This is a genomic window from Kitasatospora sp. NPDC094015, assembly GCF_040304075.1.
Classification (GTDB): Bacteria; Actinomycetota; Actinomycetes; order Streptomycetales; family Streptomycetaceae; genus Kitasatospora.
In genome coordinates this window covers 109,455-162,489 of record NZ_JBEOUL010000016.1, presented here as the reverse complement: position 1 = coordinate 162,489, position 53,035 = coordinate 109,455, and the positions used below count along the sequence as shown (strand labels likewise).

General features: G+C 75.3%; 51 protein-coding genes, 1 tRNA gene and 4 pseudogenes (1 of these 56 running past the window's edge). 29 read left to right on the top strand and 27 right to left on the bottom strand.

Going from position 1 to position 53,035, the window contains the following annotated elements; translation table 11 throughout:
• Positions 1-87, top strand: a pseudogene (locus ABT014_RS20735) (transglycosylase family protein); the annotation flags it as partial.
• Between the two features lie 185 nt (positions 88-272).
• Here ABT014_RS20735 and ABT014_RS20730 read toward each other — a convergent pair.
• Both ABT014_RS20730 and ABT014_RS20725 read right to left on the bottom strand, forming a co-directional pair.
• Positions 273-1,046 carry a class I SAM-dependent methyltransferase gene (locus tag ABT014_RS20730; RefSeq protein WP_350640457.1) on the bottom strand — a complete coding sequence of 258 codons (774 nt, stop codon included), beginning with the start codon at positions 1,044-1,046 and terminating at the stop codon, positions 273-275.
• A 48-nt stretch (positions 1,047-1,094) separates the two neighbouring features.
• Positions 1,095-1,523 (bottom strand): hypothetical protein, encoded by a 429-nt coding sequence (locus tag ABT014_RS20725; RefSeq protein WP_350640456.1) that lies wholly within the window; start codon positions 1,521-1,523, stop codon positions 1,095-1,097.
• A 112-nt stretch (positions 1,524-1,635) separates the two neighbouring features.
• Here ABT014_RS20725 and ABT014_RS20720 point away from each other — a divergent pair, with 112 nt between their 5' ends.
• Positions 1,636-2,166: a GNAT family N-acetyltransferase gene (locus ABT014_RS20720; RefSeq protein WP_350640455.1), complete on the top strand. Its 531-nt coding sequence runs from the start codon at positions 1,636-1,638 to the stop codon at positions 2,164-2,166.
• 12 nt (positions 2,167-2,178) lie between these two features.
• Here ABT014_RS20720 and ABT014_RS20715 read toward each other — a convergent pair whose 3' ends face one another.
• The 3 genes from ABT014_RS20715 to ABT014_RS20705 all read right to left on the bottom strand — a co-directional run bounded on the left by ABT014_RS20715 (position 2,179) and on the right by ABT014_RS20705 (position 3,675).
• Complete coding sequence (locus tag ABT014_RS20715; RefSeq protein ID WP_350640454.1) at positions 2,179-2,571, bottom strand: hypothetical protein; 393 nt, start codon at positions 2,569-2,571, stop codon at positions 2,179-2,181.
• Between the two features lie 111 nt (positions 2,572-2,682).
• Positions 2,683-3,243 carry a dihydrofolate reductase family protein gene (locus tag ABT014_RS20710; RefSeq protein ID WP_350640453.1) on the bottom strand — a complete coding sequence of 187 codons (561 nt, stop codon included), beginning with the start codon at positions 3,241-3,243 and terminating at the stop codon, positions 2,683-2,685.
• A gap of 6 nt (positions 3,244-3,249) precedes the next feature.
• Positions 3,250-3,675, bottom strand: a complete 426-nt coding sequence (locus ABT014_RS20705; protein ID WP_350640452.1) for an AbfB domain-containing protein — start codon at positions 3,673-3,675, stop codon at positions 3,250-3,252.
• A gap of 240 nt (positions 3,676-3,915) precedes the next feature.
• Here ABT014_RS20705 and ABT014_RS20700 point away from each other — a divergent pair, with 240 nt between their 5' ends.
• Entirely contained in the window at positions 3,916-4,623 is a 708-nt protein-coding gene (locus tag ABT014_RS20700; RefSeq protein ID WP_350640451.1) for an RraA family protein, read from the top strand.
• Positions 4,624-4,644: 21 nt separating this feature from the next.
• On the opposite strand, the gene ABT014_RS20695 is transcribed toward ABT014_RS20700, so the two are convergent.
• Positions 4,645-5,430 (bottom strand): GNAT family N-acetyltransferase, encoded by a 786-nt coding sequence (locus ABT014_RS20695; protein WP_350640450.1) that lies wholly within the window; start codon positions 5,428-5,430, stop codon positions 4,645-4,647.
• Positions 5,431-5,524: 94 nt separating this feature from the next.
• Here ABT014_RS20695 and ABT014_RS20690 point away from each other — a divergent pair.
• A pseudogene (locus tag ABT014_RS20690) lies at positions 5,525-6,763 on the top strand (glycoside hydrolase family 10-like protein); the annotation flags it as partial.
• A 413-nt stretch (positions 6,764-7,176) separates the two neighbouring features.
• Positions 7,177-8,433, top strand: a complete 1,257-nt coding sequence (locus tag ABT014_RS20685; RefSeq protein ID WP_350640448.1) for a phosphodiester glycosidase family protein — start codon at positions 7,177-7,179, stop codon at positions 8,431-8,433.
• A gap of 37 nt (positions 8,434-8,470) precedes the next feature.
• Here the strand turns inward: ABT014_RS20685 and ABT014_RS20680 are convergent, their stop codons facing one another.
• Entirely contained in the window at positions 8,471-9,406 is a 936-nt protein-coding gene (locus ABT014_RS20680) for an NADP-dependent oxidoreductase (RefSeq protein ID WP_350640447.1), read from the bottom strand.
• 317 nt (positions 9,407-9,723) lie between these two features.
• On the opposite strand from ABT014_RS20680, the gene ABT014_RS20675 reads away from it, so the two are divergent.
• Positions 9,724-10,335 (top strand): RICIN domain-containing protein, encoded by a 612-nt coding sequence (locus ABT014_RS20675; RefSeq protein ID WP_350640446.1) that lies wholly within the window; start codon positions 9,724-9,726, stop codon positions 10,333-10,335.
• Between the two features lie 388 nt (positions 10,336-10,723).
• On the opposite strand, the gene ABT014_RS20670 is transcribed toward ABT014_RS20675, so the two are convergent.
• The 4 genes from ABT014_RS20670 to ABT014_RS20655 all read right to left on the bottom strand — a co-directional run bounded on the left by ABT014_RS20670 (position 10,724) and on the right by ABT014_RS20655 (position 14,497).
• Positions 10,724-11,776: a GntR family transcriptional regulator gene (locus tag ABT014_RS20670; protein WP_350640445.1), complete on the bottom strand. Its 1,053-nt coding sequence runs from the start codon at positions 11,774-11,776 to the stop codon at positions 10,724-10,726.
• Between the two features lie 127 nt (positions 11,777-11,903).
• Positions 11,904-12,710, bottom strand: coding sequence for a potassium channel family protein (locus ABT014_RS20665; protein ID WP_350640444.1), 807 nt, complete (start codon positions 12,708-12,710; stop codon positions 11,904-11,906).
• A gap of 177 nt (positions 12,711-12,887) precedes the next feature.
• Positions 12,888-13,919, bottom strand: a complete 1,032-nt coding sequence (locus ABT014_RS20660) for an extracellular catalytic domain type 2 short-chain-length polyhydroxyalkanoate depolymerase (protein ID WP_350640443.1) — start codon at positions 13,917-13,919, stop codon at positions 12,888-12,890.
• Positions 13,920-14,023: 104 nt separating this feature from the next.
• Entirely contained in the window at positions 14,024-14,497 is a 474-nt protein-coding gene (locus tag ABT014_RS20655; protein ID WP_502895040.1) for an AMP-binding enzyme, read from the bottom strand.
• 58 nt (positions 14,498-14,555) lie between these two features.
• On the opposite strand from ABT014_RS20655, the gene ABT014_RS20650 reads away from it, so the two are divergent.
• The 7 genes and pseudogenes from ABT014_RS20650 to ABT014_RS20620 all read left to right on the top strand — a co-directional run bounded on the left by ABT014_RS20650 (position 14,556) and on the right by ABT014_RS20620 (position 22,237).
• Entirely contained in the window at positions 14,556-15,209 is a 654-nt protein-coding gene (locus ABT014_RS20650; protein WP_350640442.1) for a TetR/AcrR family transcriptional regulator, read from the top strand.
• 22 nt (positions 15,210-15,231) lie between these two features.
• The gene (locus tag ABT014_RS20645) at positions 15,232-16,719 is read left to right on the top strand and encodes a carboxylesterase/lipase family protein (RefSeq protein WP_350640441.1); all 1,488 of its coding nucleotides are present in this window, start codon (positions 15,232-15,234) and stop codon (positions 16,717-16,719) included.
• 154 nt (positions 16,720-16,873) lie between these two features.
• A pseudogene (locus ABT014_RS20640) lies at positions 16,874-17,584 on the top strand (S1 family peptidase); the annotation flags it as partial.
• A gap of 201 nt (positions 17,585-17,785) precedes the next feature.
• Positions 17,786-18,514 (top strand): annotated as a pseudogene (locus ABT014_RS20635) (Ig domain-containing protein); the annotation flags it as partial.
• 327 nt (positions 18,515-18,841) lie between these two features.
• On the top strand, positions 18,842-19,966 hold the full coding sequence (locus tag ABT014_RS20630; RefSeq protein ID WP_350640440.1) for a DegT/DnrJ/EryC1/StrS family aminotransferase: 1,125 nt from the start codon (positions 18,842-18,844) through the stop codon (positions 19,964-19,966).
• Positions 19,967-20,057: 91 nt separating this feature from the next.
• Positions 20,058-21,107 carry an NAD-dependent epimerase/dehydratase family protein gene (locus tag ABT014_RS20625; protein ID WP_350640439.1) on the top strand — a complete coding sequence of 350 codons (1,050 nt, stop codon included), beginning with the start codon at positions 20,058-20,060 and terminating at the stop codon, positions 21,105-21,107.
• 23 nt (positions 21,108-21,130) lie between these two features.
• A complete protein-coding gene (locus ABT014_RS20620; protein ID WP_350640438.1) occupies positions 21,131-22,237 on the top strand; it encodes an MGDG synthase family glycosyltransferase in 1,107 nt (368 codons plus the stop codon).
• A 30-nt stretch (positions 22,238-22,267) separates the two neighbouring features.
• Here ABT014_RS20620 and ABT014_RS20615 read toward each other — a convergent pair whose 3' ends face one another.
• From ABT014_RS20615 to ABT014_RS20590, 6 genes are all read right to left on the bottom strand, one after another.
• Positions 22,268-22,795 carry a DUF302 domain-containing protein gene (locus ABT014_RS20615; protein WP_350640437.1) on the bottom strand — a complete coding sequence of 176 codons (528 nt, stop codon included), beginning with the start codon at positions 22,793-22,795 and terminating at the stop codon, positions 22,268-22,270.
• Positions 22,792-23,550: a hypothetical protein gene (locus ABT014_RS20610; protein WP_350640436.1), complete on the bottom strand. Its 759-nt coding sequence runs from the start codon at positions 23,548-23,550 to the stop codon at positions 22,792-22,794. The genes ABT014_RS20615 and ABT014_RS20610 overlap by 4 nt, the downstream gene beginning before the upstream one ends.
• Before the next feature lie 62 nt (positions 23,551-23,612).
• A complete protein-coding gene (locus ABT014_RS20605) occupies positions 23,613-24,380 on the bottom strand; it encodes a polysaccharide deacetylase family protein (RefSeq protein WP_350640435.1) in 768 nt (255 codons plus the stop codon).
• The gene (locus ABT014_RS20600) at positions 24,380-25,225 is read right to left on the bottom strand and encodes an SDR family NAD(P)-dependent oxidoreductase (RefSeq protein WP_350640434.1); all 846 of its coding nucleotides are present in this window, start codon (positions 25,223-25,225) and stop codon (positions 24,380-24,382) included. The genes ABT014_RS20605 and ABT014_RS20600 overlap by 1 nt, the downstream gene beginning before the upstream one ends.
• 2 nt (positions 25,226-25,227) lie before the next feature.
• Complete coding sequence (locus ABT014_RS20595; protein ID WP_350640433.1) at positions 25,228-26,127, bottom strand: hypothetical protein; 900 nt, start codon at positions 26,125-26,127, stop codon at positions 25,228-25,230.
• 203 nt (positions 26,128-26,330) lie between these two features.
• On the bottom strand, positions 26,331-26,558 hold the full coding sequence (locus ABT014_RS20590) for an amphi-Trp domain-containing protein (protein ID WP_350640432.1): 228 nt from the start codon (positions 26,556-26,558) through the stop codon (positions 26,331-26,333).
• Between the two features lie 176 nt (positions 26,559-26,734).
• Between ABT014_RS20590 and ABT014_RS20585 the strand changes: the two genes are divergently transcribed.
• The 3 genes from ABT014_RS20585 to ABT014_RS20575 all read left to right on the top strand — a co-directional run bounded on the left by ABT014_RS20585 (position 26,735) and on the right by ABT014_RS20575 (position 29,172).
• Complete coding sequence (locus tag ABT014_RS20585) at positions 26,735-27,250, top strand: PaaI family thioesterase (protein WP_350640431.1); 516 nt, start codon at positions 26,735-26,737, stop codon at positions 27,248-27,250.
• A gap of 41 nt (positions 27,251-27,291) precedes the next feature.
• Positions 27,292-27,645, top strand: coding sequence for an ArsR/SmtB family transcription factor (locus ABT014_RS20580; RefSeq protein ID WP_350640430.1), 354 nt, complete (start codon positions 27,292-27,294; stop codon positions 27,643-27,645).
• Positions 27,646-27,744: 99 nt separating this feature from the next.
• Positions 27,745-29,172: an MFS transporter gene (locus ABT014_RS20575; protein ID WP_350640429.1), complete on the top strand. Its 1,428-nt coding sequence runs from the start codon at positions 27,745-27,747 to the stop codon at positions 29,170-29,172.
• Positions 29,173-29,553: 381 nt separating this feature from the next.
• Here the strand turns inward: ABT014_RS20575 and ABT014_RS20570 are convergent, their stop codons facing one another.
• Together ABT014_RS20570 and ABT014_RS20565 are read right to left on the bottom strand one after the other, a co-directional pair.
• Positions 29,554-30,498, bottom strand: coding sequence for a trypsin-like serine peptidase (locus tag ABT014_RS20570; RefSeq protein ID WP_350640428.1), 945 nt, complete (start codon positions 30,496-30,498; stop codon positions 29,554-29,556).
• A gap of 225 nt (positions 30,499-30,723) precedes the next feature.
• Positions 30,724-30,821, bottom strand: a tRNA-Cys gene (locus ABT014_RS20565).
• Positions 30,822-30,971: 150 nt separating this feature from the next.
• Here ABT014_RS20565 and ABT014_RS20560 point away from each other — a divergent pair.
• Together ABT014_RS20560 and ABT014_RS20555 are read left to right on the top strand one after the other, a co-directional pair.
• Complete coding sequence (locus ABT014_RS20560) at positions 30,972-31,856, top strand: alpha/beta hydrolase family protein (RefSeq protein WP_350640427.1); 885 nt, start codon at positions 30,972-30,974, stop codon at positions 31,854-31,856.
• 80 nt (positions 31,857-31,936) lie between these two features.
• Positions 31,937-32,758: a hypothetical protein gene (locus ABT014_RS20555; RefSeq protein ID WP_350640426.1), complete on the top strand. Its 822-nt coding sequence runs from the start codon at positions 31,937-31,939 to the stop codon at positions 32,756-32,758.
• A gap of 72 nt (positions 32,759-32,830) precedes the next feature.
• On the opposite strand, the gene ABT014_RS20550 is transcribed toward ABT014_RS20555, so the two are convergent.
• Positions 32,831-35,776, bottom strand: coding sequence for an AAA family ATPase (locus tag ABT014_RS20550; RefSeq protein ID WP_350640425.1), 2,946 nt, complete (start codon positions 35,774-35,776; stop codon positions 32,831-32,833).
• A gap of 324 nt (positions 35,777-36,100) precedes the next feature.
• Here ABT014_RS20550 and ABT014_RS20545 point away from each other — a divergent pair, with 324 nt between their 5' ends.
• The gene (locus ABT014_RS20545) at positions 36,101-36,943 is read left to right on the top strand and encodes a class I SAM-dependent methyltransferase (protein ID WP_350640424.1); all 843 of its coding nucleotides are present in this window, start codon (positions 36,101-36,103) and stop codon (positions 36,941-36,943) included.
• Between the two features lie 62 nt (positions 36,944-37,005).
• Here the strand turns inward: ABT014_RS20545 and ABT014_RS20540 are convergent, their stop codons facing one another.
• Complete coding sequence (locus ABT014_RS20540; protein ID WP_350640423.1) at positions 37,006-37,512, bottom strand: hypothetical protein; 507 nt, start codon at positions 37,510-37,512, stop codon at positions 37,006-37,008.
• Positions 37,513-37,623: 111 nt separating this feature from the next.
• Here ABT014_RS20540 and ABT014_RS20535 point away from each other — a divergent pair, with 111 nt between their 5' ends.
• The gene (locus tag ABT014_RS20535) at positions 37,624-38,550 is read left to right on the top strand and encodes a LysR family transcriptional regulator (protein WP_350640422.1); all 927 of its coding nucleotides are present in this window, start codon (positions 37,624-37,626) and stop codon (positions 38,548-38,550) included.
• A 255-nt stretch (positions 38,551-38,805) separates the two neighbouring features.
• Positions 38,806-39,588 (top strand): SDR family NAD(P)-dependent oxidoreductase, encoded by a 783-nt coding sequence (locus tag ABT014_RS20530; RefSeq protein WP_350640421.1) that lies wholly within the window; start codon positions 38,806-38,808, stop codon positions 39,586-39,588.
• Positions 39,589-39,625: 37 nt separating this feature from the next.
• Here ABT014_RS20530 and ABT014_RS20525 read toward each other — a convergent pair whose 3' ends face one another.
• Positions 39,626-40,216: a TetR/AcrR family transcriptional regulator gene (locus ABT014_RS20525; protein ID WP_350640420.1), complete on the bottom strand. Its 591-nt coding sequence runs from the start codon at positions 40,214-40,216 to the stop codon at positions 39,626-39,628.
• 88 nt (positions 40,217-40,304) lie between these two features.
• Here ABT014_RS20525 and ABT014_RS20520 point away from each other — a divergent pair, with 88 nt between their 5' ends.
• The 5 genes from ABT014_RS20520 (at position 40,305) to ABT014_RS20500 (ending at position 43,762) form a co-directional block, all read left to right on the top strand.
• A complete protein-coding gene (locus ABT014_RS20520) occupies positions 40,305-41,126 on the top strand; it encodes an SDR family oxidoreductase (protein ID WP_350640419.1) in 822 nt (273 codons plus the stop codon).
• Positions 41,127-41,246: 120 nt separating this feature from the next.
• Complete coding sequence (locus tag ABT014_RS20515) at positions 41,247-41,876, top strand: TMEM175 family protein (RefSeq protein ID WP_350640418.1); 630 nt, start codon at positions 41,247-41,249, stop codon at positions 41,874-41,876.
• A 107-nt stretch (positions 41,877-41,983) separates the two neighbouring features.
• Positions 41,984-42,334: a hypothetical protein gene (locus tag ABT014_RS20510; protein ID WP_350640417.1), complete on the top strand. Its 351-nt coding sequence runs from the start codon at positions 41,984-41,986 to the stop codon at positions 42,332-42,334.
• Positions 42,335-42,803: 469 nt separating this feature from the next.
• Positions 42,804-43,289 (top strand): cysteine/serine endopeptidase inhibitor, encoded by a 486-nt coding sequence (locus ABT014_RS20505; RefSeq protein ID WP_350640416.1) that lies wholly within the window; start codon positions 42,804-42,806, stop codon positions 43,287-43,289.
• 158 nt (positions 43,290-43,447) lie between these two features.
• A complete protein-coding gene (locus tag ABT014_RS20500; protein WP_350640415.1) occupies positions 43,448-43,762 on the top strand; it encodes a hypothetical protein in 315 nt (104 codons plus the stop codon).
• Positions 43,763-43,810: 48 nt separating this feature from the next.
• On the opposite strand, the gene ABT014_RS20495 is transcribed toward ABT014_RS20500, so the two are convergent.
• The 3 genes from ABT014_RS20495 to ABT014_RS20485 form a co-directional block, all read right to left on the bottom strand.
• Entirely contained in the window at positions 43,811-44,242 is a 432-nt protein-coding gene (locus tag ABT014_RS20495) for a GNAT family N-acetyltransferase (RefSeq protein ID WP_350640414.1), read from the bottom strand.
• A 25-nt stretch (positions 44,243-44,267) separates the two neighbouring features.
• Complete coding sequence (locus ABT014_RS20490) at positions 44,268-44,480, bottom strand: hypothetical protein (protein ID WP_350640413.1); 213 nt, start codon at positions 44,478-44,480, stop codon at positions 44,268-44,270.
• 265 nt (positions 44,481-44,745) lie between these two features.
• Entirely contained in the window at positions 44,746-45,978 is a 1,233-nt protein-coding gene (locus tag ABT014_RS20485) for a DUF4149 domain-containing protein (RefSeq protein WP_350640412.1), read from the bottom strand.
• Between the two features lie 298 nt (positions 45,979-46,276).
• Here ABT014_RS20485 and ABT014_RS20480 point away from each other — a divergent pair, with 298 nt between their 5' ends.
• Positions 46,277-47,488, top strand: a complete 1,212-nt coding sequence (locus tag ABT014_RS20480; protein WP_350640411.1) for a DUF4190 domain-containing protein — start codon at positions 46,277-46,279, stop codon at positions 47,486-47,488.
• 174 nt (positions 47,489-47,662) lie between these two features.
• On the opposite strand, the gene ABT014_RS20475 is transcribed toward ABT014_RS20480, so the two are convergent.
• Both ABT014_RS20475 and ABT014_RS20470 read right to left on the bottom strand, forming a co-directional pair.
• Positions 47,663-48,358 carry an NADPH-dependent F420 reductase gene (locus ABT014_RS20475; RefSeq protein ID WP_350640410.1) on the bottom strand — a complete coding sequence of 232 codons (696 nt, stop codon included), beginning with the start codon at positions 48,356-48,358 and terminating at the stop codon, positions 47,663-47,665.
• Between the two features lie 213 nt (positions 48,359-48,571).
• Positions 48,572-49,474, bottom strand: coding sequence for a DMT family transporter (locus ABT014_RS20470; protein WP_350640409.1), 903 nt, complete (start codon positions 49,472-49,474; stop codon positions 48,572-48,574).
• Between the two features lie 25 nt (positions 49,475-49,499).
• Here ABT014_RS20470 and ABT014_RS20465 point away from each other — a divergent pair, with 25 nt between their 5' ends.
• Together ABT014_RS20465 and ABT014_RS20460 are read left to right on the top strand one after the other, a co-directional pair.
• On the top strand, positions 49,500-50,942 hold the full coding sequence (locus ABT014_RS20465; RefSeq protein ID WP_350640408.1) for an aminotransferase-like domain-containing protein: 1,443 nt from the start codon (positions 49,500-49,502) through the stop codon (positions 50,940-50,942).
• Positions 50,943-51,621: 679 nt separating this feature from the next.
• A protein-coding gene (locus ABT014_RS20460) for a hypothetical protein (RefSeq protein ID WP_350640407.1) crosses the window boundary here: on the top strand, positions 51,622-53,035 show its 5' portion. It continues 566 nt past the right edge of the window; 1,414 of the gene's 1,980 nt are visible here — the first part of the coding sequence; its start codon is at positions 51,622-51,624; its stop codon lies off the right edge, out of view.

Sequence of the window (53,035 nt, the reverse complement as noted above, 5' to 3'; positions counted from 1 at the left end):
CAGCAGATCAACGTCGCCGAGAAGGTCCTCGCCGCCCAGGGCCCCGGCGCCTGGCCCGTCTGCTCCGTCAAGGCCGGCCTCACCAAGTAAGCACCCAGCCGTACGCACACAGCCGTACGCAGCAGCACCACGCAGGGCCCGCCCCCACCCAGGGGACGGGCCCTCGCCCCGTTCCCGGGACCCGACAACGGGCCGGACCGAAATCCAGGTGCCCCGCGCCCGGACCGCCGGTAGCCTCGCCGCCCTGCGCCCCGACCGCGTGCTGCTGCCGGTCAGGTCCCCGTGACCCGGCCGGCCCGGCGGGCCTCGATCAGGAACCGCGAGGAGTGCGCGACGAACGGGCCCTCGGCCAGGATCTGCTCGTGCAGCTCGCGCAGCCGCTCCCGATGGCCCTCGACCGTGAAGCCCGGCACCGTCCAGATCACCTTCCGCAGGAAGTACACCACCGCGCCGACGTCGTGGAACTCCATCCGCAGCCGCTCCAGGCGCAGGTCGACCACCTCCAGGCCGGCCGCCCGGGCGGCCGCGCTCTCGTCGTCCGGATGCCGCTTGCGCCGGGCCTGGGGCTGCGGCCCGAGGAAGTATTCGACCAGCTCGAACACCGAGGCGGGGCCGACGTGCTGGGCGAAGTACGTCCCGCCCGGGCGCAGCACCCGGGCGATCTCCTCCCACCACACGGTCGCCGGATGACGGCTGGTCACCAGGTCGAAGGCGCCGTCGGCGAACGGCAACGGCGGCTCGTCCGGGTCGGCCACCACGATCGCGCCCAGCGGGTGCAGCAGACGGGTGGCCCGCGCGACGTTCGGCGGCCAGGACTCGGTGGCCACCATCGCGGGCGGCAGCGGCCCGGCGCCGGCCAGCACCTCGCCGCCGCCGGTCTGGATGTCCAGCGCGGCCGAGGCCGCGGCGAGCCGGCCGCCCAGCAGCCGCTGGTAGCCCCAGGACGGGCGCTCCTCGGTGGCCCGCCCGGCCAGCCAGGAGAAGTCCCAGCCGTCCACGGACACCGTGCCGGCCTCCGCCAGCAGGTCGTCGAAGTCAGGTGCCATGCCCACAGTGTCGCCAACGTCCCGGGACAACACACCTGGGCGCCGGCCTCAGGAGTTCTCCAGCGCCTTCGCGCGCAGCGCCGTGAGCAGCGGCAGCACGTCGTCCTCGTCCGCCTCCTCGGTGAAGTTGAGGATGGCGCTGATCACCGACCGGGCGATGTCCGCGGCCGCGCCGTCCGCCGCGTCCGCCGCCCAGGACCGCCAGCTGCGCCCGAGCACCGTGCACATCCGCAGCGACACGTCCGAGCGCATCACCTCCGCGGCGGCCGCCATCGCCTCGGGATCCTCCTCCTCACCGCCGATGCCGAGCGACAGCGCCACCATCGACTTCAGCACCAGGTCCCCGTACTCGGCGACCAGCACCGGAAGCGCGGCCTCCCCGGGGCCCCGCTGGGCCAGCGCGGCCACCGCCGGGCCGTCGTGGCGCCAGGCCGCCTCCAGGGCGGCGAGCGCCCGCAGGATCTCGTCCGGTGTCATCGGGCCACCGTACCGCCGCCGGCCCGGCGGTCGGGCCGCAGCGGGCGGACCCCACCCGGGGGTGTGACGCGCCGATTGTCCTTCCGGGCCCGGTGTTCGACAGGATGGGGTCATGACCGAGATCCTCACCCCCCGACTCCTGCTCCGCCGCTGGCAGGAGGACGACCTCGCCGCCCTCGCGGAGATCAACGCCGACCCGGAGGTGATGCGCGGGGTCGGCGACGGCTCCGTGCTCGACCTGGACGCCACGGCCGAGGAGATGGAGCGCTGGGAGGAGGAGTGGGACGAGGAGGGGTTCGGCGTGTTCGCCGTGGAGCTCCTCGGCTCGGGCGAACTGGCCGGCTGCGCCGGGCTCTCCGTCCCCTGGTACCTGCCCGAGGTGCTGCCCGCGGTGGAGGTCTCCTGGCGGCTCGGCCGGCCGTACTGGGGCCAGGGCTACGCCTCCGAGGCGGCGCACGCGGCGCTGGAGTTCGCCCTGGAGGACCGCGGTCTGGACCGGATCGTGGCCATCGCCAGGGCGGACGACCAGGCCTCGGCGAACGTGATGGGCAAGCTCGGCATGGAGGAGGACCGGGTGACCGCCCACCCCGTGCACGGCCACCCGCTGCGGGTGCACGCCATCGACCTCACCCAGTACGCCTGAGCCCGGCCGCCGTCACTCCGAGGAGCGCCGGGCGAGCGTGGCGCCGCCGTAGACCAGGGCGGCCGTGGACAGCACCAGGCCGACGACCAGCAGCCACACCAGCCCCTTGACCAGCGCACCTATCACCAGCGCGGCGAGGAACCCGAGGACCGCCGCGACCAGCAGGGTCGCCAGGAACAGCGCGGTGGCCGGGGTCATCCGGCGCGGTTCCAGCGGCAGGTTCGGTGACCGCCCGGTGGCGTCCAGCACCGTGTCCACCGCACCCCGGGCCACCTCCCGGGCCAGGCCCGCGGTGCGGCGCAGCCACGACCCGACCGGGGCCGCGGGCCGCCCGGCCCGGCTCCGGTCGGCGCCGGTCCGCTCCTCGCGCACCGCGCCCTCCGCGGTCTCGGACGTCTCTTCCATGGCCCGCTCCTCGCTCCAGCGTCGATGCTCCAGCGGTGATGCCCCAGCGTTGATGCCTCAGCGTTGATGTCGCGCGGCCGGCCGGTGCCGGCCGAGGGCTTCCCGGAGGCCCTAGCGGCGCCGGTGGCGCAGCAGGACGACCCCGTTCCCGAACGTCCGGGTCTCGACCAGCCGCAGGTCGACCCGGGTGCCGGACCCCCGGAACAGCGGCCGCCCGGCGCCGAGCACGACCGGATGCACGTACAGCCGGAACTCGTCCACCAGGTCGTGCCGCAGGAAGGTCTCGGCGAGCACTGCGCCGCCCAGCACCAGGTCGCCGCCGGGCTGCTCCTTGAGGGCCCGCATCTGCTCGGGCACCACCTCCCGGACGACGGTGGTGTTCCAGCCGGCCTCCGACAGGGTCCGGGAGTAGACGATCTTCGGCATCTCCCGCCAGATCGCCGCGAACTCCGCCATCGGCCCGGGGGCCGCCGGATCGGCGTCCGCGGTCGGCCAGAATCCGGCCATCAGCTCGTAGGTGACCCGCCCGCTCAGGAAGGCGCCCATCGCCGCGAGTTCACCGTTGACGTGGCTGTGCAGCTCCTCGTCGACGAGGTGCCAGTCGATCTGCCGTTCCGGGCCCTCGTAGTACCCGTCGACGGAGACCGAACTCCACAGGATGACCCGGCGCACGGGGGCCTACCGGGGCGCGCGCTTGAAGAAGGTGGCGTGCGGCGGGACCCCCGGGCCGTCCGCCGCGCCGAGGCACAGCCGCCCGTCCAGGTGCCGCAGGTAGTGCCCGTCCCGGTGCACCGACCTGAAGGACAGACCGTCGTTGCTGTCCAGCCCCAACTCCAGCTCGAACAGCGACTCCTGGTCGAACAGCTCGGCGTCCTCGGTCCTGGCCGGCCGCTCCTCCAGCACCACCCGGGTGTCGTCCGGCCGCAGGAACCGCCGGGGGAAGTTGGCCGACCGCAGCCGGACCAGGTGCCGGCCCAGATCGACGATCTCGAAGTGGAAGTCCTCCCCGCGGGCCGACTCGAACGCGTCCAGCCCGCCCTCGAAATTCTGGTGGCGGACGAAGAAACCCGGACGGTTCTTCGCCTCCAGCATGGCGACGGTCATGTCGGCACCTCCGGTCGTCTCGGGGTGCGGGATCCCGGCCCGGACAGCGGCGGGTCGCGCCCACCCAAGCTATGCCGCCGGGGTCGCCGCTCCGCACACGGACTGCTCCGATCGGGGTCGGGGACGGGCTGTGCCCGGCCGCCCGATCTGCCAGGGTGGTCGGCGGGCGCCGCGGCGCGACCGGGGCACCGCCCCGCGCGGACGCGGACCCGGACGGCCGAGGACGGAGAGGGAATGCCCGTGGACCAGGAAACGCTTCGACGGCGCTTCGCGTCGCTCACCACCGCGCACCTCGCGGACGCCTGCCTGCGGGCCGCCGTCCCGGTGCGGTGCGCGCCCGCCGCGCTGCGGCCGGTGCTGCCCGGCACCCGGCTGGCAGGACCGGTCCGCCCGGCCCGGCACGTGGGCAGCGTCGACGTGTTCCTGGAGGCGATCGAGAGCGCCGCCCCCGGCGACGTACTGGTGGTCGACAACGGCGGCCGGACGGACGAGGCCTGCGTCGGCGACCTGGTGGTGCTGGAGGCGCAGGCCGCCGGACTGGCCGGGGTGGTGGTCTGGGGGCTGCACCGCGACACCGCCGACATCCGGGAGATCGGCCTGCCGGTGTTCAGCCTCGGCGCGATCCCGACCGGACCGCTGCGCCTGGACCCGCGCCCCGCCGACGCGCTCATCGCCGCCGCCGTCGGCGACCGGACCGTCGGGCCCGCGGACGTGGTCCTCGGCGACGAGGACGGCGTGCTCTTCGTCCCGGCCGACCGCACCGCGCACCTCCTCGACCTCGCCGAGGCCATCCGCGACACCGAGCGCGCCCAGGCCGCGCGGATCCGGGCCGGGGAGCCGCTGCGCCGTCAGGTGCGGTTCGCCGACTACCTGGCGGCCCGGGACCGCGACCCCGCCCTCGGCTTCCGGGAGCACCTGCGCTCGGTCGGCGGGGCGATCGAGGAGTAGCCGGCGGGCCCGCCGCGCGGCTCAGAGCGCGGTGAAGGTGGTCTCGTCGAACTCGGTGACCACGCTGAAGCCCAGCCGCTCGTAGAGCGTCCGGGCCGTCGTGTTGTCGGCCCGGACGTTCAGGCCCACGTGGTCCACGGCCGTCAGCAACTGCCGGCACAGCTCCGCCACGCAGGCGCCCGCCGCACCACGGCCGCGCAGCTGCGGATCGGTCGTCACATTGCCGAGCGCGGCGACCCGCTGGGCGGGCGCGTACACGTGCACCCCGGCGACGGCGACCAGCCGGCCGTCCAGCCGCACGCCCAGGTACCGGCCGCTGTCCAGCATCCGCTCGTCGAACCAGTTGCCCGGATAGCTGCGCGCGAACAGCGCGAGCAGGTCCGGCAGATCGGCGCGGCCGAGCGGCTCGGGCGCCCACCCGCCCCGCGGGTGCCGGTCCGCGCGGGCCGGGTCGGTGAGCTCCATCCGGAGCATGGAGCCGTGCGACCGCGCGGCGTAGGCCGGTTCGAGGAGCTTCGCCGCCCGACCGGGCAGGTGGCCGAGGAAGCGCCGGGGGAGCACCGGCAGCAGGGCCTCCAGCAGCGGCTCCAGCTCCGCCGCCCGCTCGGCGCGGCTGGACGCCAGCAGGGTGGGCACGGCGCCGACCGTGTACAGCAGCGCCACCGGGCCGTCGCCGCCGAGCGTGTACCAGCTGGTGTGCGGCCACAGCAGGTCGTCGAGGTCGCCGAGTTCGAAGAGGTGGAGCGCGGGGTCACGGCGGAACCGGTCCGACAGGGCGGCGCGGTCGTGGAGGCTGAGCAGGGACATCCGGACAGCCTACGCGGCGACGCCCGGGCGGCCCGCGCCGGTGTGTCGGAGCCCGGCCGGGACAGCCGGGCCGGGCAGGGTGGCGGATGTGCAGATGCCGACCCCTCCTGCCGGTCCCCGCCTCCCCGGCCGCCGTGCCGTGCTCCGCTCCGGTCTCGGAGTGGCCGCCGCGGCCCTGCTCGGGGCCGCCGGCCCGGCGGCGGCCGACCAGGCCGGACCACCGGTGCCCTCGCCGCGCGGACTGCGGGGCATGTGGATCGCCTCGGTGGAGAACATCGACTGGCCGGCCGCGCCGGGCCTGTCCGCCGAACGGCTCCGCAGCGACTACCTCGCCCATCTCGACCGGGCCGTGACGCTCGGCCTGAACGCGGTGTTCGTGCAGATCCGCCCGACCGCGGACGCCTTCTGGCCGTCCCCGTACGAGCCGTGGTCCGAGTGGCTGACCGGGACCCAGGGACAGGACCCGGGCTGGGACCCGCTGGCCTTCCTGGTCGAGGCCGCCCACGACCGGGCGCTCGCCTTCCACGCCTGGTTCAACCCGTACCGGGTGTCCAACCGGGCCGACCTCACCACCCTCGTGCCCACCCACCCGGCCCGGCTCCACCCGGAGTGGACGCTGACCTACGGCGGCCGCCGCTACTACGACCCGGGCCGGCCGGAGGTCCGCCGCTTCGTCCAGCGGGCCGTGCTGGACGCCGTCGAACGGTACGAGGTCGACGGCGTCCACCTCGACGACTACTTCTACCCGTACCCGGTCGCCGGTCAGGACTTCCCCGACGACGCCTCGTTCGCCGCGTACGGCGCCACCTTCACCGACCGGGCGGCGTGGCGGCGCCACAACGTGGACACCCTGATCGCCGAACTCGGCGATCAGGTCCGCACCGTCCGGCCGGAGGCGGCCTTCGGCGTCAGCCCGTTCGGCGTGTGGCGCAACGCCGGCAGCGACCCGGAGGGCTCGGCCACCACCGCGCTGCAGTCCTACGACGCGCTGCACGCGGACACCCTGCACTGGGTCCGCAGCGGCTGGCTGGACTACGTCGCCCCGCAGCTGTACTGGCCGATCGGCTTCGCCGCCGCCGACTACGAGGTGCTCGCCCGCTGGTGGGCGGAGCGGACCGCCGGCACCGGCACCGAGCTCTGGATCGGCGAGGCCGTCCACCGGGTCGGGCAGCCCGGCCAGAGCGCGCCGTGGCAGGACCCGCAGGAGCTCTCCCGCCACCTGGCACTGGACGCCACCCTGCCGCAGATCACCGGCACCCTGCTGTTCAGCGCGACCCAGGTGGCCGCGGACCGCCTCGGCGCGGTCGGCCTGCTGGCGGCCGACCACTGGGCGCAGCCCGCACTGCCCCCCGTCCTGCCACGGCTGGCGGCCGCACCCGGCCCGGCCCGTCCGGTGGTCCGGGTGACCGGCTCCGGGCCGGACGGGCTGCGCCTCGACCTGCTCGGCGGCGCCGACGGCACCCCCTTCGCCTTCGCGGTCCACCGCCACGCCGCGCCGCAGACCGGGGCAGGCCTCGGGCCGGCCCGGACGGTCGCCGTCGTCCCCGGCCGGATCGGCCGGTACACCCTGCCGGAGCCCGGCGAGGCATGGCTGCACACGGTGACCGCCGTCGACCGCGCCGCCCGGGAGAGCGCCCCCTGCCCGGTGGCGTAGGCCCGGCCCGGCCCTTGCGCAATGCGGGTGGGGGAACGGGCCGGCGCGCATCACCGGGGGCGCGGCGGTGGAAGGCATCGGCCGTGCGCATCATGAGGGACGGACGACGGTGGCAGCGGCTCGGCGGGCCGGCGGTGACGGCCGTCCTCGTGGCGGCCCTGCTGATGACGGCGGCGCCGCCGAGCCCGGCCGCGGCGGACCCCGAGGGGCTCCGGCTGTCGGGAGGGCCGGTCGAGAGCGTGGCGCCCGGGGTGACGTACCGTCAGGGGACGGTGGAGTCCCGGCGCGGTGCCACCCGGGTCCACCTGGTGACGGTCTACCTGGGCCGGGCCGGGCTCTCCGCGGGCCTGCTGCACGCCGGGGCGGTGGCGGCGCGCGAGCCGGTCGGCCGGCTGGCCGAGCTGAGTGGTGCGGTCGCCGCGGTGAACGGCGACTTCTTCAACATCGAGGAGTCCCAGCACCCCGGCATCGAGCCGACCGGTGCGCCGGTCGGCCCCGAGGTGGAGAACGGGCTGCCGCTCAAGGCAGCCGTCCCGACCGCGCAGCGGTTCGGCGCACCGCCCCCGCCCGGCACCGGGGTGCGGGACGTGCTCGGCGCCACCTTCGACGGCCGGATCGCCCTGGGGCGGCTGACCCTGCACGGCACCGTCCGCCGGGGCGGCGAGGCGGTGCCGCTGGGCGGCCTCAACCAGTACGCGCTGCCGGTCGACGGCATCGGGGCGTTCACCACCGCCTGGGGCCCGGCCTCCCGGGCCCGCGCCGTCTGCGGCACCGACCTGCGCCGGGGCGATCCGTGCAGTGTCGACACCTACGAGGTGACGGTGCGGCGCGGCCGGGTCGCGGAGCGCTCCGAGGCGCCTGGCAGCGGCCGGGTGGCCGAGGATTCGGTGGTCCTGCTCGGCCGCGAGGGCGGCGCCCGCTACCTGCGGACCCTGCGGCCCGGCGACCCGGTCAGCGTCGACCGCCGGCTCGTCGACCGGGCGGGCCGGGCGTTCCGGTGGGCGCTGGGCGCGGCCCCGCTGATGGCCGACGGGCAGCTGCCGGCCGGCCTGGACGACCAGCAGGCGGAGCCCCGGACGGCGGTCGGGGTCGGCGCGGACGGCCGGACCCTGTTCCTGCTGTGCTGCGACGGCCGGGGCGGCGACTCGGCGGGCCTGACCGTGCGGGAGACGGCCAGACTGCTGCGCGGGCTGGGCGCCCGTACCGCCGCCGGGCTTGACGGCGGCGGCTCCTCGACCCTGGTCACCCGTGACGGGCCCGCCGGCCGGGTGGTGGTCCGCAACCACCTGGACGGCGGGCAGCAGCGCCCGGTGCCGAACGGCGTCGGCATCTTCACCACCGGCCGGTAGGCGCTCCGGCGCGCGGTGCCCGGGGTGCCGGGTCGGGTCAGGGGACGGTGACCACGACCTTGCCCCGGATGTGCGTGCCCGCGAAGTCGGCGACGGCCTGCGCGGCCCGCTCGAACGGGTAGCGGGCCCCGACCTCGATCCGCAGCCGGCCGTCGGCGGCCCGCGCCGCCAGGTCCTCCAGATCGCCCGGAGCGGGGTCGAAGGTGCCGATGTAGACCGGGGTCACGTCACCGCCGAGCTGCTCGGGGCCGAACAGCGGCGAGACCAGCCGGCCGCCGGCCCGGGCGGCCCTGGCGCTCGCGGTCAGCCCCTCGCCGCTGTTGACCAGGTCGACCACCACGTCCACGCCGCCCGGGACCAGCGCGCGCGTCGCCGCGACCACGTCCGTCGCGCGGTGGTCGACGGTCTCCGCGGCGCCGAGGCCGCGGATGTAGTCGGCGTCCGGGGCGGTGGCGGTGGCGATCACCCGTGCGCCGAGCGCGGTCGCCAGCTGGACCGCGTACAGGCCGATGCCGCCGGTCGCGCCGATCACCAGGACGCTCTGCCCGGCGCCGACCCCGGCCGCCCGCAGCAGGCAGACGGCGGTCATCCCGGACTCCGGGACGGCGGCGGCGTGGACCGGGTCGAGGTCGGCCGGGCGGTGGGCCAGCCGGGGGCCGACGGTCGCCACCGTGTACTCGGCCACGGACCCGGCCTGGCCGGTGAAGGCGAGCACCGGGTCGCCCGGCGCGTACCCGGTGACCGAGGCGCCCACCGCGGTGACGATCCCGGTGGCGTCCATCCCGATCACCAGCGGGTGCTCGACCGGGAACACCTCCTTCATCGCGCCTGTGATCAGGGAGAGGTCGAGCGGGTTGAGCGCGGCGGCCTCGACCTTGATCACGACCTGGTCCGGTCCGGCCGTGGGCTTCGGGGACTCCTGGACGGCGATCCGGTCGAGCGGCTGGTAGGCGGTGGCGACGAGGGCTCTCACGACGGGCTCCAACGGGCGCGGGGGTGGGTGGGCCCTTCCGTTTCTACGCTGCCGGGGCCCCGTCCCCGGGGAGGCCGACCGACCCGGCGGTGTACGCGACACGGACGGCGGCAGCCGGGCCGGAGAAAGGATTCGCCCCGTCAGCCGGTGCGGAATTCGTGTGACGCTGCATCAGATCGTTTGCAGGCGATCATGATTGATTTCGCCGAGGATTCGTCTTATGACTGTCATTCTATTTTGCACCCCCTTGTCCGGGGCATTGTCGGCTCACTAAAGTCGTACACAGAGCGTCACTGCGACGAATTGAGGAAAGCACCATGCGCAGCAACCGGTTCGGATTCGCCCTGCTCGCCGGCGCGAGCGCGCTCGCACTGGGCGCGGCGGCGGCCCAGGCCACCCCGAGCGAGCCCGTTCCCGCGGCGGCGGCAGCCGTCTCCGCCAGCCCGCAGCCGCCGGCCGTGGGCAGTGCCGGGCCGGCCGGCCTGGCCCCGTCGGCGGCCGCGGTGACCTACCGCACCGCGAAGTTCACCAACAACCACGGTGGGAAGTGCCTCGACGGCGACCTGAACACCATCAACAACGACGGTGCCAAGGTGCAGCTCTGGGGCTGCAACGGCTGGGACAACCAGAGCTGGATCTGGACCCCGGTGTCCGGCCAGCCGATCGGCTACTACACGATCCAGAACGGCCACGGCGGCAAGTGTCTGGACGGCGACCTGAACACCATCAACAACGACGGTGCCAAGGTGCAGCTCTGGGGCTGCAACGGCTGGGACAACCAGATGTGGATCTGGTCCGGCACCACCCTGCGGAACGCGCACGGTGGCAAGTGTCTGGACGGCGATCTGAACACCATCAACAACGACGGTGCCAAGGTGCAGCTCTGGGGCTGCAACGGCTGGGACAACCAGGCGTGGACCTGGCACTGACCCCGGTCCGCCCGGCCCGGGGTCACCCGTCCTGACCCCTGACCGACCGGGCTCCGCGGGGGCCGGCCCCGGGCCGCCGCTTGCGAGCGGATCCGGTCCGGGGCATGCTGGAGGCAGCTGATCAGCACGCTCCGCCGATGCGGAGCCGCCCCGGCGGCGAAGACGCGCATGCCCCGAGGCCGATCGCTCCGGACAGCCGGAGCAGGGCCGGTACGACGGCGAAAGCCCGGACCAAGCCGGCCAGGGCCGCTGTCACGGCCCGCACACCTCTCCCCTCAAGCGGAGACTCGAAGGCCCGGCCACGTGGCCGGGCCTTCACCGTGCCGGCGGGCCGTGCCGGCCGCCCACCTGGCGGCAGCGCCCGGCCGGGTCTTCACCGGGTCTGCCTTCACCGGGCCGGCCGCACCCGGTCGCCGTCCAGCGCGGCGGGCCCGCCCAGCTGGAACCGGCCCCGCCACGCCCGGACCAGCGCGGCGGAGACCTCGAGCTCCCGGGCCACCTGCTCGACCGAGGCCCGCCCGCAGGCCAGCACGATCCTGGCCCGCAGGGCCAGGCCCCGGTCGGGGCTGCCGCACGTGGCCCAGCCGCGCAGCGTGCCGAGTTCGGCCAGGGACAGGCGCAGTACGGGCGCCGTCGACGGTCGAGGCCCGTGCGCCGGCTCGGGGCGCGCCGGGTAGCTGAGGCTCACCCCGTGCGCCGCGGCCTCGAACTCCGTCACCACCACCGCCAGGCCCTGCTGGTCGGTGACGGTCCGCCGGATCGTCAGGGTGCAGGGCGAGCCGGCCGGGTGGTGGTCGGCCCCGCCCGGGCAGCTCAGGTGGATGCCGTCCGAGGTCTGGACCCGCAGCCCGGCCATGGCGGTCCAGGCGAACAGGTCGCCCAGGTCGGCGGGCGCGCCGTCCGGACGCCGCGCCGACCCGGCCGCCGCGGCCAGCGCCGCCAACTGCGGCACCCGGGCGACCAAGGCGGGCGCGAACCAGGAGCGCGAGCACTGGGCGAGGCCGCCGTCCGGCTGGCGCACCTCGTGACGGTAGGTCAGCGTGCGGGTGCCGGCCGGCAGTCCCAGGGCCCGGGCGGCGACCGGGGGTGCCGCCCCCGTCCGCAGCAGCCCCGCCGCGGTCGCCGACCTGCCTGGGTGCAGCAGCAGGCCGGGGAACCCCTCGCCCGGCCCGCGGCCGAGCGGGCGGGGCGCCGCCGGGCGCCGGTTCGGCCCCGCGAGCACGTAGGTGCCCAACAGGTCGCCCAGGGCCAGCCCCTGGTCGCACAGGTGCCGCAGCGCGGCGCGCGCGGTCTGGCGGTGGACGCCGTACCGGGCGGCCAGCCCGCGTTCGGAGGGGAGGTTGCGACCCGGCGGGTACGCCCCCTCCAGGATGGCGCGGCGCAGGTCGGCCGCGATGCTCAGATAGGCGGGCGCGGTGCGCTCCGTGTGCTGTTCGGCCATGCCGAGGAGACCCCCACTGGTCGCCACTCGCGATACCTCGTCACTGTGCTGCGCCAGCATAGGGCACTGGTCTGGACCAATCTGCGAGGTGTGGTGAAGCGGCGGTGAGGGGATGGCGCGTACCCGCTCAGGCGGGTTCGGCGACCGGCTGCGGCTGCGGCTGCGGCTGCGGGGCCGGTTCCGGGGTCGCGGCGTCCGGAGCGTCGGCGCCGCGCGGTTCGACGGCCCCCAGTGCGGTGAGCTGGGCGCGCAACTCCCGTACCTCCGCCGTGAGATCGAGGATGGCGCGGTGGTTGACGTGGTCGAGACGGTCCTCCGCCTCGAAGCGGGAGACGAACCAGGCCGCGATGTTCGCGGTCACCACACCCAGCAGGGCGATGCCGGAGAGCATCAGCGCCACCGCCAGCAGTCGGCCGAGGCCGGTGGTCGGGGTGAGGTCGCCGTAGCCGACCGTGGTCATGGTGGTGAAGGACCACCAGAGCGCGTCGTCCAGGGTGCGGATGGTCGCGGTGGGGGAGGAACGTTCGATCTCCAGCACCGCCAGCGACCCGAACACCAGCAGCCCGAGCGCGGCACCCGCCACGTAGGTGGTCAGCCTGACCTGGGAGGCCATCCGGACCCGGCGGCCGGCCAGCATCAGGGTCGACATCAGGCGCAGCAGCCGCAGCGGTTGCACCAGCGGCAGCAGCACCGAGGCGAGGTCGAGCGGGCTGTTGCGGACGAACTGCCAGCGCCGCTCGGCGAGCACCAGCCTGGTCCCGTAGTCGGCGGCGAAGGCGGCCCAGACCCCCAGCTCGACCCAGGCCGCGCCGCGCAGCAGCCGTTCGTCCGCCTCCGGGTACAGGATCGGCACCGCGTACGCGACCGCGAAGACCACGGACAGGGCGATCAGGGGGGTCTGAGTGTGGCGCTCCCAGCGTTCACGGCGCGTCATCGCTCGCTGCTCTCCCGGGGTGTGACGGAGAAGGGTGACAGCAGCCAGGCTAGAGGTGCCGGCGCACCGGCGCGCGCGGCCGGCCCGCCCGGTGGCGGTGCACGGCCGCGCGCGTGGTGCGACGGGATCGCGGACGGAGGGTCGGGCGGAGGGTCGGGCGGGGTGTCGGTCGGGGGATCAGGCGCCGAGGGTGTGGACCATGGCGGTGATGGCCCGCAGCTGCGGGGCGTCCTTCACGGCGAAGTCGTGGCCGGTGTAGCCGAACCAGTCCCAGCAGCCCTGGGGGTTGATCGGGATGAGGCTGGAGACGGCCTGGGGGTAGAGGACCACCAGGTGGTTGGTGTCGGCGTAGGTGTCGAGATTGCCGCGCCGCGGGAAGAGGTCGCCGAGCAGGTACTGCCCGGAGAGGCAGCCGTGCAGTGCGACGACGAGCTTGCAGGGCTGACCGGCGGCGCAGGCGGGCGGGGTGTAGAGCATTCCGGTGTCGTCCATGCTCAGGTCGGCGGCCCGGCCGCCGGGGGTGTAGCGGTTCTGGTCGAAGTGGGTGAGGCTGCCGGCGGGTGCGCCGTAGTTGGCCGGGTCGACCCGGCCGAGCCAGTGGGTGAGCATCTCGCGCTGCGGGTCGTCACCGCAGTCGTTCACGAACGGCGGCAGGGTGAGCCCGCACGGCACCACGCCCTGGGGGCTCGGCCAGGAGTGCCCGGCCCAGTCCCCGTCGTGGTAGCGGACGTCGGCGCCGAAGTCCCGGTAGAACGCGACGCCGGAGTCGGAGACCAGCGGATTGACGACCGGGTCGAGGCGGCCGTGGTAGACGTAGACCGGCTTGCCGGCGAGGTTGGCGACCGGGTCGATGCGGCCCTGGCGGGCCCAGTCGACGGTCTGCTGTTCGAGGTCCGGCAGGCCGTGGCCGACCAGGCAGAGCGCGGCGTCCACGACGTTGCCCTGGCCGCAGTCGTACGGGCCGGCGGCGACGATGCCCGCGCCGTCGAAGGTGCCGGAGTAGGCGACCTGGAGCTGGGTGGCCAGGAAGCCGCCGGAGGAGACGCCGGTGACGTAGGCGGCCGTCAGGTTGAGGTGCGGGAGCCCCGGTACGGCCTCGGCGGCCCGGGCGGGGGCGACCGGCCCGAGCGCGGCCAGGGCGGTGGCGGCGGCCAAGGCGGCCGCCTTCTTGAGCGTGCGGGACAGGCGGGGCAGGGCGCGGAACACCATGGAGCACTCCGTGGGGTGGGTGGGGTTGGGGTGCCGTGCGGGTGGTGCGGTTCCTGTCGTCGCGAGGGGCGCGGCGGCAGTGGTCCGTGCGGGGCCCGGTCCGCTCAGGCCCCGGGGGCGCCGGTCGGGGCCGGGCCGGTCGGGAAGGGCAGTTCGTGCTTGAGGATCTTGCCGGTCGGGCCCTTGGGCAGGCTGTCGGCGATCCGGACGACCCGGGGGTACTTGTACGGGGCCACCTGGTCCTTGACGAACTGCCGGATCTCCTCGGTGGTGGCGCTGCTCCCGGGGCGCAGGGCGACCACCGCGGCGACCTCCTGGCCGTGCAGCGGGTGCGGGAGTCCGATCACGGCGGCCTCGGCGACGGCCGGGTGCTCGTACAGCTCCTCGATCTCGCGCGGGTAGACGTTGAAGCCGCCGCGGACGATCAGGTCCTTGGCGCGGTCGACGATCCTGAAGTACCCGTCCGGGCCCGGGTCCCGAGGTCGGCTCCATTCGGGTGGATCCGCCTTCCAACCAATCGATTGGTTGGAAGGCGGCGGCGTAGGGAGTACGATCCAGCTCCATTGCCACCGTGTCAACCAATCGATCGGTTGGAATCTCGGCGCCCCGCGCGCCACCGTCCCAGGAGGAAACCGTATGGAGCACCCCGGTTGGGACCCGCGCCGCGCCGCGGCGGTCGAGGCGGACCTGCCCGAGGGCGTCACCCCGCCCGGCACCCGGGGCCGCATCCTGCAGGAGGCGCTCGGCCTGTTCGCCGAGGCCGGGTTCGCCGGCACCTCGATCCGGCAGATCGGTGCCGCCGTGGGCATCAACTCCGCCACCCTGTACGCGCACTACCCCTCCAAGGAGCACGTGCTGGCCCACCTCGTGCAGATCGGCCACGAGGAGATGCACACCCGGCTGGCCGAAGCCCTGGAGAACAGCCGGGACGCCGGACCGGCCGCGCAGCTGAGCGCCCTGGTGCGCGCGCACGCCGACCTCCACAGCCGGTTCCCGCTGCTGGCGATCGTCACCGACAGCGAGATCCACTCCCTGTCACCGGAGTTGGCCGGGCCGGCCCTTCAGCTGCGGCACGCCTGCTGGCAGTTGCTCCTGGCGGTGATCGAACGCGGCCTCGCCAACGGCGTGTTCACCGTCCCCGATCCGCTGCTCGCAGCCACGGCGATCAGCGCCATGGGCGTCCGGGTGGCGCACTGGTTCGGCCCCGACCAGCCGTACACCCGTGAGCAGGTCGCGGACGCGCACAGCGAGTTCGCCCTGCGGATCCTCGGCGCCCGTGCCGACCGCTGACCGAGCGAGGAGGAGCGCCGGCATGCACGCAGTCGTCCGCACCGAGCAGGGCGCGCTCCGCGGGGCCCGTGGCCCCGACGGTGTCGCCGTCTTCCGCAACATCCCGTACGCGGCGCCGCCGGTCGGCCCGCTCCGCTTCCTGCCCCCGCAGCCGCCCGCCCGCTGGGCCGGGGAGCGCGAGGCCGGTGCCGCCGGGCCCACCGCACCGCAGGTTCCGTACGCCCCGCCGCTGGACGCCCTGCTGCCGGAGACCACCGTCCCGGGCGACGACTACCTCAACCTGAACGTCTGGACCCCGGACCCGGGCGCCCGCCTCCCCGTGCTGGTCTGGCTGCACGGGGGCGCCTTCACCAACGGCTCCGGCTCGCTGCCGATGTACGACGGCCACGCGCTCGCCCGGGAGGGCGTCGTGGTGGTCACCCTCAACTACCGGCTCGGGGCCGAGGGCTTCCTCGACCTGCCCGGCGTCACGCCCAACCGCGGCCTGCTCGACCAGGTCGCCGCACTCACCTGGGTGCGGGACAACATCGCCGGCTTCGGTGGCGCCTGCGACAACGTCACGCTGTTCGGCCAGTCCGCCGGAGCCATGAGCATCGCCGCGCTGCTCGCCGTTCCGCCGGCCCGGGGTCTGTTCCGCCGGGCGATCCTGCAGAGCGGAGCGGCCCACCACACCCACGGCCGGCCCACCGCCGACCTGGTCCGGGCCCGGCTGGCCGAGGCCCTCGGGGTCGAACCCACCCCCGGGGCGATCGGCGCGGTGCCGGTCGAGGCGCTGCTCGCCGCGCAGCAGCAGCTCCGGGCGGCCGTCACCGCGCAGCCCGACCCCGAACGGTGGGGCGAGGTCGCGCTCAACCTGATGCCGTTCGAGCCGGTGGTGGACGGCGAGATCCTGCGGCAGGACCCGCTGGCGGCCGTGCGGGCCGGATCGGCGGCCGGGATCGACCTGCTCATCGGCACCACCACCGAGGAGTTCCACCTCTACCTCGCCCCCACCGCCCTGCTCGACGCCGTCCCCGAGGCCGCCCTGCCTCACCTCGCCGCCCGCTACGGGCTGCCGCGCGAGGGTCTCGCGGTCTACCGCGCCGGCAGGCCGGGCGCCTCGCCGGGGGAGCTGGCCGCCGCGGTCGCCACCGACTGGTTCTACCGGATCCCCGCCGTCCGCCTCGCCGAGGCGCATGCCCGGCACCGTTCCGGCGCCACCTACCTCTACGAGTTCGGCTGGCCCTCGCCCGCCTTCGACGGCCGGCTAGGTGCCTGCCACGCCGTCGAGGTCCCCTTCGTCTTCGGCGCCCTGCACCGCCCCGAGCTCGCCCCCCTGCTCGGCGACGCGCCCCCGCAGCACCTCGCCGACGCGGTCCGCACGGCCTGGGCCTCCTTCGCCGCCACCGGTGACCCCGGCTGGACGCCGTACCGGCCCGGACGGCGCGCCACCCGGCAGCTCGACGCCCACCCCCGGACCGTCCTGGACCCCCGGGCGGCGGAGCGCGCGGCCTGGGACGGCCGCCGCTGAGCGACCGGTTCCCGTCGATCCCCCGTCCCGCCGTCCGGAGACCGTTCCGGGCGGCGAGCCGGTTCGGGCGGGTTGCTCCGTGTCCGAAGTCTCGGGGGAGGCTGACGGGCCGTCGGCCGGAATCGGTCGGGGTCCGACCACGGATTCTGTCCGGATGGTTGACCGTGTTGAAGTGACCATGGCAGTTTCGTGCGGCCCGGGTGTCGGCAACCAGTCGTACGCCCGGCGATCCCCCACAAGGAGACCCATGTTCAAGGGACTTGCCGCCGGCATCGGCACGGCCGCGGTCGTCGCGGGCGCGCTCACCGCCGTGGCCACGCCCGCGCAGGCCGTCCAGGCAGGAGATCTGACGGCCACCATCGCGCTGAGCAACTGCTCGGCCTCGCTGGTGCGTTACCCCTCCTCGGTCGACACCGACCGAGCCCTGATGCTGACCAACGGGCACTGCCTGCCGACCATGCCGTCGGCCGGCCAGGTGATCCAGAACACCACCGCGAGCCGCTCCGGCACCCTGCTCAACGGCGCGGGCACGGCCCTCGGCACCGTCCAGGCGGACAAGGTGCTCTACGCCACCATGACCGGCACCGACGTCGCGCTCTACCAGCTGACCGACACCTACGGGTCCATCAGCACCAAGTACGGCAGCACCGCGCTGACGATCAGTGACACCCACCCGGTCGACGGCTCGTCGATGTTCATACCTTCCTCGTACTGGAAGCAGACCTGGAACTGCTCGATCAACGGGTTCGTCGACACCCTGCGCGAGGACCAGTGGACCTGGCACGACTCGCTGCGCTACAGCACCGGCTGCAACACCACGCACGGGACCTCGGGTTCGCCGATCGTCGACGCCGCCAGCAAGCGGATCGTCGGCATCAACAACACCGGCAACGACGACGGTGAGATGTGCACCCTCAACAACCCGTGCGAGGTGGCGGCCGACGGCACCACCAAGGTCACCAAGGGCCAGAGCTACGGTGAGGAGACCTACTGGTTCACCACCTGCCTGGGCACCAACCGGGCGATCGACCTCAGCGTCAGCGGCTGCCTGCTCACCAAGCCGGCCGGCAGCAGCGTCTCGGTGACCAACCCGGGCGGCCAGAGCACCCAGGTCAACACCGCGGTCAACCTGCAGCTCTCGGCCACCGGTGGCACCGCCCCGCTCACCTGGTCGGCCACCGGCCTGCCGGCCGGCCTGTCGATCAACGCCTCCACCGGCAAGATCACCGGTACCCCGACCACCGCGGGCAGCTCCAACGTCACCGTCACCGCGAAGGACGCCGCCAACAGGACCGGCTCCGCCGCGTTCACCTGGACGGTCACCAGCACCGGCGGCACCTGCACCCCGGCGCAGCTGCTCGGCAACGCGGGCTTCGAGACCGGCTCCGCCGCGCCGTGGACCACCAGCTCCGGTGTGGTCGACAGCAGCTCCTCCCAGGCCTCGCACTCCGGCTCCTGGAAGGCCTGGCTGAACGGCTACGGCTCCACCCACACGGACTCGGCCGCCCAGGCGGTGACCATCCCGGCGGGCTGCCACGCCACCCTCAGCTACTGGCTGCACATCGACACCGCGGAGACCAGCACCACCTCCGCCTACGACAAGCTGACCGTGACGGTCAACGGCACCACGGTCGCCACCTACTCGAACCTCAACAAGGCCACCGGCTACGCCCAGAAGACCGTCGACCTGTCGGCCTACGCCGGCCAGTCGGTGACCCTGAAGTTCAACGGCGTCGAGGACTCCTCGCTGCAGACGAGCTTCGTGATCGACGACACCGCGATCCAGACCAGCTGACCCCGGCTCGGTGAAGAAGGGCCCGGCAGCCACGGCTGCCGGGCCTTCCGCGTTCCGGCCCGAGGGCCCGCGCCACCCGGGTGGGTCAGTGGGCGGCGTGCGGGGCGGAACTCCGCCCGACCGGCCGCATCCGGCGGTGGGGCGGAGGTGGCGGACGGGGGACGGGAGGCCCGGTGGGCCGGGTGGGGGAGGGCCGTTCGGTGGGTGGGAGGCGATCGGCTGGGCCGGACGGGCGGTGGTGGCGCGCCGGGGGCGGGGTGATCGCGCTAGCGTGAGGGGTCGGATTTGTCCGGTATCGGGCATTCGTCTCTCTGCTGGAGGTGGCACGTGGGGGTTCCCGCGGCGCGAATCGTGTTCGACGAGGACGACCGGACGGCGGTCGCCGACGCGGTGACGGAGATCCTGTCCACCGGGAACCTCACCCTGGGCCCGTGGACGCAGCGGTTCGAGGAGGCCTTCGCGGCAGAGCACGGCGCCACCCACGCCGTCGCCGTCTCCAGCGGCACCGCCGCCCTCGAGATCCTGCTGCGCACCGTCGGGGTCAACGACCGCGACGTGGTCGTCCCGGCGGTCACGTTCTACGCCACCGCCGGCGCCGTGCTGCACGCCGGTGGCCGCCCGGTCGTCGCCGACGTGGACGCCGCCACCCTCGCGCTCAGCGCCGCGACCGTCGAGGCCGCGCTGACCCCCGCCACGGCCGCCGTCGTGCTGGTGCACATCGGCGGGCTGATCACCCCCGAGGTGGACGCGATCCGGCAGCTGTGCGACGCCCGCGGCATCGCGCTGGTCGAGGACGCGGCGCACGCCCACGGCAGCAGCTACGCGGGCCGCGCGGCCGGCACCTTCGGCCGGGCCGGCGCCTTCTCGTTCTACCCGACCAAGGTCATCACCAGCGGCGAGGGCGGGATGATCCTCACCGAGTCGTCCGAGGTCCGCGACGAGGCCCGGATCTACCGGGACCAGGGCAAGGGCTCGTTCGGCACCAACCACCACGTGCGGCTCGGTGCCGCCTGGCGGATGAGCGAACTGCACGCCGCGGTCGGCAGCGTCCACCTGCGCCGGCTCAAGGAGTTCACCGAGAACCGCCGGCGGGTCGCCCGCCGCTACGACACGGCGCTCGCCGCACTCGACGGCCTGACGGCGCTGCCGGAGCCGAGCGGCTGCCGCAGCAACTACTACAAGTACGTCGCGCTGCTGCCGCGTGGCACCGACCGGGCCCGCTTCAAGCAGGAGGTGTCCGAGCGGTTCGGCGTCCGGCTCTCCGGCGAGGTCTACGACCTGCCGCTGCACCAGCAGCCCGTGCTGGCGCCCTACCGCGCCGGAGCGCTGCCGGTCGCCGAGGACGTGTGCGCCCGCCAGATCTGCCTGCCGGTGCACAGCGACATGACCGAGGGCGAGATCGACCAGGTCGTCGAGGCCGTCGCGAGCGTCCACCGCGACCTGGCCGGATGAGCCGGCGGCACCGGCCCGGGCGGCCGGCCCCCGGCGAGGCGACGCACCGGAAGGACACCACGAACGGGATGGACGGGACGAAGGAGCGGTCATGCGCGTAGCAGTCACCGGCGGCTGCGGATTCATCGGCTCCCACGTGGTGGACCGGCTGGTGGAGGCCGGGCACGAAGTACTCGTGGTGGACACCGCCGAGCGGTACCTCAACCCGGAGGCGCAGCACGCCCGGGTCGACATCCTCGACCAGGACGCGCTGACCGCCGCCCTGGTGGACACCGAGGTGGTCTTCCACCTGGCCGCCATGGCGGACGTGGAGCAGGTGACCGCCGACCCGGTCCGGGCCGTGCGGCTCAACATCGACGGCACCGCCGCCGTGCTGGAGGCGGCCCGGCGCTGCGGGGTCAGCCGCACCGTCCTCGCCAGCACCGTCTGGGTGTACGGCGCCGCGCTCGCCGAGGCCGACCTGGGCGGCGAGGAGCTCGACGAGCACGTCCCCGTCGAACTCGACCACAGCGGCCACCTCTACGTCGCCAGCAAGCTGGCCGCCGAGATGCTGATGCACAGTTACCGCGAGCTCTACGGCAGCCACTTCACCATCCTGCGCTACGGCATCCCGTACGGGCCGCGGATGCGCGACGAGCTGGTCATCGCCCGCTTCGTGCAGGCCGCGCTGGACGGCCGCCCGATCACCATCGCGGGCGACGGTCTGCAGACCCGCAACTTCGTCTACGTCGAGGACCTCGCCGACGCCCACGTCCGGGCGCTGTCCCCCGCCGCGCAGGACCAGACCCTGGCGCTGGAGGGCTCCACCGCCATCTCGGTGCGCCAGATCGCCGACACGGTGGACCGGCTGCTCGGCCCGGTCACCATCGACCACGTACCGGCCCGCACCGCCGACTACCGCGGGCGCCGGATCTCGGCGGCCCGCGCCAAACGGCTGCTCGACTGGTCCCCGCGGACCAGCTTCACCGACGGCGTCGGCCGCTACGCCGACTGGTACCGGACACAGGAGCGGCCTGCGCCGGCCGCCGGGTCCCGGCCCGTCCCGAAGACCCCGCCCGCCGCACCGGCGGCCAAGGCGCGCCCCGTCCCGAAGACCCCGCCCGCCGCACCGCCCGCCGCCGGCCGCGGCGCGGCGGACTGAGCCGCGGCCGCCGGGAGCCGGCCGTGCCGCACGCGCTGCTCGTCTCCGGATCGCTCGGCCAGGGCCACGACGTGATGGCCCTGGCCTGCGCCGACTCGCTGCGGGCCCGCGGCTGGACCACCAGCACCGTGGACGCCATGGGCCTGCTCGGGAAGACCGCGGGACCGGCCGGGGAGGCGGTCTTCCGGCGGCTGCTGGGCCTGCCCGGCGTCTACGACGCCTTCCACTTCTCGGCGCTGCGCCCCGGCGCGCGGATCGCGCTGCTCGCCGATGCCGCCGCCCGCTCCCGGCTCGAACCGGCGCTCGGCCGGCTGATCGACGAGCAGCGGCCCGAGCTGGTGGTCTCGGTGTTCGCCACCGCCACCTCGGCGGTCAACCGGGTGCGCGCCGGCCGCCCCGGCCTGCGCCACCTGGTGCTGTGCACCGACGTCACGCCGCACCGCCTGTGGGTGCAGGAGGAGACCGACCTCTTCCTGGTCACCTCGGAGGTCGCGGCCTGCGGGGTGCGGCGCTACCGGCCGGACGCGGCCGTCGCGGTGCTGCCCGCCCCGCTGCGCGAGTCGTTCTACCACCCGCCCACCAGGGCGGCCGCCCGCGCCGAGCTCGGCCTCCCCGAGGACGCGCGGTGCGTGCTGCTGATGTCCGGCGCCTGGGGGCTGGGCCCGCTGGCCCGTACCGCCGAGGCGTTGGCCGCGGCCGGGCCGCACGTGCTGGCCGTCGCGGGCCGCAACGCCACCCTGGAGCGGCGGCTGCGCGCCGTGGCCGCCGGGCAGCCGCGCCTGCACCCGTTCGGCCACACCGACCGGATCCCCGCCCTGATGGCCGCCGCCGACCTGGTGGTGACCAGCTCCGGCGACACCTGCAGCGAGGCCCGGGCGATCGGCCGGCGGCTGCTGCTGCTCGACGTGGTGCAGGGCCACGGGCGCGACAACCTCCAGCACGAACTGGAGCTCGGCCACGCCGACGTGGTCTCCGCCCGGCCCGCCGAGGTGGTGCGCAGCGCGTTGGCCGCCCTCGACCGGCCCGCCCCGCCGCCGTCCGCCGGCGCCACCCCGGACGCCTGGCGGACGGGCTTCGACACGGCCCTGGCCCGGGTCGCCCCGACCGGCGCACTCGGCGTCCAGGCGTAGTCGGCGTCCGGGCCCGGTCGGCGCCCGCGTTCACCGCTCGGCGGCCGCCTCCCCCAGCTGTGGCGGTGCCTCGCCGCCGAGGAGGACGATCAGCCGGGCGAGCAGGGCGTCGAACTCGCGGCCGACCTCGGCGATCTCCGGGTTGTCGTGGCCGGCCAGCAGCAGACTCGGCTGGTCGACGGCGAACTTGGTGTCACCGTCGGGGTCCGCGTAGAGCACGGCCGGCAGCGGAGCGTGCAGCATGGCCGACGGGTCGTGGTGGAACACCCGCTCGGCGACGACGTGGTTGCCCATGAAGTACTGGGTGGCCTTCCAGAGCGAGGTCGATCCGGCCATCAGGGCGGTGAGGTCGCTGCGGTGGTACCGCATGAACCCCTGCGGGGCGTTGATCTCGGCGAGTTCCTGCGCGGCCGGCCAGGAGGCCATCTGGTAGAAGCGGTGGAGATCGACCTCGGGGACGAGCGTCTCGTACTCCTCGACCGTCTCGTCGTAGAGCTTCGGGAGCGTGACGACGAGCCGGCGGGCGGGGAGGTCGGTGAACGTGCTGTCCCTGGTCATGGCTGTGCCTGTTCGTCGTCGGAGCGGACGAGCTCGACCCCGTGGATGTCGACCGTGATGGACGGGAAGTTGAGGTTGACGGTGTTGTCCGGGCAGCGGCGGAACATCCGGCGCCGGGTCGGCACGAGCAGCCCGTCGAACCGCCGGTGGTGGCCGGTGTAGTGGCCCACCAGGTAGCTGTTGTTGACCTCGGTCTGGTAGTCCATCCGGCGCTGGCGGCCGTAGGCGTCGTAGTAGAACACCTGGTTGGGGCTGTGCGTGGCGATCTCGCGCGGGAACCGGACCTGCAGCCGGCGCCAGGTCTGCCCGGCCTCGTGCCACGGCTCGATCTCGTGGGCCCGGACACCGGGGAAGCCGAACACGAACGGGGTGGTGCAGTAGTTCCAGATCGCGTAGCCCAGGAAGTAGCCGAGGTGCGGGGCGTCCCAGGGCGTGCTGCGCAGCATCCCCTTGAAGGCGGCGCGGGCGGGGCTCAGGGTGGCGACCGTTTCGCCGTCCAGGGTCTGCACGGTGACGCTGTCGGACGGGCCGTCGAACGTCATCCGCCAGTCGGGGCGGGTGAACGGGGTGAACACGATGTGCTGTCTGGCCGTGTCGACCGAGGCGACCTGGTCGAACGACGTGCCTTTCGGCCAGCCCTTCATTCCCCAGACCGGGCCGTTGACGGACAGGTCGACCTCGAGGCCACGTACGGTGTCCCAGAGTTCCCGACCGCCGGCGGTGTCGATCGCCAGATCGAGAAGTTCAGCACTCATGGCTGGATCCTTCCGGAGCAAGGCGTACACCCAGTCTCCGAGCGGCGCGGAGCGCGGGCAACTCAGCCGGGGGGACGGCTCCGGTGGGCGGTCGGTGCCGGGCCGTCCGGGAGGCCGTGGTCGCGCAACGGGCCGAGGGTGAGACCGAGTTCGTGGCAGCGGGTCGCCAGCAGGGGGAGCGCTCCGAGGGTGGCGTGCCAGGATCCGGGGGCCGAGGTGCAGTCGGAGTCGTGCAGCAACACGGTGGCGCCGCCGCGCAGCTGCGGCACCAGGGTCCGGTGGACGGACTCCGGGGTCGCCCCGGCGGTCCAGTCCCGCCCCCAGGCCGTCCACAGCACCGTGCGCAGCGCCAGCCGGTGGGCGGCGAGCGCGAGGCCCGCCGTGAGCACCCCGTACGGCGGCCGGTACCAGTGCGGCGGCGTGCCGCAGACCTCGGCGATCGCGCGGCGGGCGCGGCGCAGCTCACGCAGGTCGCGGCCGGGCGCCGGGTACCACTGGGACCGGTGGTGCCAGCCGTGCAGCCCGACCTCGTGACCCCGGGCGACCAGCTCGCGTCCGAGGTCCGGTGAGCGCTCCAGCATCCCGCCGAGCAGGAAGAAGGTGGCCCGGACCCCGAGCGCGTCCAGCGCGTCCAGCACGTACGGCGTGCCGGCCGGGTCGGGGCCGTCGTCGAAGGTCAGCGCCACGTGGTCGGGGCGGCCGTGGCCGGCGGTGGCCCGGGCCAGGTGCCGGCGGACCGGCGGCAGCCGGACGGCCGCGGGCGCCAGGTGCAGCAGTTCGACCCCGGCGGCCGCCGCCCCCGCCAGCGCGGCCGCGCGCCACCGGTCCATCAGCCGAACCTGGCGGCCAGCTGCCGGAACAGCCCCGGCGCGACCCCGTGCAGCCGGGCGGGCATGGCCAGCCAGCCCGGCGCGAAGTACCGGTCCCGGCGCCCGCTGATCATCGACAGGATCGCGTCGGCGATCCGCTCGGGCGGCACCGGACGCGGCCGCTCCCGGTGGAACGGCGTACCCCGGCGGGCGAAGAACGGGGTGTCCACCGCGCCCGGCAGGATGATCCCCACCCCGACCCCGGTCCCGCGCAGCTCGTACCAGAGGCTCTCGGCGAACAGCGACAGCCCGCCCTTCGCCGCCGCGTACGCCGCCTCGTCACCCACCCCCACCTGGCCGGCCATCGAGCCGAGCAGCACGATGTGGCCGCGCCGCCGCTCCAGCATCCCGGGCAGCAGCAGCCGCGACAGCCGCAGCGGCGCCGCGAGGTCGACCTCGACCATCTCGTCCAGCACCTGCGGCGGCATCTCGGCGAACGGGCCCCGCCAGCCGACCCCGGCGCTGGCGACCAGCGCGTCGACCCGGCCCGCCACCGCGAGCGCCCGCTCCGCGAGGTGCTGCGCCCCGCCGGGGCCGGCCAGGTCCGCCGGCAGCGCGTGACCGCCGCAGCCGGCCGCCACCGCCGCCAGCCTGGCCCGGTCGGTACCGGACACCACGGGCAGCCAGCCGGCCCGGGCCAGCCGCAGCGCGGTCGCCGCGCCGATGCCCGAGGAGCCGCCGGTGATCAGTGCGACCGGACGGCGCCGGCCGCCCGTCACGGGCCCGGCGTCGGAGGGCCCGGCCACCGGGAGAGCGTTCGGGTGACCGTCGGTCGGGGCCGGCGCGTACGGGGCGTGGTCGTCCATGCTCACCTGTCCGCTGGGTGGGGGAGGGAGGCGGCCGGCGCCGCCCGGTCGGTCGAGGCCGGCGCCCGGCCGTCCGGCGCGGCCTCGACATCGCCGAACCGGGAGAGCAGGAAGGTGCCGCCGACCGCCGCCACGAACCCGGCGATCGCCGACCAGGCGAACCCGGGCCGCACCTGGTCGCCCAGCACCAGCACGCCCACCAGCGCGGGCCCGAAGGTCTCGGTGACCGTGCCGGCGGCCGTCGCGGCGGTCACCGTTCCGCGTTGCAGCGCCAACGCGTAGGCCAGGTAGCCACCGAGACCGCCCAGCGCCAGCGCGTACGCCGCCGGATCGCTCAGCAGCGCCCCGGGGCCGGACAGGTCCAGCACCCGGACCGCCAGGCTGGTCACGCCGAAGCCGACCCCCGCCAGCAGGCCCAGGCCCGCTGCCGGCCAGGCCCCGCCGCGGCGGGCCAGCACGAAGGTGAGCAGCAGCATCACCAGCACGGTGGCGAGCAGCGCGTAGTGGAAACCCGGGCCCGCGTGGTTCCGGCCCTCCCGGCCCGCGCCCAGGGCCAGCAGGGTGAGGCCGACCATCACGGCCGGGATCGCGGCGAGGTCGCTGCGCCGCAGCCGGGCGCCCAGCAGCCACACCGCCGCCAGCGCGGTCACGGCCAGGCTGGCGTTGGTCACCGCCTGGACCACGAACAGCGGCAGGGTGCGCAGCGCGACGATGCTCAGCGCGAACCCGGCGATGTCCATGCCCGTCCCGAGCAGGAACTGCCAGGACCGGGCCAGCGCCGCCAGCAACCCCAGCCGGACTCCGTCCGTCCGGGGTGCGGCGCGGGCCCCGCGGGCCTGGAAGACGCACGCGAAACCGAAGCAGACGGTCGCCGCGAGCGCGGTGGTGAGACCGAGCAGCATGGTGCCCCTATGCCAGTCGGTACCGGACCTGTGCCGGTCGGTACCGGATCGAGCGCGGCGCCCGGACGGCACCCGACGGGTGTGCCGCACGGCCTCGCCGCCCGTCCCTGCGACGGGACCCATCCCCAGTCTGGGCCCGCCGTACCGCCCCCGCAGCGGGGAACGGCGCCGCCGCCCGGGGGCCGGCGGCGGATCTCACCCGTTCAGCCGGTCGACCACTTCAGCTCGATCTCCAGCTCCATCCGGCCCTCGCCCACCTCCACCTCGATCTCGCACTCGACCTCGTCCGGGATCCGCAGGCTCAGCCTCCCCGGGCCGAGGTCCAGTTCGGCGTTGCTGCCGTGCCGCAGCGCGTCGGCGAGCGCCGAGATCCGGTCGGCGGCCTCCAGCCGGGACAGCGTGCGCTTCTGCTCGAACTCCAGGTCCTTCACGGCTCTCTCCGATCACTCCGGGAGCGGTGGGTACTGGCGATTGTCCCGCTGCTCCGGCCGGCGGGCATCCCGCCGGCCGGGTGGGCGGAGCCGTCGCGGGGTCGGTCGGAAACGGTGCGGATCCTGCCGGATCCGGCACTCGTCGGCGGCCGGGGCCAGCTCCTAGGGTCGTCCCCATGACGATCCACGAAGCCCCGACCGCGACCTTCTCCCGTACCCACAGCTGGGAGCCACGGCCGGCGATGACCGCCGACCTGCTGGCGCTGTCCGGCCGGGAGATCCTCCAGGGCGCCCTGGACGGGGCGTTCCCGGCCGCCTCGATCATGAGCACGCTGGGCTTTCGCCTCACCGCGGTCGGGGACGGCTCGGTCACCTTCGAGGGCGACCCCGGCGAGCACCTGCTCAACCCGATGGGGACGGTGCACGGCGGCTTCCTCGCCACGCTGCTGGACTCGGCCCTCGGCTCGGCCGTGATGACCCGGCTGCCGGCCGGCGCCACCTACACCACCGTGCAGCTCGGCCTCCACCTGGTCCGCACGGTGCTCGCCGACACCCCCACCCTGCGCTGCGAGGGCACCGCGCTGCACGTCGGCCGCACCACCGCGACCGCCGAGGCCCGGGTGGTCGGCGCCGAGGACGGCAAGCTGTACGCGCACGGGACAACCACCTGCGCGGTGCTCCGGCTCGGCTGACCCGCCGCGGGGGCCGGGCGCGACGGTTCTACGATGTGCGGATGAGCACCGGCAGGCCGAAGGCCGCGGCACCCCACCCGCAGCACGCCGACGCGGAGCGCCTCGACACCGCCGCCGCCGTCCTCGCGCTGCTCGCCGACCGCACCCGCCTGGCCCTGCTGGCGCGGCTCGGCCTCGGCGAGGCCGACGTCACCACCCTCACCGAGGCGACCGGCGCCGCCCGACCCTCCGTCAGCCAGCACCTGGCCAAGCTGCGCCTCGCCGGCCTGGTCGCCACCCGCAAGGACGGGCGGCGGGTGGTGTACTCGCTGCGCCACGGCCATCTGCGCCGGCTGGTCGACGAGGCACTGAACGTCGCCGACCACCAGATCGGCTCGCTGCCGCCGCACGACTGAGCGCCGGCAGCCGGGGGAAGTCCCGCCCAACGTGTGCAGAGGTACGCACATGTTGCCTACGATGGGGCGGTCACCTCGCGCCTACCCGGGGACGGGCCCATGCTGTCCGTGCTGCGCAACCGCACCTACCGCCACCTGTTCGCCGCCCAGGCCGTGGCCCTGGTCGGCACCGGGCTCGCCACGGTGGCGCTCGCCCTGCTGGCCTACGACCTCGCCGGGAGCGACGCCACGGCGGTGCTCGGCACCGCACTGGCGATCAAGATGACCGCGTACGTGGCGATCGCCCCGCTGGCCGGCGCCCTCGCCGGTCGGGTGCCCCGCAAGACGCTGCTGGTGGCGATGGACCTGACCCGGGCCGGGGTCGCCCTCGCGCTGCCGTTCGTCGACCGGGTGTGGCAGGTCTACCTGCTGATCCTGCTGCTCCAGGCGGCGTCCGCCGCCTTCACCCCGACCTTCCAGGCCGTCATCCCGGAGCTCCTGCCCGCCGAGCGCGACTACACCGCCGCCCTGTCGCTCTCCCGCCTCGCCTACGACCTGGAGTCGCTGTTCGGTCCGGTGCTCGCCGCGCTGCTGCTGGCGGTCGTCCCCTACGACCGGCTGTTCGCCGGCACCGTGATCGGCTTCCTCGGCTCCGCCGCGCTGGTCGCCTCCGCCGTCCTGCCGGGCCCGCCCCGGGGCGCCGGCGACCGGGGCGCGGGCGACCGGGGCGGACCCGGGCGGGCCGCGGCCGGGATCCGGCTGTTCCGGGCGACCCCGCGGCTGCGCGCGCTGCTCGCCCTCGACCTCGCGACCGCCGCCGCCGGCGCGGTGGTGTTCGTGGACACCGTCGTCGTGGTGCGCGACCACTTCCACCGCCCGGCCGGCGCCGTCTCGCTCGCCCTCGGCTGCTTCGGCGCCGGGTCGGTGCTGGTCGCCCTCGGCCTGCCCCGGCTGCTGGAGCGGGTCGGCGACCGCGCGGTCATGCTGGGCGCCGCGTTCGGCCTGCCGGTGGTGCTGGCCGCCGCCGCCCTCGCCACGGCGGCCGGGCCCGGCGGGTGGGGCTGGGCCGTGCTGCTGATCGCCTGGGGGTTGCTCGGCGCCGGGAGTTCGGGCGTGCTGACCCCGGCCGGCCGGGTGCTGCGCCGCTCCGCGGCCGAGCCGGACCTGCCCGCGGCGTTCGCGGCGCAGTTCTCGCTCTCCCACTCCTGCTGGCTGCTCACCTATCCGCTGGCCGGCTGGCTGGCGGCCGGCGCGGGCCTGCCGGTGGCCTGCGCCGTGCTCGGCGCGATCGCGCTGGCGGGTGCGGCCGGTGCACTCGCGCTGTGGCCGGCCCACGACCCGGGGGCGTTGCCGCACCTGCACGCCGACCTGGCGGCCGACCATCCGCACCTGGCCGACGCCCACCGGGCGGGTGCCGGCGGTTGGACCCACGGCCACCACTTCGTGATCGACCGGCACCACCGTGCGTGGCCGCAGCCGGCCGCCGGGCGGGGGCGCCGCCGTCCGGGCCGCCCGCGTCGGGCGACCGCCCGGCGGGTGGGGCGGTGAGCGCCACCGGCGGTCCGGTGGGCCCGGATCGGGCTCCAGGACCGCGGTTTCTGGACCAATGGGCGCGGAACCGGCCAGCCGGGAGACAATTGTCATGCACACGGGGCCGCTGGTGGGGTATATAGATGTCAGGCCCGGTCGGCACTCCCCCCACGGAGCGACAACCGGGCCTGTGCTGGGCAACTGGGCCCGGTCTACGCTCCCCCCACGGGGCGAAGGCCGGGCCCGCGTGTGTTTCGACGCCAGCAACACGCAGCGTACATGACACCTCTACGCATGGCTACCGCGGGGTGTGCCGCCCTTGCCGCGCGGCGCACCGTCGTGCCCTGTGAACGCCCGGGGGCGGGGCCGCCGTTCGCACCGGCCACGGCCGCCGGGCCGCTACCGCAACCGCCCGCCGCCGGCCCAACTACCGTACGGGGCAGTGGCCCTGGGGTTCGGGTGGGGCCCGGTCGGCAGGCCCGCGAGCGGCGGGCGCAGCGTCCCCGGTGCGACCGAGGCGGCGAACCGGGCATCGAGGTAGAGCCGGGCGAAGACCGCGTCGAAGTAGGCGCTGTAGGAGATGTCCGGGGTGTCGCCGCCGAGTTGGTAGCCCCCGATCACGCCGACCACGGCTCCGGTGGCGGTGTCGACCCACGGGCCGCCACTGGTGCCGCCGGGGTAGGCCGGGCAGTGGATCCGCCGCTGGCGGAGGGCGAAGCGGGTGGTGACGTTGGTGCACAGCAGCGGGTAGTCGGCCCGGCTGCCGTAGCCGTAGAGCCGCACGCTGCCGGTGAACGGGGTGAGCACCGCGATCGGGTTCGCCCCCACCACGGACTGGATCCGGCGGCCGGCTCCGTCCTCGGCCACCTGGAGGAAGGCGAAGTCCTGGTCGGGATCCCGGCGCCCGGTCCACCCCTCGGTGGCGAACACCCGGACGACCGGCCAACTGCCGTAGGGGGCGACGCCGTCCCGGTAGCCCGGCGCGAAGGTGACGCCCTCCGGTGAGCGGACGCAGTGGGCGGCCGTCAGCAGCAGGTTGCCGAGCGGGCTGGGCACCACGCCGGCGGTGCAGAAGTGGTGGCCCGGACCGAACCCGCCGACGAACAGGGCGCCCACCCGGTCCGCCTCGGGCCCGGCCGGCGCGGGGGCGGTGGTGTCGGGCGGCGGCACAGCGGGGCTCGTCGTCGAGGGGTGGCCCGCGGCCGACGGAGAAGCGGGTGGAGGTTCGACGGCCCGGGCGGCCGGTGCCCCGGCCCCGGCGAGCACGGCCGGGAGCAGGACGGCGGGCAGCAGCAGCCGCAGTGCGGTGCGCCGCCGGGGCGAGGGGCGGCGCCCGTGTCTCATCGCTCGGATCCCATCGCACCGGTCCTGGGGAGCGCCGAAGGACCGGCGTCGGTGCCTCGGCTGACGGGGGGTCTGCGGCGCGAGACTAGCCGCCCGGGCACACCGGGGCCGGGGACCACGCCGGGAGCATTCGGGGGAGCTGCTCCGGCGACGTCCCCGGCCCCGCATGGCGCGCACCGCCGCAGCCGGGGGGACGGGCAGCGGGCGGCGCCCTCGGGGAGGTCGTGGCGGAGAGGGCAGGATTCGAACCTGCGCGGGCCCGTACGGACCCTGCTCGGCCGTTGCCGGCCTGGCACCCGATCAGCCGCTCCGGGCACCTCTCCCGGTCCGGGGGAGCGGTGCGCGCTCCCTCGTCCTGGGCACCATCGTGCGGGGGCGGCCTGATCGGTCGCTGACCCTGCGCTGATCCGCCCTCCGCCGGTGCGGTGGCACCGACCGACCCACTGTCGTACGCGTGTGCCATACTCCGTCGGATGTCGCAGACACGCGCGGAACTGCCCCGCCACACCGAGGTGGAGGCGCCCGACGGTGCCGTCTTCCCGCTGCACGGGCTGGCCCAGCAGGACGAGGCCGCCCCGGTGGTCCTGATCGCGCCCGCGATGGGCACCCCGGTCGGCTTCTACCGGCGCTTCGCCCAGGAGTTGCACGCCGCCGGCGCCACCGCGCTCGTACTGGACCACCGGGGGAGCGGCGCCCGCGGCCGGGTGCCCCGCACCACCGGGTACCGCCAGCTCACCGACGACCTCGGCGCCGCCGTCGCCGCCGTCCGCACACACCTCCCGAAGGCCGCCCTGACCGTGTGCGGGCACAGCCTCGGCGGGCAACTCGCCCTGGTCCAGGCCGCCGAGGCGGCCGAGCGCGGGGCGCCGGTGCCGGACGCGATCGCGCTGGTCGCGGCCGGATCCGTCTACCACCGCGCGTACGGCCGCCGGGCGCCCGGCCTGTTCGTCGCGAGCCGCCTGATGGCGCTCACCGCCGCCGCGCTCGGCCACTGGCCCGGCCACCGGCTCGGCTTCGGCGGGCGCCAGCCGGCCGGGGTCATCATCGACTGGGCCCACCAGGCCAGGACCGGCCGCTACCGGCTGGCCGGCGCCGAGGTCGAGGACGCGCTGCGCGCGCTGCGGGTGCCCGTGCTCGCGGTGGACGTCGAGGGCGACCGGCTGGCACCGCCGGGCGCCGTCGACCACCTGTGTGCCATGGTCCCCAACGCCGCGGTCCACCGGCGCGGCTACTCCGCGGCGGACGCGGCCGGCGGCCCGCTCGACCACTTCCGCTGGGCCCGCCACGCCGCCCCGCTCGCCCGCGACCTGGTCGCCTGGACCCGTACCGCATCCGCCGCAGTGGACCGGGACCGCTGACGATTCATCAGGAACGCCGTCCGATCAACTGGCCGAATGGAACAATCAGTTGGGACATGACGACCTGAGGAGTTCCCAGCGTGACCGAAGACAACCCCGGCGGACCTGACGAGCCGGCAGCCGCACCCGGGCAGCGGGTCCTGGACCTGCTGGACAAGGCGATCGCCGCCCAGAGCGTGCTGGTCCACCGGAACATCGCCCGCGCCCGCCAGCGCAACCCGCAGGCGGCACCCGAGCAGGTGATCCGCACGCTGGAGCGGATGTACGTCAGCGCCCTGACCGGGACGGGCGCCGCGGTCGGCGGCGCCGCGGCCGCGCCGGGCGTCGGCACCGGCGTAGCCCTGGCGCTGTCGGCGGGCGAGGCGCTCTCCTCGCTCGAGCTGAGCGCCCTGTTCGCGCTCTCGGTGGCCGCGGTGCACGGGGTCCCCGTCGACGAGATCGAGCGGCGCCGGACGATCGTGATGGGAGTGATGCTCGGCGGGAGCGGCTCCGCCACCATCACCAAGGTCGCCGAGCGGACCGGGCAGCACTGGGGGCGCCAGGTCGTCTCCAAGGTGCCGGTCACGACCTTGCGCCAGATCAACCGGATCCTGGGCCGGAACTTCGTCACCAAGTACGGCACCAAGCAGGGCATCATCGTCCTCGGTCGGGTGGCTCCGTTCGGTATCGGCGCGGTGATCGGCGGCGGCGCCAACGCGACCGTCGCCGCGCTGACGGTGCGGGCCGCCCGGCGCGCGTTCGGCCCCGCCCCGACCTCGTGGCCACCCGAGACGGAGAGCAGCACGCCGCCGGCGCAGCCGGAGGGCACCGCACCTGCGCCGCGCTACGTGACCCCGGACGGGACCCCGACCGAGGGGCCCGCAGTGCCCGGCCACCTCCCCGGGGCGCGCAGCGAGCCGTGAGCGACCGGCGCCCGCCCCGAGCGCGGGGCGGGCGCAGCCACGGGGGCTACGGCGCGAGCTCGGCCACGGGGGCTACGGCGCGAGCGCTGCGGCGCCCTGGCGGCCCGCTCGGCGGATGCGGGTGGCGAGCAGCAGGTAGCAGGCGAAGGCCGTGGTGGTCCGTGCGGCGCCGGGGAGCGGGAGTTCACCCCTGACCAGGGAGACCACGGCCAGGACGGCGATCAGCAGGGCCAGTACTGTCCACCCGACCTGGAGCAGCAGGTGGACCGACCCGGCGACGGCGGCGGTGCTGGGCCGGCGGAAGGCGGTGGCGGCGACCGCCGCCGTGAGGGCGCTCACCGCGGCCACGGCCACCGCGGCGGTGCTCCACGGGCCGCCGATCCACAGCGCGGCCGCCGCCGCGACCAGCAGCAGGGCCGCCGACTCGGTGTACGCCCGGGAGGCCGTCCCGTGGTCGACGGCCTTGCCCGGTCCGAGGGCGGTGGGTGCCGGCGGCGCGGGGTAGACGGCCGTCCGCGGGGCCGGGCCCCGGCGGCCGAGACGGCGGGCGGCGGCCCGGGACTCCCGGAACGCGGCGGCCGACTCCGACCTGCGGCCGAGCACGGTCAGCGCCGAGCCGAGCAGCGTGGCCGCCCACACCAGCGCCGCCGGATCGCCCTCCGCCCGGGCCAGCGTCACCGCCTCGCGCAGCGGCTCCAGCGCCTCGCGGTGCTGCCCGGCGCCGTGCAGCGCCCGGCCGAGGCCGGCCAACGCGGCCCCCGAGGCGCTCGGGCTCGCCGGCCGGGCGGCGGTCACGGCCTCCGTCAGGGTGTCGACGGCCTCCTGGTACCGCCCGAGAGCGCTCAGGGTCGCGCCCAGGTCGGTCAGCGCCCGGGCCCGGCCCTCCGGATCGTCGATCCGTCCCTGGAAGGCGGCCACCGCCTGCTGCAGCACGAGCGCCTGCGCGGGCCGGTCGATGGTGCGCAGCGCCTCGCCCGCCTCGGCGAGGAGCCGGTACGCCGCGTACTCGTCCCCGAGGTCGGCCAGCTGCCGGGCCGCGTCGCACAGCTGCTCCACGCCGGATTCGCCGCCGCCCGCACGGAGCAGCGCCCGGCCGGCCAGACCCAGCGCCTCGGCCTGGAGCCGGTGCTCGCCGACCTCGCGGAAGGCGTCGAAGGCCAGGACGAAGGTGGCGGCGGCGGCCGTCGCGCCGTCCATCAGATCGAGGCCGACCAGGCCCAGCCGCACCTCGGCGACGGCGGCCCGCTGCTGGTCCCCGTCCACCTCCGCGACCTGCACCGCCTTGCCGAGCTCCCGCACGGCGGCCCGCCCCCGGCCCTGCTCGGCGAAGGCGATGCCGGTGGTCAGCTGGGCCGCGTACTCGATCGCCCGGTTGCCCGCCCTGCGGGCGAAGGCCGCCGCCCGCAGGCCCTCGCGGGCGGCCTCCTCGCGGCGGCCGAGACCGAGCCAGGTCGCTCCCAGGGCGTCCAGGACGAGGGCGGCAAGCTCCTGGTCACGGCTGCCGGCGGCTGCCGCGGTCGTCCGCAGGACGGTCACCGCCTCCTCGTACCGGCCCTGCGCGCAGCGCGCCCGGCCCAGCTGCACCGCGGCCCGCAGGGTGGTCGCGGGGTCGGTCTCCCCGCCGGCCAGTCGTTCGGCGACCTCGGCGATCTCGGCCCGGTCGTCCTGGTGCCGGCCGTGGTCGAGGAACGGCTCCAACAGGCGGATCAGCTCGACGGCCGCCCCGGCGTCGGCGGCCCCCACGGCCCGGTGCAGCAGCGCGATCACCGTGCGGTGCTCGGCCGCGTACCAGGCGAGGGCCGCGGCGCGGTCCGGGACCTCGGGCCCGCCCCGGCCGGGGCGGGCCCAGCCGGGACGCAGCCGGGCGGCGGCCGCGCGGGCCGCGTCCAGCTGGTGCCGGAGCAGCCGGGACAGCGCCGCCTCGTGGTCGTCGTCCGGCTCGCCCGCCGAGGCCGCCGTGCTCTCCCGGTCGACCGGGTGCCAGCCCGCGGCCGGTCCCCCGGGTTCGATCAGGCCCGCCGCGTGCAGGGCGGCCAGGTCGGCAGCGGCGGCCGGCTCGGGCGCGTCGATCAGGCGGGCGACCGCGGCGGTCGACAGGCCCGGTCCGGGCGCCCGGGCGAGCAGCCGCAGCAGGCGGGCCCGGTCGGTGGTCAGGCCCCGCAGGGCGGCCGCGTGCACGGCCGGTCGGACCCGGGCGCCCGCGTCCTCGTCGGTGGTCGCCGCCGCGTGCCCGCCGATCAGCTCGGTGAGCTCGCCCGGTGTCGTCCCGGTGCGCTCCAGCGTGCGGGCGGCGAGCAGCAGGGCCGACGGCAGGCCGCCGCAGGCCTCGGCCAGCCGCCGGGCGGCCAGGTCGTCCAGCGCACCGCGGGCCGCACCGGGCAGGGTCTCCCGCAGCAGCTGCGCGCCGGTCGCCGCGGGGAGCGGCGCGAGCGGCAGGACATCGGCCGGGCCGGCGGGCGCCGGCCGGGCGGTGACCAGCACGCCGGCGGTGCCCGGGGTCGGGAGCAGCAGCGCGAGGTGCTCGTCGTCGGCGTCGTCCAGCAGCACCAGCAGGCGCCGGCCCTGGGCGGCGTAGGCGGCGAGCACGGCACGGAACAGCGCCGCCCGCGCCTCGACCTCCACGGGGATCAGGGCCGGCGGCAGGCCCAGGGTGCGCAGCGCCGCGTCCAGCGCCCGGCCCGGCGGCACCCGGCGCTCCGGGTCGCTGCCGTCCAGTACGGGGGCGAGCACCCCGCCCGGGTAGCGGCCGCCGGCGTGCAGCTCGGCGGCGGCCCGGCGGGCCAGCTCGCTCTTGCCGACACCCGGCGGCCCGGTGACGACGGTGGGGGCGCCGGTGCCGTCGGTGGGCTCGGTGAGTTCGGCGACCAGTGCGGCGAGTTCGGTGGACCGTCCGGCGAAGTGCGCGCCCGGGGCCCGGGCGGGCGGCGGTACGGACTCCGGCAGGCGGAGCGCGAAGGCGCGGCCCTCGACCGTGCCGTGGCAGAACACCCCGGGGCGCTCCCGATCCGGCCATGCCACGCCCGACATCTCCACCCGTCCCCCTGACTCGGCGGGCGCCCGTCCCGGGCACCCCACGGCCGTTCCCCCGACCGCCCGGACCATACCCAGCTGAGATGGATGGCACGCCCTCGAAGCGTTGCTGATGATGCGTCAAGTCGGTTGCAGATCGGAGGATTAAGGGATGCCGTACCCGATGGTGGCCGTCACCCACCGTCGCGACGCGGTGCGGGCGGAGGCCGCTCCGCCCGACAGGCCGGACGATCGCGGCTAGGCTCGTTCAGAGGCCCGACCGACCCCGTGGATCGCCCGGGTGCGGTCGCGGCGGACGGACAGGAGGACGGCATGTCCGGTGATCCGACACCGACCGGGCCGCTCGCGGCCGGTGGCACGGGCGGCAGCGCAGCCGGCGGTGGCTACGGGGAGTCACTGTTCGAGCCCTGGAAGCCCGGCGAGGGCGAGCGGATCGACCTCGGCTCGCTCGCGTACGACCATGTCACCCGGGCCCGGCTGCGCGCCCTCGGGGTCGGCCCCGGCACCCGCTGCCTCGACGTCGGCGCCGGCACCGGGACGGTGGCCCGCTGGCTGGCCGAGGAGGCGGGTGTCGCCGAGGTGCTCGCCGTCGACCGGGACGTGCGCTTCCTGGAGCCGTACGCGGGCGGCGCGCTGCTGACCCTCGCCGCCGACATCACCGCGCCGGACTTCGACCCCGGCCGGTTCGACCTGGTCCACGCCCGGTTCGTGCTCATGCACCTCCCCGAGCGCGGCCGGATCGCCGCCCGCCTGCGCGGCCTGCTGCGGCCGGGCGGTCACCTGGTCCTCGGCGACGCGATCGACCTCACCACCGCGGGGCCGCCCGACACGCCGTACCGGCTGGCCATGCGGGCCATGTGGCAGGCCCTGCGGAGCTCGATCGGCACGGACGTGTCCTGGACGCCCGGCTACCCGCGGCTGATGCGCGACATCGGGCTCTCCGCGGTGGGCGCGGAGGTGCACGTGCCCCCGCTGGGCGAGCAGAGCCCGATCGCCGCCTTCTGGCTCGACACCTGGGACCGGTCCCGGGAGGCGATGCTCGCCACCGGCATGCTCGACGCCGAGCAACTCGCCGAGGCCCAGGAGGCCCTCGCCACCGGCGCCGTCGCCGACCTCTCACCCGGCCTGATCACCGCCTGGGGCACCGCGGCCTGAACCGGGCCCAGACCCCCGACCCCCGACCCCCGACCCCCGACCCCCGGGGCCCGTACCGGCGGTCAGGCGCCGAATCCGTCGTCCATCGCGCCGCCCGCCAGGGGTGCGCAGCGGTGCGGGGGCGCCCAGGCGCCCGCCGATTCGAGGACCGGGTCCGCGTCGGGCCGGGTGCGGAAGACCAACGTGACCCCGCTGGAGGGGACTTGAAGCGTGAGCTGGCCCGGCGGGTCGCGGTGGGGGAGTGGCGCCGGCGCCACGCCGGCGGCGGCGAGGGTGGCGGTGAGCTCGGTCAGGGTCGGCCGCCCGGCCAGGGCGCCCGGGGCGCCGGGCAGGTCGATCGTGTCCCGCCAGGTCTGCACGCAGACCGAGGTGACCAGGCGGCAGCGGCAGACGCACAGTTCGAGGTCGCCGAAGGCGAACAGATGCGGCCAGCGCCGTCGCTTGCCGACCCGGCCGATCGAGTGCGGCGGACCGAGCAAGCGGGCCGGCTCGCCCAGCTGCGCCCCGCAGCGCACCGGGCCCACGGCGGCGGTGGCGGCGAACGTGGCGAGGGCGGAAGGAATGGTCATCGCGACGATCATGCCACCCGCCCGAGGCCATAGCAGCTGGTTATGCTGGGCTCCCGGGACTTCCTGCCCGGCCAGGGCGGGGCGCGACGGTGACGGCGAGGCAGGGGAACGATGGACCGGCTCAACCTCGAAGGGCTCCGGTACGCGCAGGCCGTGGCGGAGACGAAATCGTTCAGTGCCGCGGCCCGCGCCTACGGGGTCACCCAGCCGGCGCTGTCCAACGGCATCGCCAAGCTGGAGGCGCGGCTCGGCGGCAGGCTCTTCGACCGGTCGCCGCGCGGGGTGACCCGGACGGCCTTCGGGGCCCGGATCCTGCCGCTGATCGAGCGGGCGCTGGTCGCGCTGGACGCTGTCGGGGTGGAGGCCAGGCGGCTGAACGAACCCGGCGGGCAGAAGATCCGCATGGGCGTCTCCCCGCTGATCGGCCCGCACCTGGTCGCCCGGGCGTTCAGCATGGTCCAGGGCCTTCCGGTGCCCCGCGACCTGGTGCTGCGCGAGGCGAACATGCAGGACCTGCGGCGCTGCCTGCTGGACGGCGAGCTGGACGTCGTCCTGATCCCGGCCGTCGCCGCGATGCCGCGCTTCGAGCACCGGGTGATCGAGGTGGAGCCGATCGTCGTGCTCGGCCCCGATACCGGGCAGCACGCGCCGCTCGAACTCGAGGAGGCCGCCGAGGAGCGGCTCATCCTCGTCCCGGACACCTGCGGCCTGACCACCTTCACCACCGAGCTCCTCCGGGCGCACGAGCTGCCGCTGCACAGCTACCCGGGCGAGGCCGCCGGCTACCGGGTGCTGGAGGACTGGACCAGGCTCGGCCTGGGCTCGGCGCTGGTGCCCCGCTCCAAGCTCACCTCGCCCCGGGTGCCGCACCGGCTGCTGGTGGACGGCGGCCGCGAGGTGCGGATCTCCTTCGAGGCCGTGTGGAGTGCCGACTCCCCGCTCGCCGCGGACCTGCTGCGCCTCGCGGACAGCCTGGCCGACGGCTCGGCGGACGGCGTGGCCGAGGGCCCGGCCGGCAGCCGCGCCGCCGTCCGCTAGCCATACGCACGCGTTATAGCCGGATTCAGCAAGATCGTCTACCGGGCGCCGTTCGGGCTGCCTAGATTGGCTGCCAGGTGCCGGCGACCGCCGCACCGGTCCGCCCCGGCTCGACCCGCCGGGGCCGCGACCCACCCTGTTGACCGGCGCCCGTCGAGCGCACGCGTGCCGAGGCCCCTGTCGCGCACCGACGCGGCCGGGCCGACGGCCGCGGCCACCGCGCCGGCAACTCACCATCCGAACCAGGAGTTCCGCATGTCCAGCACCACCCCCGACTTCACCGGCCGCAAGGCCGTCGTCATCGGCGGCACCAGCGGGATCGGCCACGCTGTCGCCCGGCACGTCCTCGACGCCGGCGGCAGCGTCGTCGTCACCGGGCGCACCCGGGCCTCGGCCGCCGAGGCGGAAGCGGCACTGTCCGGTCACGGCAGGGTGATCGGCCTGGCCGCCGATCTGGCCGACCCGGCCGCGGTCGAGGGCCTGCGCCGCACGCTGGCCGAGGACCACGCGGACGCCACTCTCCTGGTCAACGCGGCCGGTGTCTTCGCCCCCAAGCCGTTCCTCGACCACACCGGCGCGGACTACGACCGCTACCAGGCGCTCAACCGGGCCCTCTTCTTCCTCACCCAGACCGTGGTCACCGCGATGACCGCGCGCGGGGCCGGGGGAGCGATCGTCACCATCGGTTCGATGTGGGCCCACCAGGCGGTCGCCGCCACGCCCTCCTCGGCGTACTCGATGGCCAAGGCCGGGCTCCACTCGCTCACCCAGCACCTGGCGATGGAGCTCGCCCCGCAGGGCATCCGCGTCAACGCGGTGGCGCCCGCCGTCGTCCGCACCCCGATCTACCGGGAGTTCATCCCCGAGGCGGAGGTGGAGTCCGCCCTGGACGGCTTCAACGCCTTCCACCCGCTCGGCCGCACCGGCACGCCGGACGACGTGGCGGCCACCGTCGCGTTCCTGCTGTCGGACCGCGCCGGCTGGGTGACCGGCGCGGTCTGGGACGTCGACGGCGGGGTGATGGCGGGGCGGAACTGACCCTCGGGCCGTACGGGAACCCCCGCCGCAGGAGGGATCAGGACGGTGCGTCGAGCTCGCGGAGCAGCCGGGCGCCCTCGCGAGTCATGATCTCCGGGTCGCGCAGGGCGTTGGAGAGCAGCGACATGCCTTGGTAGGCGCCGACCAGGGCGAGCGCGCGGCCGGCCGGGTCGGGGGCGTCGAGCAGGCGGTACTGCTGCTCGACCCAGTCGAGCAGCTGTCGGATGACCCGCCCGGCGGCGGCGTCGAGGCCTCCCTCGCGCTTGTCGATCTCCGTGGCCAGGGTGCCGGTCGGGCAGCCGTACCGCGCGGTGGACTCCCGCTGCGCGACCCACTCGGTGATCAGGCCCTTGAGGCGTTCGCGCGGGTCGGGGAGCCGGTCGAGGCGGTCGGTGAGGGCGTTCAGGTGCGCGGTGTGCTCCTCGAGGGCGGCCTCGACCAGCTCGTCCTTGGTCTTGAAGTAGTAGTACACGTTGCCGGCCGGTACGTCGGCGGCGCGGGCGATGTCGGCGATGGTGGTGCGTTCCACGCCCTGCTCGTGCAGCACCCGGGCGGTGGCGGCCGCCAGCCGCTGCCGCTTGGCCGTGGCGCTCGCCCGGGGGCGGCGGGATTCCGTTGAGTCAGTCACCCGACTGACTATAGACAACCTCCGGTGCGGCCGTGCTAACGTCGCTCTCGCAAGTCAGTCAGCTGACTCACTAACTGGGGAGATCGACATGATCGTGGTGACGGGTGCGACCGGGAACGTCGGCGGGGCGCTGGTCCGGATGCTGGCGGCGGACGGGGAGCCGGTGACGGCGGTGGCCCGCCGGATCACCGGGGCGGACGTGCCGGAGGGGGTGCGCGCGGTGGCGGCCGACCTGGCCGAGCCGGCCGGGCTCGGCGTCGCGTTCGCCGGAGCCGACGCCCTGTTCCTGCTGGTCGCGGGCGAGGATCCGGACGGCATCCTCGAGCAGGCGAAGCGGGCCGGTATCGGACGGGTGGTGCTGCTCTCTTCGCAGGGGGCGGGCACCCGGCCGGAGGCGTACCGGCACCCCGCCCGCTTCGAGGCGGCGGTCCAGGACTCCGGCCTGACCTGGACGGTGCTCCGGTCCGGCGGCATGGCCACCAATGCGTTCGCCTGGGCCGAGTCCGTCCGGGCGCGACGGGAGGCCGCGGCGCCGTTCGGCGAGGTCGGCCTGCCGTTCGTGGATCCGCAGGACGTGGCCGAGGTGGCCGCGGCGGCACTGCGCGGGGACGGGCACGCGGGCGCCACCTACGTCCTGACCGGCCCTGCGGCCACCACCCCGCGCGAGCGGGCGGCGGCGATCGCGGAGGCCGTGGGCGAGCCGGTCCGCTTCACCGAGCAGACCCGGGCGCAGGCCGAGGAGCTGATGGCGCGGTTCATGCCGCTCCCGGTGGTGCACGGCACCCTCGCGGTGCTGGGCGAGCCGACCGCCGAGGAGCAGCGGGTGAGCCCCGACGTGGAGCGGGTGCTCGGCCGGGCGCCGGAGAGCTTCGCGAGCTGGGCCGGGCGCAACGCCGCAGCATTCCGCTGAGCGCCGCGGCGGAAACGGCGAGGGGCGGGGAGGAGTCGGGGCGGACCCGAACGGGGGATCGGGGGCGGGTCGGCGGCGTGATCGGCCCCCGTCCGGCCGGCGGTCCCTACGATCGGGCGAATGACCGGATCAGAGGAAACCGAGGAGTCGGCCGGCCTCGCGCTCGATCGTCTGATGGCACTGTCCGACGGCGTGTTCGCCATCGCCGCCACCCTGCTCGTGCTCGACCTCGCCGTCCCGGCCGGGCTGGAGCCCGACGAGTACCGGCATGCTCTGCGCGACCTGATCCCGTCACTGGCGGCGTACGCGCTGAGCTTCATCGTGATCACCGAGTTCTGGCGGGCGCACCACGCGATCTTCCGGTACGTCCGCCGCCCCGACCAGCCGATCATCAGACTGGCAGTGCTGGGGCTCGGCCTGGTGGCGCTGATCCCGTTCCCGACCGACCTGCTGGCCGAGTACGGGGACGAGTGGCAGTCGGTGGCGATCTACTCCGGCACCGTGGCCGCCGTGGACGTGGTTCAGCTGGGGCTGGTGCTCTACCTGGGCCGGCATCCGGAGCTGCTCCGCCGGGAGATCCCGCATCGCAGCATGCGCGCGATGGTGCTGGGGCTGGGCGGCACCATCCTGATCCTGGGCATCACCATCGCCATCGCCTGGATCTTCGGTTCCGCCTCGAAGTGGCCCTGGTTCGCGCTGATCCCCCTGAAGGTCATCGCCGGGCGGATGGGCCGGCCGGCTCGGGCGTAGCTCCGGAGCTCGACCCGCCCCGGCCGTTGGCGATCTGACGGATGTCATACCGCCCGGGTGCCGCCCGGCACTGCCGGCCGGCCCCGGCTCGTCCCTAGGGTGGAGCCATGACGAAGCAGCTGAAGCAGGACGAGCGCACCGACCTCCACATCAGCCTGATCGGGGGCACCCGGCTGGAGGGCGAGGAGGTGCACAGCCGCACGCTGACCGCCTCGCTCATCGGCGGCGCGGCCGTCGACCTGACGGAGGTGGAGATCCCGGACGGGGCCGAGCTGAAGATCACCAAGCTGAGCCTGATCGGGGGCGTGAACCTGCGGGTCCGCCCGGACGTCCGGGTGGTGGTCTCCGGCCTGCGGCTCGGCGGCGTCCGCGACGAAGGCCCGACCGAGCCCGGCGGCCCCACCGTCCACGTCAACGCCTGGGGACTGCTGGGCGGGGTCAGCGTCGTCCGGGACTGAAGGCTGCCCCGTACGGCGGTTGGTCGCGCATCGTGATCCTCGCGTCGACCGGCCGCTGACTCCTGGGTGTCCGACCGTGATCATCCCGCCTCGGGGTGAGCTGACCAGGGGCTCCGCTGCCGTCTGCCCGGAGGGTGCAGGAACTCGCGGTAGCGCCGCAAGGCCCGGTCGGTGGAACCCGGTTGCAGGGAGAAGCTGTTGCCCAGCCTGCCGCATCCGGCACAGGCCGCGTTGGCGGTCCAAGGCATCCTCCTCCGTCCGGTCGGGGAGGTAAAGGATCCTGCCTTGTGTTCATGACAACATGTCAGTTGTCTGGACCTCTCACCCGGCCCCGGCGTAGGTTCCCCGGTGGGGTGGGCGCGACATCGGTGAACTCCCTTGCAGGGATGGCTGGTTGTCCGCATGCCCTGAGTCTGGCGGGCCGGTGCGACCGTGCCGGTCCGCTCTCGGAGTCGACCGGAGGGAACACGTGCGAGTCACCCGGAACCTCAGGATCACGGCGGGCGTCCCGCTCGCCGCCGCCGCGCTGATCGCGCTGGGCGCGGGGACGGCCAGTGCCGCGATACCCGTGAACAAGCCGATGAACGGCAAGGCGACGTACTACACCGACGCGGGCTACGGCGCCTGCGGGACCCGGATCAATGCCTCGACCCAGTTGCTGGTGGCCGTGTCGCACACCTGGTGGACCACCGCCAACCCCAACAACGACCCGCTCTGCCGCGGGATCTCGGTCAAGGTGACGTACCAGGGCAAGACGCTCACCGTGCCCGTCAAGGACAAGTGCCCGTCCTGCGACTCCACCCACATCGATCTGAGTCAGCCCGCCTTCGCCCGGTTCGCCCCGCTCGGCCAGGGTGTGATCAACGGCCTCACCTGGCAGTTCGTCAGGACCGGTCTCGCCGGACAGGCCATCCCGCTGTCCGCTCCGATCACCGGTTCGACGCTGAGCGGCTGACCTCCCGGAGGCGGTGACCGGGGCCGGCCGGCCGTGTGCCCGAGGACACGTGCGACGGTCGGATTCGGCCCCGGCGGGGAGGGTACGTACCGCACCGGAGCGTACGGGGGTGCGCCGGCCCGGGGAGGGCCACTGCACGGAGTGGGGGACGGGGCGTCATGGCGGCGGTGTTCGTACTGGTCCTGCTGGTCGCGGGCGTCGGCCTGATCGTCTCGGGCATGGACAAGCTGCAGACCAGGGTGCCGACCTGCTTCGGCCGGCCGATGGAGCCCGGTGACATCTGCCGGGCCCGGCCCACCGGCACCCTCACCGACGGGATGCCCGAGCCGCACGACAGCACCTACCAGGAGCAGCTGTCCGGCCTGACCAGCGGCGGCTGGACGTCGATCGTGCTCGGCGCCGTCCTGCTGCTGCTCGGCATGGTGATCGCGGCCGCCTGGATGGCCGGCTCGGGCCAGGACGAGCGGCGGTGACGGGGGAGGCGACCGCGCAGCGACGCCTCGCCCCGGCGCACCGGGCCGTCAGCGCCGGCCGATCGTGCGGTACATGCCGACGGACCCGTGCCCGGCGGTGTCCGCGAAGCCGAACTTGGCGTACAGGTGGCGGGCGGGGCCGTCGGCGATCAGGGACACGTACGCCGTCGCGGGGGCCCGGCGCTCCAACTCCTCGGTCAGCGCGGCCATGATGCGCCGGCCGAGACCCGCCCCCTGGTGCGCGGGGTGCACGCAGATGTCGACCACCTGGAAGGCGGTGCCGCCGTCGCCGATGATCCGGCCCATGCCGATCGGCTCGCCGTCGTGGTGCAGGACCACGCCGAACCAGGTGTTGGGCAGGGCCAGGGCCACCGCCTCGGGGGACTTGTCCGAGAGGCCCGCGTCCGTGCGCAGGCGGCGGAAGACCTCGACGGTCGGTACGCCGGGGCGCACTTCGTAACGGTCGGCATGCGATTCCATGCGATGCACGATAGCGAGGTGACGATCAGCCGGCGGCGACGGTGCTCTCGTTCAGGTAGCGCAGCTGGGCGGAGTGGGCCTCCGCGGTGTGCCGGATGGCGAAGAGGTGGATCTGGCCGTCCTCGGCGGCGTCCCACAGCCCGGTGCGGTGGTCGAGCACGGCCCACAGCCGGCGGCCGCGGTCATCCGGCGGAAGCTGGACGCTCTCCCAGCGGCGGGCGGCGGCCGGGCCGCTCACCGGGCCCGGGCCGCTCACCGCGCCCCGGCGGCGGGGCGGGGGCGGGCCGCTCCGGCCGCGGTGCGCGGACCCCGCTCGATCAGGTCAGTGCCAGCCATGAGCCTGACAGTAGGGGCTGTTGGGGCGAATTCCGCCGACTCACGCGGTTTTTCCCCCGCACATGCACAACTGGAAGGAGTGTTCGAGTAGTGAACGGAGCGCGGGAAACCGGGCCGGTGAGCCGGTGCGCCCCGGTGGCCGACCGGCCCGGGGCGCCCGAACCGGGTCAGTCCGTGGCGGGGACGGCGACCAGGGCGGCACCCGTACGCCGGCGGGCCAGCCGGCCGGAGAACCGGTAGGCGGCGCCCATCAGGACGATCACGGCGACGGTCTCGGTCGTGCCGAGCACCCAGGTGGTGGAGGTGACCTCCTTGGCCGCGAGCTTCGGCAGCTTCTTGGCCGGGATCGGGGTGGCGGACTGCTCCGCGGCCTTCGCCTGGAAGGCCTGGTTGCGTGCGGATCCGTGCAGGAACGGCGCCACGAACAGCAGCGTCATGGCGAGCACCACCTCGACCGCGACCACCAGCGGGAACCTGCGCAGCAGGACGGTGACCAGCGGGCGCTGGTCGCCCTCGTCGCGCAGCGCCTCGATCCGCGGGTGCAGCCAGAACTGGTTGAAGACGCCGAGCAGCATCAGCCCGCCGAACAGCAGGATCTTCACGCCGAGCACCCGGCCGTACATGGTGGTCACCAGCTGCGTCGGACCGTCGACGTGCTCCCAGTACAGGAACAGGCCGGACAGGCTGATCGCCGCGACGCAGCTCATGGCGGCGACCGAGAAGCGGCGGATCGCCACCGACCAGAAGGCGCGCCGCTCCTCGGCGGGCACGGCGCCGGGGGCGGCGAGCAGGAGCAGGCCCGCCAGACCGCCGAGCCAGACGGCGCCGCCCTGCAGGTGCAGCATCCAGATCAGGGTGTCGAAGCTGGTGCGGCCCCAGTCCTCGGGCGCCTTGTTGGGGAACTTGGTGGTGCCGAGCGCGACGACGCCGGCGGCCAGACCGGTGCTCAGCAGCCAGGTGCGGGCCCGGCCGGCGGCGACGGCGCGGTTCGCCAGCGGGAGAAGCAGCGCGGCGGCGACCAGCGAGAGGGTGACCTCGAGACCGGACAGGCGACCGGCGTTGCTGCCGTCGTAGAGCACGTCCCAGGCGGCCGCGTAGTCGTAGCCGCCACTCTTCGAGGCGCCGTGGGCGAGGTCGGTGAGGACCGCCGGGACGGCGAGCAGCGCGAGGACGCCGGCGGCCAGGCCGAGCCGGGCGGTGATCCGGGCCAGCGCGCCCGGCGCCGTACGGGCGGCGGCGGGGCCGGCGGACACCAGGGCGAGCGCGGCCACGCCGACCGTACCCATCAGGGTGATCCAGGTGGTCCAGGCGATGGCGCTGTCGATGAACGGGCCGAGCGGGGTGGACGGTGCGGCGGCGGCCAGGGGCGCCAGGGCAGGGGATATCGACGGTGAGGGCATGTGGGTGCCTTCCTCGATTCGCGGGGGACGACGGGGAGCGGTCGCTTAGGTTAGCCATACCTAATTCAACGTGCAACCATCTGCGCTCGTTCGCACACCGTGCGGTACTGGCGGGAAACATGCAGGTCAGAGCGGTAGAAGCGGGCGAAAGGCCCGCTCGGGGCGCATGGTGACGAAACCTCAGCGCCCGGCGGACCGGCCGAAACCCCGTTGCCGGGCGGGCCCGCGGACCCGCTATATTCACGCGGCGAACAGATGTTCCACCACAAACAGCCGCACCGCCCGGGGGAGACCGCGCATGCCTGGACCGACCGTCCCACCCGAGCAGCCGGTCGCACCGCAAGCGCCGGAGCCGACCCCCGCCGCACCGGGCAACCCCTACGCGCCGCCCGCCCCCGGCGCGCAGCGCCCGATGAGCGAGCTGGCGCCGGGGCCGTACGGTGGGCTGCCGCCGGGGCCGTACGGCCTGCCCGCGCAGCCCGCCGCCGGCCGCGACGGCTACGCGATCGCGTCCCTGGTGCTCGGCCTGTTCGGCTTCGCCTGCCTGGCCTGGGTCGCGGGACTGGCCTTCGGCATCGCCGCGCTGCGCCGGCTGCGGGTGCGTCCGCAGGCCGGGCGGGGGATGGCGGTCGCCGGCATCGTGCTGTCCGCGCTCTGGGGCGCTTTCCTGCTCACCACGGTCGCCGTGATCCTGATCGCAGGCTGGCCGGACCGGCCGCCGCACCGGGGCGCCGACGGCCGGGTGGGAGCGCCGGTGCAGGTGGCGTTGAACCACGTCAAGGAGGGCGACTGCGTGGAGTCCGCCGACTTCTCCGGCCTCACCGGCGACCGGCTCAAGGTGGTCCCGTGCACGGCGCAGCACCGCGGCGAGGTCTTCGCGGTGGTGGGCCTGGCCGGCTACGCGGACTATCCCGGTGACGAGGCGGTGCTGGCGCAGGAGCAGGCCAAGTGCCTGGAGGCCCGGTCCAGGTACGCCATCGACGACGCGGCCGTGCCGGCGGGCGTGCGGATCGCCTTCCTGGGTGGCGGCGCCGAAAATTGGGGGACGGCCGCTCGGCCGGTGGCCTGCGTGTTCGAGTCGGGGCGGATGCGGACCGGGTCGGTCCGCCAGGATCCGGACCGGCTGAACGAGCAGCAGCGGACCTTCCTCGACGCCGTCGACGCGATCACGACGGCGGTCCGCAACCGCCCGCGGGCCGAGGCCGAGGACGATCCGGCCACCCACCGGGCCTGGGCCGCCGCCTCGGCGGCCGCCATCCGCACCCGGCTTCCCGCGCTCGACCGGCTGGCCGCCGACCCGAAGCTCGGCCCGGCGGTCACCGAACTCACCGGCGCGCTGCGGGCCGCGCTGCCGCTGCTCGACGTGGCCCGGAACGCCCAGGACCCCGCGGTGCTGGACACCGAGGAGCTCGACGCCGACGGCTATCTGACGCCGGCGAAGCAGAACGCCGCCCGTAGCGCCCTCGGCCTGCCGCCGATCAACCTGGACGGTTCCGGGATGGCCGGCTGACCCGGCGAGGACCGGCCCACCGCCCGGATCGCGGGCGGCGGGCCGGTGCGCCGGGGCCGTCGGCCGATGCGCCCGGCCGACGGCTCAGGGCGGCTCAGGGCGGCACCGGAGGGCCCGGTACCGGAGGGCCCGGTACCGGAGGGCCCGGCACCGGAGGGCCCGGCACCGGGCGGCTCAGGCCGGTTGCTCGAAGGTGCCGGGGCTGTCCGGGGTCGCCCGCCAGGCCGGCGACCGCTCCGGGTCGGCCGCCGCCAGCGCCCGGCGCACGCCGTCGGCGTCCAGGTCCGTGGTGTAGACGGGGGTCCCGGGCTGCTGGCGCCAGGATTCCTCCAGGGTGCCGGCGTCGACCGCGTCGAAGCCGAGTTCCCGGACCAGCTCCAGCACCACGGCCTTCGCCCGCTCGTCGTCACCCGCCACCGGCAGGGCGATCCGGTCCGGAGCGCCCGCCGGGCGCCCGAGGTCGGCCAGGTGCTGGGCGTAGATGTTGTTGAAGGCCTTGACGACGGGCCGGCCGAGCTGGTGCTCGACCCACCGGCTCTCGGTGCTGCCCTTCTCGATCCCCTCGATCGCGCCGTCGCGCTGCTGCGGGTAGTAGTTGCCGGTGTCCACGACGACGAGCCCCTCGGCGGCGCCGTCGAACAGGCCGTCGGGCAGTCCGGGCACCTTGGCCTGGGGAATCGTCACCACCGCCAGCTCCGCCCCCCGGGCCACCTCCGCCACGGGCTTCGCGGCGGCGCCGCTCTCCGCGGCGAGGTCGGTGAGGGTGTGCGGGCCGCGGGAGTTGGCGACGGACACCTCGTGGCCGAGGGCGGACAGCCGGCGGGTCAGCGTGCCGCCGATGTTGCCGGCGCCGATGATTGCGATCTTCACGGGTGGTGCTCCTGGTGTCGGGGACGGTGGGTGCCCCCCCCGCGAGCCCGGGGGCGGCTGGACCGGGGGTCGGCACCATGCAACCAGGCGCCCCGGGGGAGTCCGGGCAAGGCGGCCGCCTGCGGCGCGTCAGGTCGGGTGCGGCCGGCGTCCGGCTCCCGGGGGCGACAACAGGGCGCCGGCGTGCGGTATGCCCGCGCCGGTGACCCTCCCTCAGGAACCGTCCGTCGAGGCGGCCCCGGGCCTCGGCCGCGGGGCGCGCTGGGTCGCGGCGATGCAGGCCAGCACGGCGAGCGCGGTGACGGGGGCCAGCGGCGAGAGGTGTTCGCCGAGCAGCACGGCCGACCACACCAGCGTCAGCAGGGGCTGGGCGAGCTGGAGCTGGCTGGCCCGCGGCACCCCGATCTCGGCCATCCCGCGGTACCAGAGCACGAACCCGCCGAACTGCGACACCGCCGCCAGGTACGCCAGCCCGGTGACCGCCTTCGCGGTCGGGTGCACCGGCTCCCGGACCAGGGCGACCGCGGCGACCAGCACGGACACCGGGAGCGCCGCGACCACGCCCCAGGCGATCACCTGCCAGCCGGGCAGGAACGAGGCGAGCCGGCCGCCCTGCGCGTACCCGGCGGCGCACACCAGCAGCGCGCCGAACAGGAAGGCGTCGCCGAGCGTCGGCAGCCCCCGGCTCTGGACCAGGGTGAAGGCGACCACCGCGAGCGCGCCGAACGCCGCCGCCGTCCAGAAGGTGCGCGACTGGCGGCGGCCGGTGAGCGCGGCCGAGACGATCGCGGTGGCGAGCGGCAGCACGCCGATGACCACCGCGGAGTGCGCGCTGCCCGAGGTGCGCAGCGCGAGCGTGGTGAGCAGCGGGAACCCGAGGACGCAGCCGCCGGCCACCGTGAGCAGGGCCGGCCAGTGCCGGCGCTCCGGCACCGGCACCCGGGCCCGGGTCAGGCAGGCCGCGGCGAGCAGCCCGGCGAGCAGGCCGCGGACGCCGGTCGTGGTCCACGGGCCGAAGCCGTGCAGGGCCCACGCGGTGGCCGGGAAGCTGAAGGAGAAGGACACCACCGCCAGGGCGGCCAGCGCAGTACCGCTATCGATCGAACCGGCCGACATGCGAGTACTGCTATCATGTATCGTCATGAACGACGGTAGCAGTGTCGCCCAACTGGCCGCCACCTTGCGCGATGAGCTGATCCGCTACCCGGAAGGTGCCAAGCTCCCCGCCAGCCGGGTACTGGTGGCGCGCCACCAGGTGAGTCCGGTGACGCTCTCCCGGGCGATCGCCACCCTGGCCGCCGAAGGGCTCGTCACCTCCCGGCCTGGTGCCGGGGTGTTCAAGGCGACGCAGCAGCGCCGCACCGGCACCGCGGGGGACGTCTCCTGGCAGGAGATCGCGCTCGCCGCCCACCCGCCGCTCGGCGGCGTCGACCCGGCCACCCGGGGTGCGGGCGCGGCCGGCGTGCTGGCCACCCTGACCTCCCCGCCGCCGGAGGTGATCGACCTCAACGGCGGCTACCTGCACACCGAACTCCAGCCCGAGCGGGCCCTCGGCGCCGCGCTGGCCAGGGCCGGCCGCCGGCCCGGCACGTGGTCCCGGCCCCCGGTCGAAGGCCTGCCCGAGCTGCGGGAGTGGTTCGCCCGCGACATCGGCGGGCCCGGCGGCACGCTCGCCGCCTCGGACGTCCTGGTCGCCGCCGGCGGGCAGAGCGCCCTCACCACCGCACTGCGCGCACTGGCCGCACCCGGCGCCCCGGTGCTGGTCGAATCACCCACCTACCCCGGGCTGCTCGCCGCCGCCCGCGCCGCCGGCCTGCGCCCCGTCCCGGTGCCGGTCGACGCCGACGGCGTGCGCACCGACCTGCTCGCGCAGGCCTTCGAGGCGACCCGGGCCCGGCTGTTCGTCTGCCAGCCGCTGTTCCACAACCCCACCGGCGCCGTCCTCGCCCCGCAGCGCCGCGCCGAGGTGCTCCGGATCGCCCGGGCGGCCGGCGCGTTCGTGGTGGAGGACGACTTCGCCCGCCGCCTGGTGCACGCCGACTCCCCGGCGCTGCCCCTGCCGCTGGCCGCCGACGACCCCGACGGCGTCGTGGTCCACGTGCGCTCGCTGACCAAGGCGGCCTCGCCGAGCCTGCGGATCGCGGGCCTGTCCGCCCGCGGCCCGGTGCTGGAACGGCTGCGCGCCATCCAGGTGGTCGACAGCTTCTTCGTCCCCCGCCCGTTGCAGGAGACCACCCTCGAACTGGTCGGCTCGCCCGCCTGGGCCAAGCACCTGCGGACCCTAGCCGGCGCGCTGCGGGACCGCCGGACGGCCGTGCTCACCGCGCTCGCCGCCGAACTGCCCGCGCTCCTGCCGCAACGGCCGCCGTACGGCGGCTACCACCTGTGGCTACGGCTGCCCGACGGCTCCGACGAGCGGGAGGCCGCCGCGTCGGCGCTGCGCCGCGGTGTGGCCGTCACGGCCGGCGGCCCGTACTTCACCGCCGAGGCACCCGCCCCGTACCTGCGGCTCAGCTACGTCGGCACCCCGGGCACCGCGCAGCTGGAGGACGGTGTGCACCGGCTGCGCCAGGCCCTGTCCTGACCGGAGCTGCTCACCGGCGCTCGCGCCGGCGCGGGGAGCAGGGATGCGCCGGCCCGCTGCCGGTGGCGCCCGCCGGGGCGGACCGGCGGACCAGGGGAGTGCTCAGCGCTCGGAACGCCACCGGCGCGGCGGCGAAGATCCGCACCTGGGCCTCGGGCGCCGTGCGGTCCGCGGGCTCGGGGAGGTCGACCCGGCCGAGGCCGGGGGCGAGGAGGAGCGGGGCAGCGCCGACCGGTTGACGCCCGGTTCGGCGCCGACACCGCCGAGGCGGGCGCCGACGGCCGGCGCGGCAGCGCTCGGGCAACGGGCCAGGTCACGGGCGGCGGCCACGAACGGCCGGTCGCCCGGCCTGGCTCTTCGTCCGCCGCGGTGCGCACCGTGGTGCCTCCGGCCGGCCGCGTCGCGCTGATCGAGGCGTCGCGGCCCGCGCCCCCGCACGAGCGCCCTCGAAGGGATGGTCATGGACGAGCAGCAGACAGCCTCCGGACAGGACGGTGGCAGCCGTGGAGACGGACCACCGCAGGAACGGCCCGGGCGGGCGCAGCTCCCGCCCGGCGGGGAGCCGGACCCCGGCCCACCGGGCGGCGCCGCGCCGTCCGGTGCTCCCGCCCCGCCGTTGCCGGGCGCCGGGGGACCGCCGGACCCCGGCCGGCGGCGCCGCCGGAAGGTGCTGCTGTCGGTGTCGGCTCCCGCCCTCGCGCTGATGGTGGTCCTGGGCCTGGTGCTGTGGCCCGACGGCGGCAGCGGCCCGGCCGTCGAGACCCGGGCGCAGGCCCAGGCCCACGCACAGGCCGCCGCGCAGGCCATGGAGGTGCTGCCCGCCGTGGAGCTGTCCGCGGTCTACGTGCCGGAGCAGGGCGCGGCCGCGACCCGGGCGCAGCTCACCGTCACGGCCGGGGGCCAGGCGACGGGTACCCTCCAGGGCCCGGCGAGCGGGAAGGCCGACCTGGCGTGGTCGGGCGACCGGATGTACCTGAAGGGCGATGCCGAGTTCTGGGCGCAGCAGGAGCCTTTGCACGGGCACGACCTGACGAGCAGTGGGCACTGGGTGGCGCCGGAGAAGCGCTCCGGGTACTACATGCTCGACAGTTTCGGTGTCGACGCGGGTTCCCTGACTCCGAAGGCGCTCGCCACGGTGGTGCGGCAGATCGTCTCCGATCCGGCGGTGGTCGTGGAGGATGCCGGTCTGCAGGGCGGGCACCGGGTTAACTCCTTCACCGGGCGGACGGGGACGGTGGTGGTGACGGCGGCCGCGCCGTACGAGGTCGTGGCCCTCGGGATCGATCCGGTGGACGCCGGCCCCGTCAGGACGGCGGCCTGGCATCCGCCGGTCGGCTCGCGTTCCGCTGCCGCCGGACCGGGGGTGACCCGGGCCGGCTACGGGGACGACGACGGGGACCCGTACCAGCCGTACCTGTTCCTGGGGCCGAAGCCGGCCACGGCCGGTCGGGCGGCGACGGTCGGCTCGGATGCCGCCGGCGCGGCCGCCGCGAGCGTTCCCCCGGCGTCCGTCGAGGAGGCGGCGGCGTCGGACGGGCCCGGGTTCACGGTGGACATCGGCGGGCCCGATCTGTGCGAGGCGGACCCTTGTCCGTACACCGTCACGGTCACGAACCAGGGGGACCAGCCCGCGGAGGCGGTGCTCCACGTGAGCTTCCAGGGCGGGCCCGCGCAGGTCTACCCGCTGGGCACGCTCGCCGCGAAGGAGTCCAAGCAGGTCGGTGGCAGCAACCCGAACGCAGCCAGGGGCACGAATTCGACGGTGACGGTCACCTACGACGCGTGGGTGTACTCCCCTGCCTCCTACGGGCCCGACCCGGCGGTCGCGGACCGCCTGCGGGCACGCGGACTCGACCCGCGAGAGATCGTCACCCCTCCGCTCCGCCCGATGGTCGCGATGCTGCTGGACGCCTTCACGCGGGGAACGGCGGAGAACGACACGACGGCGAACGATGCCGCCAAGGACCTGCTGACGAAGGCCGACGATCACGGGCACATTCCCCTGGCCGCCGACCTGGTGTCCTCCGGACGCATGCAGAACGTCAAGGACCTGCCCGGCCTGATGCAGAAAGCCTATTCCGCCAACAATCCGG

Coding starts and splice junctions, on each gene's coding strand:
- ABT014_RS20585 (WP_350640431.1), top strand. CDS start 26,735: ATGACGATCCACGAAGCCCCGACCGCGACCTTCTCCCGTACCCACAGC.
- ABT014_RS20610 (WP_350640436.1), bottom strand. CDS start 23,550: ATGAGTGCTGAACTTCTCGATCTGGCGATCGACACCGCCGGCGGTCGG.
- ABT014_RS20515 (WP_350640418.1), top strand. CDS start 41,247: ATGACCGGATCAGAGGAAACCGAGGAGTCGGCCGGCCTCGCGCTCGAT.
- ABT014_RS20730 (WP_350640457.1), bottom strand. CDS start 1,046: ATGGCACCTGACTTCGACGACCTGCTGGCGGAGGCCGGCACGGTGTCC.
- ABT014_RS20685 (WP_350640448.1), top strand. CDS start 7,177: ATGAGGGACGGACGACGGTGGCAGCGGCTCGGCGGGCCGGCGGTGACG.
- ABT014_RS20715 (WP_350640454.1), bottom strand. CDS start 2,571: ATGGAAGAGACGTCCGAGACCGCGGAGGGCGCGGTGCGCGAGGAGCGG.
- ABT014_RS20720 (WP_350640455.1), top strand. CDS start 1,636: ATGACCGAGATCCTCACCCCCCGACTCCTGCTCCGCCGCTGGCAGGAG.
- ABT014_RS20540 (WP_350640423.1), bottom strand. CDS start 37,512: ATGACCATTCCTTCCGCCCTCGCCACGTTCGCCGCCACCGCCGCCGTG.
- ABT014_RS20470 (WP_350640409.1), bottom strand. CDS start 49,474: ATGTCGGCCGGTTCGATCGATAGCGGTACTGCGCTGGCCGCCCTGGCG.
- ABT014_RS20575 (WP_350640429.1), top strand. CDS start 27,745: ATGCTGTCCGTGCTGCGCAACCGCACCTACCGCCACCTGTTCGCCGCC.
- ABT014_RS20480 (WP_350640411.1), top strand. CDS start 46,277: ATGCCTGGACCGACCGTCCCACCCGAGCAGCCGGTCGCACCGCAAGCG.
- ABT014_RS20615 (WP_350640437.1), bottom strand. CDS start 22,795: ATGACCAGGGACAGCACGTTCACCGACCTCCCCGCCCGCCGGCTCGTC.
- ABT014_RS20650 (WP_350640442.1), top strand. CDS start 14,556: ATGGAGCACCCCGGTTGGGACCCGCGCCGCGCCGCGGCGGTCGAGGCG.
- ABT014_RS20520 (WP_350640419.1), top strand. CDS start 40,305: ATGATCGTGGTGACGGGTGCGACCGGGAACGTCGGCGGGGCGCTGGTC.
- ABT014_RS20725 (WP_350640456.1), bottom strand. CDS start 1,523: ATGACACCGGACGAGATCCTGCGGGCGCTCGCCGCCCTGGAGGCGGCC.
- ABT014_RS20495 (WP_350640414.1), bottom strand. CDS start 44,242: ATGGAATCGCATGCCGACCGTTACGAAGTGCGCCCCGGCGTACCGACC.
- ABT014_RS20485 (WP_350640412.1), bottom strand. CDS start 45,978: ATGCCCTCACCGTCGATATCCCCTGCCCTGGCGCCCCTGGCCGCCGCC.
- ABT014_RS20560 (WP_350640427.1), top strand. CDS start 30,972: ATGTCGCAGACACGCGCGGAACTGCCCCGCCACACCGAGGTGGAGGCG.
- ABT014_RS20535 (WP_350640422.1), top strand. CDS start 37,624: ATGGACCGGCTCAACCTCGAAGGGCTCCGGTACGCGCAGGCCGTGGCG.
- ABT014_RS20595 (WP_350640433.1), bottom strand. CDS start 26,127: ATGCTGCTCGGTCTCACCACCGCGCTCGCGGCGACCGTCTGCTTCGGT.
- ABT014_RS20570 (WP_350640428.1), bottom strand. CDS start 30,498: ATGAGACACGGGCGCCGCCCCTCGCCCCGGCGGCGCACCGCACTGCGG.
- ABT014_RS20600 (WP_350640434.1), bottom strand. CDS start 25,225: ATGGACGACCACGCCCCGTACGCGCCGGCCCCGACCGACGGTCACCCG.
- ABT014_RS20500 (WP_350640415.1), top strand. CDS start 43,448: ATGGCGGCGGTGTTCGTACTGGTCCTGCTGGTCGCGGGCGTCGGCCTG.
- ABT014_RS20645 (WP_350640441.1), top strand. CDS start 15,232: ATGCACGCAGTCGTCCGCACCGAGCAGGGCGCGCTCCGCGGGGCCCGT.
- ABT014_RS20665 (WP_350640444.1), bottom strand. CDS start 12,710: ATGACGCGCCGTGAACGCTGGGAGCGCCACACTCAGACCCCCCTGATC.
- ABT014_RS20660 (WP_350640443.1), bottom strand. CDS start 13,919: ATGGTGTTCCGCGCCCTGCCCCGCCTGTCCCGCACGCTCAAGAAGGCG.
- ABT014_RS20675 (WP_350640446.1), top strand. CDS start 9,724: ATGCGCAGCAACCGGTTCGGATTCGCCCTGCTCGCCGGCGCGAGCGCG.
- ABT014_RS20705 (WP_350640452.1), bottom strand. CDS start 3,675: ATGACCGTCGCCATGCTGGAGGCGAAGAACCGTCCGGGTTTCTTCGTC.
- ABT014_RS20670 (WP_350640445.1), bottom strand. CDS start 11,776: ATGGCCGAACAGCACACGGAGCGCACCGCGCCCGCCTATCTGAGCATC.
- ABT014_RS20510 (WP_350640417.1), top strand. CDS start 41,984: ATGACGAAGCAGCTGAAGCAGGACGAGCGCACCGACCTCCACATCAGC.
- ABT014_RS20465 (WP_350640408.1), top strand. CDS start 49,500: ATGAACGACGGTAGCAGTGTCGCCCAACTGGCCGCCACCTTGCGCGAT.
- ABT014_RS20545 (WP_350640424.1), top strand. CDS start 36,101: ATGTCCGGTGATCCGACACCGACCGGGCCGCTCGCGGCCGGTGGCACG.
- ABT014_RS20695 (WP_350640450.1), bottom strand. CDS start 5,430: ATGTCCCTGCTCAGCCTCCACGACCGCGCCGCCCTGTCGGACCGGTTC.
- ABT014_RS20530 (WP_350640421.1), top strand. CDS start 38,806: ATGTCCAGCACCACCCCCGACTTCACCGGCCGCAAGGCCGTCGTCATC.
- ABT014_RS20580 (WP_350640430.1), top strand. CDS start 27,292: ATGAGCACCGGCAGGCCGAAGGCCGCGGCACCCCACCCGCAGCACGCC.
- ABT014_RS20625 (WP_350640439.1), top strand. CDS start 20,058: ATGCGCGTAGCAGTCACCGGCGGCTGCGGATTCATCGGCTCCCACGTG.
- ABT014_RS20605 (WP_350640435.1), bottom strand. CDS start 24,380: ATGGACCGGTGGCGCGCGGCCGCGCTGGCGGGGGCGGCGGCCGCCGGG.